Below are 42,694 nucleotides of genomic sequence, written 5' to 3' on the forward strand. Positions count from 1 at the left end.
TTTCAACCATCACAGTTCGAACGTCAGCAAAATCTACATTCATAAGACCAGGCCTTGTAATGAGTTCAGCAATACCTTGTACAGCACCTTTTAATACATTGTTTGCCGCACCGAAAGCATCTAATAAAGAAATACCCCGACTGAGTACTTTAAGTAATTTATCGTTTGGTATTGTAATTAAGGAATCTACATATTTTGATAATTCAATAACTCCTTGATCAGCTACAATCATTCTTTTTTTACCTTCAAAATTAAAAGGTTTTGTTACTACTGCTACAGTTAAAATACCTAATTCTTTTGCAATTTCCGCTACCACTGGTGCAGCCCCAGTTCCAGTTCCTCCTCCCATTCCAGCAGCTATAAAAACCATATCAGAACCATCTAATGCTGATTTTAATAGTTCTTTATCTTCTTCTGCTGAATTTCGTCCAATTTCTGGATTTGCTCCAGCTCCTAGTCCTTTAGTAATATTATTTCCTATTTGAATAGTTTGTCCTACTTCTATTTTTCTTAAAGCTTGGGCATCAGTATTAATAGCAAAAAATTCTACACCTTCAATACGTTCTCTAACCATATATTCTACTGCATTGCCACCACCTCCGCCAACTCCAACTACTTTAATTATTGCATTATTACTTAATTCTACAGGTTCAAACATAATTTAATTCCATTGTCTATCTTGAATTTTAGAGATATATAAAATTGATTTAAAATTCTTTTTTAAACCAATTATTAATTTGTTTAAACCATTTTTCAATAAAAGAACTTTCTTTTTTTATATTTTCAGATTGCAAGTAAAATTCTTTTCCATAGTGTAATAAGCCCACTACTGTTGAATAATGTGGTTCATTTATATTTTCTGTTAGTCCGGAAATATTTATAGGTTTAGCAATACGAACTTTATTTTGAAAAATTTTCTCTGCACATTTTCTTATTAATGAAATAGTTGAAGCACCTCCTGTTAGTACTATACCACTGGATAATTGATTTTTCCTTCCTTCTTGATAAAGTTTATTTTGTACATAAATAATTCTATTATTAATTAAAGTTAATAGTTCATTATACCTTGATTCAATTACTTCTGAAACGGTATTAAATTGTAAGTTTTGAAATAAATTTTGATTTTTTTCAGACAGTTCAGTATTACTTAATGAGTCTATATTCGTTTTTAGTGCAGATTCATAATTGATTTTTATGATTTCTGAATCAGAATAAGAAGTATTAAATGCATATGCAATATCTTTAGTAACAATATTTCCTGCATATGGAATAACTTGACTATCTTGTATAAATCCATCGATATATGTAGAAAAATCTATTGTTCCTCCTCCTATATCAATCATACATACACCTAATTTACATTCTTCTTTACTTAACACAGATTTACTAGATGCAAGACCTGAAAAAATTACTTGATCAACTTTGATATTGCATGTTTCTACTGCTTTAATAATATTTTTAGCTATATTTTGATGACAAGTAATCAAATGAACTCTTACTTGCATTCTTGTACCTGATAAACCTATTGGATTTTTTATTCCAGACTGTTGATCAATTGAATATTCTTGTGGAATAACATGTAATATGTGATGCTCATGAAGAATTTTAACTGATTTAGCAGTATGTATTACATTTTCTATATCTTCTTTTGTAACTTCATCTTCAGAAATTGGAACTATTCCAATTTCATTTTGACAATTAATGTATTTACTAGATAAAGATAGATATACAGAAGTAATATTACAATTAGCCATAGTTTCAGCTTGATAAATAGATTCTTGTATACATGAAACAACTGCATCTAAATTATTAATTCTTCCTTTATCTATTCCTTTTGATTTGCATATTCCTATTCCAATTATGTTTATTTTATTATCTATTGAAATTTCACCTACTAAAGTAACTACTTTAGTAGTGCCTACTTCTAGTCCTACTACCAATTTTTTATTTGTTGATATAATCATTCTTTATTAGCCTATACTATATTTTTTAAATTATTAATTTTTTGTTGTAAATTAGGATTTCTAATATTTTATATTATAGTTATTTGACATCAACAATGTTTTTAAAATTGTTTATTTAGACAGAAATAAGTTTTAAAAATTTATTTTTTAAAAATTATTTTATATAATATTTGTTTAAAAAAAGTAAATTATTTAAATATATAAATATTATTAAATAAAATTTTTAATTTATTATACTTTATAAATTATAAAATGTTGTTTTTACATAAGTTTATTAAGTAGTAGCAAACTTTTCATTTTATATAATTTTAATATTTTTAATATATTTTAAATTATAATATTAATAAGTTTCTATTAACTATTTAATATAATAGTTTTATTTAAAATTTTTAGTACTAGTTCGTCAAATGATATACCTATAGTATTTGCAGATATTGGAAGTAAACTGCGATGTGTCATCCCGGGAATAGTATTTATCTCTAATAACCAAAATTTATTATTATTATCTAATATTACATCAATTCTACCACATCCGTTACATCCTAACGTACTCCAAGCTTTTTTTACTATTTTTTTTAATTTTTTTTCTTGTTTTAAATTTAATCCACTTGGACATAAATATTTAGTAGAAGATAATTCATATTTTGAGGAGTAATCATAAAAATTATTTTTTGTGATAATTTGAATAGAAGGTAGTATTTCTTCGCCAAGAATTGATACCGTATATTCTTTTCCTTTTACGAATTTTTCTACTAAGATATTATTGCTATAATTAAATGCTATTTCAATTGCATTTTTTAATTGATCTTTGAAATAAACTAATGTAATTCCTATGCTTGATCCTTGATTATTTGGTTTAACTAAAAGAGGGTATTCTAATTTATCAGATTTTTTTATTAAGAAAGCATCTGAATTTTTTAAAAGATCTTTTTTTTCAATGTATATATCCGGTAATACAGGAAGACCAACAGATTTCCATAGTAATTTAGTTTTTTTCTTATCTAAAGAAATAGAAGATGCCATAATCCCACTTCCAGTATAAGGAATATTTAAATATTCTAAAATCCCTTGAATACTACCATCTTCACCTCCTTTTCCATGAAGTGCTATATATGCAATGTTAAACTGTTGTTGTTTTAATTGCATAATAGGAAAATCACGTGTATCAAATGGATACGCATTAATACCAGATCGAATTAAGCTTTGTAGAATCGCATATCCTGATGCTATTGATATTTTCCTTTCTGTAGAATTACCGCCTAATAATACTGCTACTTTTTTTTTCATATTGTCACTTTTTTATTTTTTAATAAAAATTTTATTAGCTATTTTTGCTATATCTCCAGCACCTTGTATTAAAATAATATCATTTCCGCTTAGATAAGGAATAACTGAATCTAGTATTAATTTATAATGTTTAATTAGAACTATATTCATTTCTTTTGTTTTTTTTATATCAATTAACAGTGATTTGCTCTCTGCTCCAGCAATAATATTTTCATTGGCAGAATAAACATTCAATATTAATAGTGTATCTACTCGGGATAAAATCCTCACAAAATCATTATATAAATTATGTGTTCTTGTGTATCGATGAGGCTGAAAGATCATTATTAAATTTTTTTCAGGCCAACTAGTTCTTATTGTTTTAATATTTTCAGATAACTCAGTAGGATGATGTCCATAATCATCTATTAACATGATATTTTTTTTTAAAATATTATTTTTTTTTATTGAGATTTTTCCAAGATATTCAAATCTTCTATAAGTACCTTGAAAATTTTTTAATGATTTTAAAATTATTTGATCAGATATTTTTTGATTTGCAGCTATTGCTATTGCAGCTGTTGCATTTAAGGCATTATGTTTTCCAGGTATTTTTAAAATCACTTCTAAATTAGATTGATTTTTTCGAACCAAAGTAAAACGAGAAATAAAATCATTTTGTTGATAGCAAGAAATATGAATTTCAGCATTTTTATTGAATCCGTATGTAATTATTTTACATTTTATTTTTGGCATTATATCTTGTATAGCAGCATTATCGATGCATAATATAACAGTACCATCTGAGGGAATTATATTTATAAATTTTAAAAATGAATTTTTTAATAAATTAAAATCATTATTATAATAATTCATATGATCAGGTTCAATATTTGTTACAATAATATTTTTTGGAGTTAAATAAAGAAACGAACTATCACTTTCGTCTGCTTCTGCGATTAGATAATCAGAACATCCTAATTTGGAATAAGAATTAATTGATTTTATTAAGCCACCATTAATAATAGTAGGATCTAATTTATTTTCATTAAATATATCAAAAATCATTGCAGTAGTAGTTGTTTTTCCATGTGTACCAGAAATAGCTATTCCAAATTTATCTCGCATTAATATTTGTAACATTTCTGCTCTTAATAATATAGGAATTTTTTTTTTTTTCCTTCTATAATTTCTTCATTATTTAGTGAAATAGAACTAGATATAACAATTAAATCAATATTTTTAATATTTTTTTTAGAATGATTAAAATAAACAATTGCTCCTAATTTTATTAATTTTTTTGTAATTTCAGTTTTCAATATATCTGAACCACTAATTTTATATCCTAATTGTAATAAAATCAAAGCAATTCCATTCATTCCAGAACCTCCAATACCTATGAAATGAATATTATTAAATGATTTTTTTTTAAAGAAATTATGTGTTTTTATATTTATTGTATTCATTTTATATATTTAGTTATCAAGAATTTATTTTTTAGAAATATTTTGAATTATTTTGAAAATTTTTTTTGTAGAGTTTCCAACTCTCAAAGAAAATGCTTTTTCTGCCATTACGAGTAATTTTTTTCTATTTAAAGAGTTTAATATTTTTAATATTACATTTATATTAAATGCAGATTGATTAATAATTTTTGCAGCACCATTATCTTCTAAATCTTGTGCATTTAACAATTGTTGCTGATCTTTATGTGGATATGGTATAAAGATTGCACCGAGTCCTACAGTGGTAATTTCGCTTATGGTTAATGCACCAGAACGAGATATAATTACATCAGCCCATGTGTACGCAGAAGCTATATCTTCGATAAAAGCGTTAATTATATGTTCATATAATCCGTACTTTTGATATTTTTTTTTCGTTTTTTCTAGCTCATTTTTCCCTGTTTGATGCCAAATAACAATTTTAGATTTTAAAAAAAATGATATTTTAGGTAAAATACTGTTAAAAATAGATGCGCCTTGACTTCCTCCAATAATTAATATTCTTAGAGGACCAGATCTATTTTTAAAGCGGTTAATAGGAGCTGGAATGTTTATAATATCTTCACGTACTGGATTGCCTACAATTTCAGCGTTAGGTAAAGACCCTGGAAAAGCTTGCATGTTTTTTGTAGATATTTTAGATAGTAATTGGTTTGTAAGACCTGGGATTTTATTTTGTTCGTGTAAAATAAAAGGAATTTTTGAAGTCCATGCTGCTATTCCTCCAGGTCCAGATACATACCCTCCCATACCTAATATAATATTTGGTAAATAACTATTGATAATTTTTTTAATTTTCCAATAAGATTTAAATATATGTATTGGAGCAGAAATTAAAGTTTTTAAATTAGCGTTTCTTAATCCATTTATTTGAATGAAATGAATTTTAATATTATGTTTAGGCACAATATCTGATTCTATTTTATTTCTTGTTCCTATCCAGTTCACATTCCATCCATGTTTAATTAAGTATCTTGCTATAGTAATAGCTGGAAATACATGTCCACCACTACCACCTGCTATAATTATAATTTTTTTGGAACTCATTTATAATTTTCCTTAGGTAAAGCTTGATTTTCACTTAATCTTGATTCAAAATCAATTCGTAATAAAATACAAATAGCTATTAAATTAACAATTAAGCTTGAACCTCCATAGCTAATTAATGGTAAAGTTAAACCTTTAGTTGGCAATATTCCAGTCACCGCTCCAATGTTAATTAGTGTTTGAAAACTAAACCATAAACCAATAGAACAAGCTAAAAAACCTGAAAAAATTTCTTTTTTTTCTAAAGATTTTTGCCCAATATACATGGCTCGAAAAGAAATAATAAAAATAGTTAATAATATTAAAAAACAGCCTATATAACCTAATTCTTCTCCTATAATAGAAAATATAAAATCACTATGAGCTTCGGGTAAATAATTTAGTTTTTGTATTGAATTTCCTAAGCCTTGTCCAAAAAAATGACCTCTTCCCAAAGCTATCAATGATTGTGTTAATTGGTATCCATTTCCAAATGGATCTTTCCAAGGATTCCAAAATGATAATACTCTATTAATGCGATATGGTTTTATTAAGATTAAGAATATTATTATTAGTGAAACTATAATAATAATTGAAAAAAATTGTTTTATTTTTGCCCCGGAAAGAAATAAAATTGATAAAGTAGTAAGAAATAAAACAACTACCGTTCCCAAATCAGGCTCTGCTAATAAAAGAACTGATTGCAAAGTAATAATACACATGGGTTTAAAAAATCCCCAAAAATTATTATGTACCTCTTTAATTTTTCTTGAAAGGTAATTAGAAATGTAAAGAAAAGAAGAAATTTTACATATTTCAGAGGGTTGTATATGCAATATACCTATGTTGATCCATCTATAAGATCCATGTACTGATTTGCCTAGTAAAAGTACAAAAATAAGTAGTGAAGTTGAAAATATTAATATAAAATTACTATATTTTTTCCAAAAAATAACAGGGATTCGTAAAATGAATAAAGATAATAAAAATATTAGAGCAAAGTAAAACACTTCCCTTTTTGCAAAAAAAAATGGATCTTTATATAAACTTTGTCCTATAGGTATAGATGTAGATATTACCATGATTAATCCAGTAATACATAAAGCTAAAGTTAACCATACTAGTAATCTATCATATAATATAATATTTTTTTTTTATTTTTTTTGAAAACATTAACTTATTTCCTTTGATAATTTTATAAAAAGATTACCTCTTTCTTCGAAGTTTTTAAATTGATCTGTACTACTACATCCTGGAGATAAAAGCACTACATCACTTGGTTTAACTTTTTTAGAAATTAAGATCATTGCATCTGTTAAATATCGAACATAAATAGATTTTTTTTTACATATTTTAGATATACTCATACCGTCTTTACCAAAACAATAAATTTTAACTTTTAATTTTTCTAAATAATTTTTTAGAATATTAAAATCAGCGGATTTTTTATTTCCTCCTAATAATAACCATATTGTTCCTTGAGTTTGGATATTTTCTAAAGCTGTTTTAGTACTATTAACATTAGTGGATTTTGAATCATTAATCCAGGATATATTATTATGTTGATGTACTATTTGAAATCGATGTGGTAAATTTACAAACTTTCTAAGTACGTCTTTAGTTATATTTCTAGGAAAGCCCATTATATCTGAAATTGCTAGAGCAACTAAAGCATTTTCATAATTATGATATCCATATAATAATGTTTTTGATGTATCAATTATTTTCTCTTTTCTACAGTATAAAAAATGTTTTCCTGTTATGTGTTTGATATAATAATCACTATCATCTGTACCAAAGGTAATATATTTTTTTTGTTTATTTTTAAAAAAATAAATTTTTTCTTTTAAATTTACTAAGCATATTTCTGAGTTTTTATAAATAGATAATTTAATTTGTTTATACTGTTTAAATCCATTGGGATATCGATCTAAATGATCTTCATTAATATTTAGTACTACAGATATTTTTGATTTCAAGCTAAATATATTTTCAAGTTGGAAACTAGATAATTCTAGTATATACAAATCAGCTTTTTTTTCTAATATATTTAATACTGGAAATCCAATATTTCCTATTAGATAGGCTTTATATCCTGATTTTTTTGCAATTTTTTTCACCATTGTAGCTACAGTACTTTTTCCATTAGTACCTGTAATAGAAATAATTGGAGATTTTGTTTCTCTAGCAAATAATTCAATATCACTAATTATTTCAATACCCAACATTCGTGCTTCCATTAAAATAGGTTTAAACGAAGATATTCCGGGGCTAATAATAATTAGATCTGATTCCAAAATCCATTTTTTTTCTAAACCTCCTAATTTATATTTAATATTTTTAGGAATTTTATTTAAATAATCAGGTTTTTTAGATTCATCAATTATTTTGGGAATTGCACCTTTTTTTAAAAAAAAATTAATACAAGATATGCCAGTTAAACCTATACCTAAAATTAATATTTTTTTTTCCGAATACTTATATGGCATTATGTACCCTTAAAGATATAATTCCTATTAATAACAATATAAAGGATATTATCCAAAATCTAATAGTAATTAAAGTTTCTGATAATCCCTTTACTTCGTAATGGTGATGAATTGGAGCCATTTTAAATATTCTTTTTTTTCTAATTTTAAAATAAATAATCTGTAATATTACAGACATAGTTTCAAAAACGAAAACTCCACCCATTATCATTAATAATAATTCTTGATGTAATAATATAGATATCATTCCTAATGCACCTCCTAGTGATAAAGATCCAACATCACCCATAAATATTTGAGCTGGATAAGTATTAAACCATAAAAAACCTAGTCCAGAACCAATAATTGATGCGCATAAAACACTTAATTCATTGGCTTGTTTAGAATAAAAAATATTTATATAATTACATAAATGAATTTCAGAACTACAAAAAGCAATTAAACCTAATCCAAATGATATAAAAATTACTGGCATTATTGCTAGCCCATCTAATCCATCTGTTAAATTTACGCTATTACTTGTACCTACAATAACAAGATAAGATAAAAATATATAAAAATAATTCATTTTTATAAGGATTTGACTATAAAAAGGAATTATCAATTCAATATAAATATTGCTTTCTTTATTGAATTGCATAATAAAAATGATTAATATAGCAATTATTGACAAACAAAAAAATTTATATGATATTTTTAATCCATTTGAATTTTTAAACTTAATTTTTTGATAATCATCTAAAAACCCGATTAAACCATATCCTAATATAATAGTAAGAACATACCAAATGTATTTATTATATAAATCACAATAAAAAAAAATAGATAAACATATTGATATAATAATTAATATTCCTCCCATCGTAGGAGTTTGGTTTTTATTAAAATGACCTATAGGTCCATTTATTCTTATAATCTGGAATGTTTGTAATTTTTTTAAATAAGATATAACATATGGCCCAAGAAATAAATTTATAAAAAATGATGTTAGTAAACTAAATATTATTCGGTAGGAAATAAAATTAAATATTTTACAATTTAAGTATTTATTAATTAGAAATATCATTTTTTTTATACTCTTTTATTAAATATTTGACAATTGTTTCCATTTGCATATTACGTGAGCCTTTGATTAAAATCGTACTTGTGTTTTTTTTTGAAATTTTTTCTTTTAATTTTTTCTCTAATATATGTTTATATTTTTCTGAAAAATGTTTTCCATTTTTACATATTTTAAAAATTTCACGACTATACTTACCTAAACTGAAAATATGATCAATATTTGATAAATTAGCAATATTACCTATAATTTTATGATATAAAATGCTTTTTTCACCTAATTCCGCCATATCTCCTACGACTAATATTTTATAACCTGGCATTTTTTCTAAAACTTTAATTGCTATGATCATAGAAGCCACATTTGAGTTATATGTATCATTAATTAAAATTTTATTTTTACTTAACTTAATTGGCTCTAATCTTCCTGGAATAATAGGAGATTCTGATAATCCAATTTGAATTTGTTTTAATGGTATATGAACCGAAAATGCAAGAGCACTAGCAGCTAGAGCGTTAGATATATTTTGATACCCTAAATATGGTAATACAATTTTTATTTTTCCGCATGGTGTATGCATAATAAAAGATGTTTGGTTTGAGTGAATTTCAATATTAGTAGCAAAGAAATTACTTTCTTTTTTTTTTCGATAGAAAAATACAATATTTTTTTATTTTGAATTTTTTTTTTCCATTGTGAAAGGTGATGGCTATCTAAATTAATAATTACTGTGCTTTTATTTTTTAAATAAGATAATATTTCTGATTTTTCTTTTGATATACCTAGTAATGATTTAAAACCTTTTAAATGCGCATAATAAATATTGTTTATTAACGCGATATTTGGTTGAGAGATTTTTGAAACGTAACGAATTTCACCAGGATTATTAGCTCCTAGTTCAATTAATCCATATTTATCTGTTTTTTTTAATCTTAATAAAGTAATAGGTACTCCTATATGATTGTTTTCGTTATTCGTTGTATATATTATATGGTGTTGTTTTTTAAGTATAGAAGCAGTCATTTCTTTCACCGAAGTCTTTCCACAAGATCCAGTAATAGCTAATATTTTTGGGTCTACTATATTTCGAATCCAAGTAGCAATTTGCCCCAAAGCAATAGTAGTATTTTCAACTATAATATAAGAAATAAAAGATATAATTTTTCGATTAGTGATAATTGCAGTGCATCCTTTTTGCAAGGCTTCTTCGATAAATATATGTGCATCAAATTTATTGCCTTGTAATGCAATAAATAGGGTATTTGATATGATTTTTTTACTATTTATGCTAATATTATCTATTATAATGTTTTTTCCATATAATAAACCATTTGTAATACTAGCAATTTTTTTTAACGAAATAGGAATCATGTTTTTTTTCCAATAAATTTAAAACTATTGCTTGATCTGAATAGTAAATATTCTGATTACCAATTATTTGATAATTTTCATGTCCTTTACCAGCAATAAAAATTATATCGTTAGCATTTGATCGAAAAAAAACATAAGAAATAGCTTTTTTTCTATTGGGGATAATTATTATTTTTTCTTTTTTTATACATCCAGTGATAATTTCTTTAATTATTGTATTTGGATTTTCATTTCTAGGATTATCATTAGTAATGATCACTTTATCTGCTATTTTTTCTGCAATCTTCCCCATTACAGGGCGTTTTTTTTTGTCTCTTTCTCCTCCACATCCAAATATACACCATATTTTTTTTTTAGAATATTGTAATTTAATAGCATCTAGTGCTTTTTTTAAAGCATCAGGAGTATGAGCATAATCTATAATACAAATTGGTTTTCTAATAAAATCAAATTTTTGCATACGCCCGTATATTGGTTTAAGTTTTATAGATGTTTTAATAAGAGCAGATAATTTATAATTCATTTCTAACATACATGCTAGTGATAATAATAAATTTTCTACGTTAAAACTTCCTATTAAACAACTAGATAAAACGCCTTTTCCCCAGCTAGATTCAAATGTTATATCAGTTTTTTTACTATCAATTTTGATAGAAATAGCATTTATCCATTTTGTAGCATATTTTTTTTGTCTAGAATCTTGAATTGTAACTGCAACTGTATATTTATCAGAAAATTTTTTTAACCAATTTTGTGCATATTTATCGTTAGCATTTAATATTATTTTGTTTACTTTATGATCAGTAAAAAGTGAAAGTTTAGCTAATTCGTATTTTTGCATATTTTCATGATAATCTAAATGATCTTGTGTTAAATTAGTAAATATTGCAGTATGAAATAAGATATTTTTAACGCGATTTTGGACTAAACCATGTGACGAAACTTCCATGGTAACTAATTTGACTTTATTTAATACTGAATGTAAAAAAGATTGTATATCGATAGCTGATGAAGTTGTATTAATTGCAGGTTTTAAGAAGTTATGTAAACCATTTCCAAGAGTTCCCATTGTTGCAATTTTATTTCCTAATAATTCATTCCATTGATTAATTAGTTGTGCCACTGTAGTTTTTCCGTTTGTCCCGGTAATTCCAATTACTTTTAATCGGCTACTTGGTTTATGATAAAATCTTTCAGCTAAAATTGAAAGTTTTTTAGAAATGTTAAAAAAAGATATTATCGGAATATTATTAATATAATTTATTTTTCCATGTTGTTTTTTTTTTGTAGTTTCAGATAATATTGCTGCTACTTTTCTAGAAATCGCGTGAAAAATAAAACTATGCCCATCTTTTCTTTTTCCTTTTACGGCTATAAAGACATCTTTATTAGATATTAATTTTCTACTATCTAGAACTAGATTATTAATATTTATTTTTGGAAGATTTTTAATCCAAGGTGACAAAAAATGTTTTAAGTTATTTTCTTTCATTAAATTTTATTTTTAATTTATTTTTTATAAATTATCTGGTTTAATTTTCATTGTTTTTAATACTGATACCATTATCTTACTGAACACTGGAGCAGAAACCGCACCGCCATAATATTGATTGCCTTGTGGATTATCAATAACAATAATTAAAGCAAATTTTGGGTTTTTAGCTGGAGCAACACCTGCAGTATAGGCTATATATTTTTTAATGTAACATCCATGAATACCAACTTTTTTTGCTGTTCCTGTTTTAATAGCAATACGATATTTTTGTGCATCTATTTGATTAATATTTTCATCTGGTTCTACAGTTTTTTCCATCATATTAAGCACTTTTTTTACATATTTTTGAGGGAAAATTCTTTTTTCGTATAATGGATGATTAATTTTAATAATAGATAATGGTTTATAAATTCCATAACTTCCTATTGTTGTATATAATCTAGCTAATTGCAGTGGTGTGACCATTAATCCATATCCAAAAGAAAAAGTTGCTTTTTCTAAATTTGATAAATTTTTCTTTTTAGGTAACAAGCCTTTGTGCTCTCCAATTAATCCCAAATTAGTTTTCTGACCTAATCCAAATTTCAAATATGCATTAATTAAATTTTTACTTTTCATAGCAAGTGCAATTTTTGATACACCAACATTGCTAGATTTTTTTAATATTCCGGAAATATCTAATTTTTCATGATACGAAACATCTTTAATTTGATGCTTTTGAATAAAAAAAGGCTTGGTATTTATTACGGAATTTTCTTTGATAATACCTTCTTTTAATGCTTCCATAATAACTATTGGTTTAACTGTAGAGCCTGGTTCAAAAATATCTGAAATCGCTCGGTTTCTAAAATTTTTTGAAATTATGTATTGTTTTTCATTTGGATTATATGCAGGACTAGTTGCCATTGACAATATTTCTCCAGTTTTGATATCAATTAAAACAGCAATTCCAAAATCTGCTTTATTTTTATTTACACCTTCACATAATTTTTCATAAGTAATAGTTTGTAGTTCTTTGTTAATGCTTAATATTAAATTTTTAGAATTAGATTTGTGAATTAGAGATTCATTTTCAATTACATGACCTTGGTTATCTTTTCTTATTTTTCTTTTACCTGGTTTTCCTGTTAAGTCATTATTAAAACTTTTTTCAACACCTTCTATACCTTCGTCATCTATATTATTAAATCCAATAAGTTGTGCAGCGATTTTTCCAGAAGGATAATAACGTTTTGCTTCTTCCGTTAAATATATACCAGGTAGTTTTAGTTTTTTAATGTATTCACCAACTTCAGGAGTGATTTGACGTACTAAATAAATAAATTTTAAATTTTTATTAAAATTTGCATGAAAAACAATTTTTTTTAATGGAATAGAAAGAACATTAGATAATGCTTTCCATCTTATACTATTTTCAATATCTATATCGTTTTGAATCATACTAGGATCTATAAATACTGCATTTACTGGAACGGTAACAGCTAATGGATATCCAAGTCGATCATTAATAATCCCCCTAGTATTTATTACAGGTTGTATTCTTAATGTTCTACGATCTCCTTCATATGAAAGTTTTTTAGAATCAATTACTTGAAGAAATATCATACGTGATGTTAAGATAATCAAAAATGATAAAACAATAATACATAATGCTATAAAACGCCAATTTATATAATTTTTTTTTCTTATGTTGTTTTTTTTAAATAATTTTATATTTTTTTTGATGTACATTTTATAATTATCTTATTTTAAAATTTTTAAAAAATTTAATTCAATGTATATTTTATTAAAATAGTTGTTAATTTAAAATAATTAAATATTTTTTACTAATTAATTATAGGCATGGAAAGAGTATTTTTTTCAATAATTAAATTTCTCCATTCATCATTTTTTTTTTTTCTTCTATACGTAATTTTTCTTGTTCAGTAATCAACATTCTAGTTTTATAGACTATTATGACAATAGAATTAGCAGACAATATTATTGCAAACAAGAGGATTAAGTGTATTTTTGCATATAAAAGAAAATCATTTTTAATGATGATTGGTAAATCATAGTGTTGTTTTTTATTCATATTTTTTTAACTCTGCTGTACGTAATATAGCACTTCGAGATTTAGGATTTTTTTGAATTTCTTCATAAGTTGGTAACATTCGATTTATAATTTTTAATTTGCAAATTTTAAGTTTTTCTATTTCTTTTTCTGTTATAGGCATACCGTAAGGAATTTTCGCTCTCATACTATGTTTGAGCATAAATTTTTTAATTATTCTATCTTCTAATGAGTGGAAACTAATGACTGTTATACGTCCACCTGGTTTTAATATTTTTAACGATTCTTCTAATGCATTACTTATTTCTTCTAATTCTTGATTAATATAAATCCGGATTGCTTGAAATGTTCGTCTAGCTGGATGTTTAAAAATATTTTTTTTTGGTATTGCTTTTTTGATAATATTTACTAATTCTAAAGTTTCTGTTATTTTTTTTTTTCTATTATAATCTTTAATTGCATATGCAATTTTTTTTGCAAAACGTTCTTCTCCAAAATTTTTTAAAACGAAAATAATTTTTTCAGCACTTGCTTGAACAATCCAATTAGATGCTGTAATACCACAAGTTTGATTCATTCGCATGTCTAGAGGTCCATTTTGTTTAAACGAAAAACCTCTTTTATAATCTAATATTTGTGATGAAGATACTCCTAAATCAAATAATATTCCATCTACTTTTCTAATAATCTTGTTGGATTTAGCATAATTTAAAATTTTTGAAAAATTGTCATGAATTATAGAAAAACGTTTATCTTTAATTTTATTCCCTATTAATATAGAATTTAAATCTTTATCAATAGCATATAATTTTCCATCTTTTCCTAGTTTTTTTAAAATTTCAATCGCATGCCCACCCATTCCAAATGTACTATCAATGTAAATGCCGTTTTCTTGAATTTTTAATGATTTAATTAGTTCTTTTTTCATCACAGGAATGTGTTTTATATTTTGATTCATAGTGAAATTGTTAAGATATAAATGAAATAGAAACATGGTCACTTTATATTTTAAAATGACCATGTTTTTGATAAATAATAAAATTTTTATAAATATATTTGATTTACATTATCCTCGAGAAATTCCTACTATTCCAGAACGAGTCATTTCGATAATTTCAGATATATTTCTAATTATTTTAAGAAAAGAATCTAATTTTTTTGTCGTTCCTGAAAGTTGTAATACGTATGTGGTTGATGTAACGTCTACAATCTGTCCTCGAAAAACTTCAGTAATATGTTTAATATCATTTTTGCAGTTATTTGTTTGCACTTTTATTAACATAATTTCACGTTCTATGTGAGATTTTTGTTCAATTTTAATAACTCTTAAGACATCAATTAATTTATGTAGTTGTTTTTCAATTTGTTCAATAGATTTTTCATTGCCCACTGTTTGTATAGTCATTTTTGATAAAGACGAGTCTTCTGTAGGCGCTACTGTAACTGTTTCGATATTATAACCTCTTTGCGAAAAAAGTCCTATCACACGTGATAATGCACCTGATTCATTTTCTAAGAGAATAGATAAAATACTTCGCATATTTTTTATTAAAAAACCTCTTTTTTCCTTAACCACATTTCATTCATACCTCCTCCTTGAATTTGCATAGGATAAACGTGCTCAGAATTGTCTATTTGAATATCTAAAAAAACTAAATTTCCTTCAGATAGTTTTTTTAATGCTAATATTAGTGTTTTTTCTAATTCTTCTGTTTTATCTATACGTAACCCAATATGTCCATATGATTCGACTAATTTTACGAAATCTGGAAGTGAATCCATATATGAATGAGAATGTCTTCCAGAATAAATCATATCTTGCCACTGTTTGACCATACCTAAAGAAGAATTATTTAAATTGAGTATTAAAACAGATAAATTGTATTGTTTTGCAGTTGATAATTCTTGAATATTCATTTGAATGCTACCATCGCCTGTAATACAAATTACAGTGGCTTTAGGCATTGCTAATTTCACACCTAGTGCTGCGGGTAATCCAAATCCCATTGTACCTAGTCCTCCGGAATTAATCCAATGTCTAGGTTTATTAAATTTATAATATAATGCTGCGAACATTTGATGCTGACCAACATCGGAAGTAATAAAACATTTGCCTTTAGTTAATTTAAAAATAGTTTGAATAACATTTTGAGGTTTTATTTTGGTGTTATTTGTATTATATTCCAAACTTTTTGTTTGTCTCCATTCCTTAATAATGTTCCACCATTTTTCTAAAGAGTAAATTTTTTTTTCTTTTTTTATTAGTTTTATTAATTCTTTTAAAACGTATTTTGCATCACCTACTATTGGTATGTTTGCTGGAACAGTTTTAGAAATAGATGTAGGGTCAATATCAATATGTAAAATAGTAGCATTTGGGCAATATTTTTTTAGATTGTTTGTTGTTCGATCATCAAATCGTACTCCTATAGCAAAAATAACATCAGAATTATGCATTGCCATATTAGCTTCGTAGGTACCGTGCATACCTAACATAGAAATACTTTGAGGATGACTCCCTGGAAAAGCTCCTAATCCCATTAAAGATGTTGTAACAGGACAATGAGTTTTTTCTGCAAATTCTAATAATTCATCGCTGCTGTTAGAGCTGATTACTCCTCCACCTGCGTAAATCACAGGTTGTTTTGCTTGTAATAATATGCTTAGTGCTTTTTTAATTTGTTTTATATGGCCTTTAGTAGTCGGTTTATAAGATCTTATATGTATATTTTCAGGCCATATAAATTCAGTTTTACTTTTTTGTTTTAAAATATCTTTAGGTAAATCAATAACTACTGGACCCGGACGTCCTGTAGATGCTATCCAGAAAGCTTTTTTAAAAATCATAGGTATATCTTCAGTGTTTTTAACTAAAAAACTATGTTTTACTATTGGTCGAGAAATCCCAATCATATCGCATTCTTGAAATGCATCATATCCAATTAAAGATGATGCTACCTGACCTGAAATTACTATCATTGGAATTGAGTCCATATAAGCTGTAGCAATTCCAGTAATTGCATTAGTAGCACCTGGACCAGAAGTTACTAATACTACACCTATGTTACCAGTAGATCTTGCATATCCATCAGCCATATGAGTTGCTGCTTGCTCATGTCTTACTAAAATATGTTCAATTCCACCAACAGTTTTTAGAGCATCATAAATATCTAGTACCGCACCACCAGGATAACCAAATATATGTTGTATTCCCTGATTAATTAATGATCTAATAACCATTTCGGCTCCTGATAATATTTCCATTTTTTCCTCCAGGATGCTATTTTATTAGGTTTATTCCTAGTTTTTATTTGTAGTTTATCCTGATAGTTTATCTAAATAAAGTAAGAATAGTGTAATTTAAAAAATTATAAAAAATTAAAAAGGATGTCAATTAATATTAATTAGTTTTTTTATTATTACAAATATATTAAATATTATCAATAAATTGAAATAAATTAAATAATTATATATTTTATTAAAATTATTCTTTTGGAATTCTTTATTTTAAAATTAAAAATTTTTTAAATTGAGGTGAAACCCATGTAAAAAAACTATTTTTTTCTTTAGTTATTAAACAAACAGCTAAATTTTCATTTATAGATAATTTTTTAGCTTTTTTAAAACCTAATAAAATCAGTCCAGTATCCCAACTATCTGCTTCTAATGCAGTAGCAGATATAACGCTGACAGATACTAAATTATTCTTGATAGGAATGCCATTTTCAGGATTAATAATATGTGAAATATTTTTACCATGAATACTATAATAATTAAGATAAGTTCCAGATGTGCTAATAGATTTATTTTTGAGATAAATAAGTAATTGAATTGATTGTTTTTTATCGGTAGGTTTTTGAATTGCAATAATTTTTGGCTTTATTTTATTATCCATTTTTACTAAAACTGTACCTCCTATTGAAATCATATAATTTTTAATTCCATTTTTTTTTAGTATACACGATAAGTGATCGACAGCGAATCCTTCACCTAATGTAGAAAGATTTATTTTCATACCATCTAAATTTTTCTTTAAATATACTCCATATAAGTTATTGATAATTTGTAAATGCTGAATACCTGAAAGATTTATATTTTTTTTTATTATATTTATTGAAGGGTAATTATGAGGTTTTTTTTGAGTTCCAAATCCCCATATATTTATTAAAGTTCCAATAGTTATATCTAATTTTCCAGTGGTTTTCTCATGCATAGTTAGCGCTGTTAAAATAATTTTTAAAAATTTTTTATTAATTTTTAATAATTTATGTTTTTTTAATTGATTGAATTTATAAACTAAAGATTGTTTTTTCCAAGGAGACAAAAATTCTTCATCTGTATCGAGATTTCTTTGTATTAATATTTTTAAATTTTTTATATTTTTTATTTTCATATTGGGAATTTTTACTTGCCAGTATGTTCCCATTGTTTTTCCTTTTAATTCTATTATTTTTTTTATTTTTTCATTTGTATCTTGATGTGTAATGTAAAAAAATATTAAAAAACATAAAAAGATATTTATTATCTTACTGAATATCATAAATATAAAACCATTATTTTTAACTAAAAAAAATATTATATAGAAAATATATTTTGTATAAAAATTTTTTTATAAATATTTATATAAAAAAATAAATATGAAGCAATAAATATTTATAACGTTATAATTTTTCAATTATTTATTAAAGTATTTTTTTTGTTTATCTGATAAGGATCGATGGAGTTAATAAATTATGAAGTGTATACTGAAATTTTATTTTAATTAAAATTTTTTAGATTTTTAATCGTTTTATCTATTTAAGATTAGATTGTAATGTATGAGACATAAATAATGAAAAGAATAAATATAGTATTATGCCAAACAGTATTTATTTTCAATCTATTATTAATCCTAGGAATGTCTTGGGGAAATAAAAATTTCAGTCCTAATAATAATTCCTCTGTACCTGTTATTCCTAGTTTAGCGCCTATGTTGGAAAAAGTTATGCCGTCAGTAATAAGTATTAATATTGAAGGAAGTACTATAATTCATACTTCTCGTTTACCTCATCAATTTCAACCTTTTTTTGGTGATAATTCTCCTTTTTGTCAAAAGAATTCACCGTTTCATAATTCTCCTTTTTGTCGTTCTAATCCAAATTCTGATAGTGCCAATGAAAAGTTTCGTGCATTAGGATCAGGTGTTATTATTGACGCTGAAAAAGGATATGCTGTAACTAACAATCATGTTGTAGAAAATGCTAATACAATACAAGCTCAGTTAAGTGATGGACGTCGTTATGAAGCTTATGTAATTGGGAAAGATGCACGTTCTGATATTGCTTTAATACAATTAAAAAACGCAAAAAATTTAAGCGCAATCAAAATTGCAGATTCTGATAACTTAAGAGTAGGCGATTATACTGTAGCTATTGGTAATCCATATGGTCTTGGTGAAACTGTTACGTCTGGTATTATTTCTGCTTTGGGAAGAAGTGGGCTAAACATTGAACATTACGAAAATTTTATTCAAACTGATGCAGCTATTAACAGGGGTAATTCAGGAGGGGCTTTAGTTAATTTAAACGGTGAGTTAATCGGAATCAATACTGCAATATTAGCCCCAGATGGTGGTAATATAGGCATTGGCTTTGCTATTCCTGGAAATATGGTTAAAAATCTTACAGCTCAAATGGCTCAATTTGGACAAGTAAGACGAGGTGAGTTAGGTATAATAGGAATGGAATTGAATTCTGATTTAGCAAAAATAATGAAAATTAATGCTCATAAAGGTGCTTTTGTCAGTCAGGTATTACCTGATTCTTCTGCATTTCAAGCAGGTATTAAAGCTGGAGATATTATTATATCTCTAAATAAAAAACCTATTTCTAGTTTTGCAGCATTACGTGCTGAAATTGGATCGTTACCAGTTACTACAAAAATGACATTAGGAATATTTAGAGATAGTCAAATTAAATATATATTTGTTGAATTAAAGCCTTCTATTAAACATAACATGAATTTTGGAGATATTTATATAGGTATCGAAGGTGCTAATTTATCTAATCATTTAGATAAACAAAAAGGTGTAAAAGTAGAAAATGTTAAAGTAAATAGTCCAGCTGCAAAGATTGGTTTTAAACAGGATGATATTATTATAGAAGTGAATCAAAATTTAATAAATAACTTAGATGACTTAAAACGAGCATTAGATAGCAAATCAAGTGTATTAGTTTTTAGAGTAAAAAGAGGAGTAAATAATATTTACTTAGTAAGTGAATAGTCTATTATATAATTCCGCCCGAACTTAAAAGATCGGGCGGTTTCTATTATTTTAAATCACGTAATAATTGATTAATTTCTACTTTACTTGTTGTTTTGTGGTCAACTTTTTTAACAATAATTGCAGAGTACAAATTATATTTTCCATTTTTTGATGGCATACTCCCTGAAACTACAACAGAATTAGCAGGAATTTTTCCATAAGAAATTTCTCCTGTTTCTCTATTGTAAATTTTAGTGCTTTGCCCGATAAAAACTCCCATAGATATTACGGACCCTTGTTCTACAATTACTCCTTCTACAATTTCAGAACGAGCACCAATAAAACAATTATCTTCAATGATAGTAGGGTTATTTTGCAAAGGTTCTAGCACACCTCCTATACCTACCCCCCCAGATAAATGTACATTTTTTCCAATTTGTGCACATGACCCTACGGTCGCCCATGTATCTATCATAGTTCCTTGATCTATATATGCACCTATATTTACATATGATGGCATAATTACTGCATTATAATTAATAAAAGAACCATATCGAACAGTAGCTGGTGGTACTATGCGAACTTTATCTTGTTCAAAATTTTTTGTGGTATATTTGTTATATTTTAGTGGAATTTTATCGTAATAATTAGTATTTTCGCATAAAAAAATATTATTTTTTGTAAAATATATATATAATAAAATCGCTTTTTTTAACCATTGATGAGTAATCCATACATTATCTTTTTTTTCTGAGACACGTACCTCTCCTTTATTCAATAAGCTGATTATATAATTTATAGTTTCATAAGTTTCTGTTTTAATATTTTTAAAATTAATTTCATTTTTATATTCATAAGCATTTTCAATTATTTTTTTAAATTTTTTCATTCTAAATCAACCTAATTTATTATATTTAATTTATATTTATAAAAACACAGATTTTGTTTTATTAATTATTCAAACTAGGAAGTATTTTTTCTTGTTGTTGCCATGTTAAAATATCGCATCCATAATCTGTTACTAATATAGTATGCTCATATTGCGCAGATAATGAATGGTCTTTTGTTTTTACAGTCCAACCATCTTTCATGCATTTTACTTCTGATTTTCCTGTATTTACCATAGGTTCAATAGTAAAAATCATTCCTTTTTTTAAAATTATTTTATTGTTATTTTTATAATGTAATACATGCGGTTCTTCGTGAAATGAAGATCCAATACCATGTCCGCAATATTCTTTTACAACTGAAAAACCGTTACTTTCAACGTAGTTTTCAATTTTTTCTCCAATTTTAAATAGTGGTATTCCTGGTTTTATTAAATTTAAAGATGCATAAAGACTTTCTTGTGTTACTTTGCATAAACGTTTAGATAAGATGCTTGGTTTTCCTACAAAAAACATTTTTGAAGTATCTGCATAATAATTATTTTTAATAACGGTAACATCAATATTAACTATGTCTCCTATTTTTAAAATTTCATTTTTATCTGGAATACCGTGACATACAACATCATTGACAGAAATACAGACAGATTTTGGAAAACCATGATACCCTAAACATGCTGGAATAGCGTCATTTTGTTTAATAAAATTATGACAAATATTATTTAATTCCTCTGTACTGGTATTTGGTTGAACATATTCTTCAATCATTTCCAGTACTTTAGCAGCTAATTTTCCAGAAATTCTCATTTTTTCTATTTCTAATTCGTTTTTTATCATACAATTCATAATATTTAACCAATTTAGATGTATTAAATTCATTTATTTAAATTATAGTTTATAAAATTTGGTTATAAAAATTTTTGTTTTCTATTTAATTGTTTTAATTTAAAAAAGTAAAATACATTTATAATTATTACTGATCTTAAAGATTGAAGTATGATATATTTATTCGATTTATTAAATATATTTAATATGATATAAAAAATAAAAATATTTATCCTTTTTACATTAAAAGTTGTAAGATTATTCATCTTATTAAATGTTTATTTTTAAAATTTTTTCAAGGAGTTGTTATGAACATAGTTTCAATGAGAGATATGTTAAAAGCAGGAGTACATTTTGGACATCAAACTCGGTATTGGAATCCAAAAATGAAACCATTTATTTTTGGCTCTAAAAATAAAGTACATATTATTAATTTAGAAAAAACTCTCCCAATGTTGCATTTTGCTTTATTAGAGTTAAAAAAAATATCTTTTAAAAAAGGAAAAATATTATTTGTTGGTACAAAGAGAGCTGCTAGTAGAAAAATCAAAGAAACAGCAATAAATTGCAATCAATTTTATGTTAATCAACGTTGGTTAGGAGGTATGCTGACTAATTGGAAAACGGTACGTCAGTCTATTAAGCGTTTAAAAGATTTAGAGATGGAATCTAAAGATGGAACTTTTTTAAAGCTTACCAAAAAAGAAGCATTAATACGAACACGAGAATTATCTAAATTAGAAAACAGTTTAGGTGGCATAAAAAACATGGGAGGTCTTCCGGATTGTTTATTTGTTATCGATGCTGCTCATGAACATATTGCAATTCAAGAAGCAAATAACTTAGGTATTCCTGTTTTTGCTGTCGTAGACACTAATTCTAATCCTGATGGTGTTGATTATATAATACCTGGAAATGATGATGCAATTAGATCTGTGGCATTATATTTAAAAGCCGTTACAATGAGTATTTGTGAAATAGATTCTGAAAATTCATTAACGACAGGACTAATAAATTCGAAAGAAAATATACATATTTAATAAATATGTATTTATTTTTTAAAAATTAAAGAGATTATATTTATGACTGAAATCACTGCTGAATTAGTGAAACAATTAAGATTGCGTACAGGTATTGGTTTGATGGAATGTAAACGAGCATTAATCGAAGAAAATGGAGATATTGAATTATCAATTGATAATTTAAGAAAATCGGGGAAAATGCAAGCTTTAAAAAAATTAAAAAATACCACAAATCAAGGTTTAATATTTTCCAATGTTCAAAAGAATATTGGAGCTATAGTCGAGTTAAATTGTCAAACTGATTTTGTAGCGAAAGATAATTTATTTATTTCATTAGGAAACGAAATAATATTAACGGCACTCTCTAAGAGAATCAAAAAGATTTGTGACATTAATAATTATTTTAAAACAAAAATAACAGAATTAATTATTAAATTTGGTGAAAACATTAAAATTAATCGATTTTGCATGATTGAGGGTGATAATATAGGTTCTTATGTACATGCAGGTCGTATTGGTGTATTAGTAAACGCTAATAATTTAAGTAAAGATATCTTAAAAAATATTGCCATGCACATAGCTGCAAGTAAACCTGAATACATTAATCCTAATGAAGTACCTAAATCTATTTTCGAAAGAGAGTATAATATTCAACTTGAATTAATAAAAAATTATAAAAAATCTACTTATATATTACAAAAAATAGTAGATGGCCGTATGAACAAATTTATCAATGATATTTCACTTGTCGGTCAAAATTTTATAATGAATCCAAATAAAACAGTTGGTCAAGTATTAAACGAAAATAATGGAACTATTATTGCTTTTATTAGGTTTGAAATTGGAGAAAATGTCAACAAATAAAAATATTAATTATATAGTAATATAATTTTTTAAATAAAATTTTTTATTTTTAAATATTTAAAATATATTCGGATCAAAAAAAATGTCTACCAATACAAAATTTATATACCCCCGTATTTTATTAAAAATAAGTGGAGAAGTATTACAAGGAGTGAATAAATTTGGTATTGATGTGAATTCTTTAAAAAAAATAGCTAAAGAAATAAAATTAGTATTAAATATCGGTGTTCAAGTAGGTTTAGTTATTGGCAGTGGAAATTTATTTCGTGGAGCAACTTTGTCTGAAATTGGTATAAATAGAATAGCTTCCGATCATATTGGTATATTATCAACGATTATTAATAGCTTAGCAATGCATGATATAATGCACTATTATTCTGTTCGGTCTTATGTCATGTCAGCTATATCAATGAATGGTATATGCGAGACTTATACTTATAAACGCGCAATCAAACTTTTGTGTAATAATTATGTGGTAATTTTTGCTGCTGGCATAGGTAATCCTTTATTTACTACTGATTCTGCAGCCTGCTTGCGTGGAATCGAAACACAATCAAATATTATTTTGAAAGGAACAAAAGTCGATGGAGTTTACTCTAAAGACCCAAATAAGTATTCTAATGCAATTCTTTATAAAAAGTTGACGTATAGAGATGTACTTAGAAAAGAATTAAAAGTTATGGATGTATCTGCTTTTTCTTTGGCTAGAGATCATAATTTGCCAATTCGAGTTTTTAACATTAATAAACCTAACTCTTTATATCGTATTGTCACAGGATATGATGAAGGTACTATTATTACTAAATAAAATATATCAATATGTTTGAAATTATCATAAATTTTTAGATCAATGTAAAATATCTTATTAAGAATAAATTTAATAATATAATATATCCTATAGGTAAATATGTGATTAACCAGCTTTATATTACAATCAATCAAAAAATGAAAGTCTATATTAAAAACTTTCAAATTCAAGTAAATAATATTAGAACTGGAAGAGCTTCTCCAGAGTTACTTAATAATATATATGTTGAGTATTTCGGATCTAAAGTCCCACTACGTCAAATATCTAACATAGTCGTAGAAGATTATCATACCCTTAAAATAAATATATTTGACAGTGCTAATACATCTTTAGTTAATAAAGCTATTTTAAATTCAAATCTTGATTTAAATCCAGTGATACATGGAAAGGATATTATTGTACCAATACCAGGATTAACAGAAGAAAGAAGAAAAAATCTTATTAAAATCGTTAGAAGTGATGCAGAAAATACTCGTATTTACATACGAAATCTCCGAAGGGATGCGAATGAAAAAATTAAAGCTTATTTAAAAAATAAAATTATTGGCGAAGATCAAGAATACAGCTCATACAACAAAATCCAAAAAATGACAGATATGTACATCAAGGAAATAGAAAATATCTTAATTTTAAAAGAAAAAGAACTTATGCAATTTTGATTTCAAAAAAAAGTAATGTTTATATCTTACATTATAAATAAAAACGTTTTTATAATAAAAAATTTTTATGAAAAAAATAACAATTTTAGGTTCGACTGGTTCAATTGGAAATAATACAATATCTATTATTAAAAAACATCCTGATTTATTTAAAATAATTGCATTAGTTGCAAATAAAAATGTCTCTATAATGTTAGAGCAATGTAAATGTTTTTCTCCTAATTGGGTTGCTATGAAAAATGAAAAATCTGCAGATATACTGAGAATAAAGTTAAAAGAGAAAAAAATTAAAACACAGGTTTTATCTGGAAAAAAAGCAATTTGTGCATTAGCTGCTTTAGAAGAGAATGATTGTGTAGTATCTGCCATTGTTGGAATGGCAGGTTTATTACCTACTTTATCGGCTATATACGCTGGAAAAACAATTTTACTAGCCAATAAAGAATCTCTTATTACTTGCGGTTATATATTTATGAATGCTTTGTCTTCGCATAAAGCTAAAATCATTCCTATTGATAGTGAACATAATGCTATTTTTCAAGTTTTACCTCAATTTTTGCAAAATAATTTAGGAAAAGTTAATCTAAAAAAAAATGGAGTTAAATCTATTATTTTAACTGGATCAGGTGGTCCATTATATAATTTAAAAAAGAAAGATTTACGTTTTGTTACACCTAAACAAACATGTATCCATCCAAATTGGTCTATGGGAAAAAAAATATCAGTAGATTCTTCAACTATGATGAACAAAGGCTTGGAATACGCTGAAGCACGGTGGTTATTTAACGCTTCAGCTAATGAAATTGATATTGTAATTCACCCCCAATCAATTGTTCATTCTATGGTAGAATATATCGATGGATCAGTTCTAGCTCAACTTTCACTTCCAGATATGAAAGTTGCGATTTCATATGCAATGGCATTTCCTAAGCGTATTGTATCTGGATCTAATTTTTTAAATTTGAAAAAATTAAAGAATTTAAATTTTTTTGAACCAGATTTTCTACAATTTCCATGTTTAAAACTAGCAATTGACGCATTTTCTTCTGGTCAATCAGCTATGACAGTTTTAAATGCTGCTAATGAGGTTTCTGTATCTGCTTTTTTGAGTTCAAGAATTAAATTTAATGAAATTTTTCAAATAAATAGTGATATTTTAATGTCTTCTTCTTTTTTAGAGCCTACTTCTGTTGAAGAAATTTTAGAAATTGATAAAAAAACTAGAATAAAAACAGAAAAAAAAATATTATCTTTAGCACATTAAAAAATTAATAATGTTTTTTATTTTAAATAATTTTATTTTAAAAGAGAAAATATATGTAATGTTATATAAGTACATTCCATCTGGAGTAAAGTTTAAAAGAAAAATACCCCGTCATATTGCCATTATTATGGACGGAAATGGAAGATGGGCGAAAAACAAAGGGAAAATACGTATTTTTGGTCATAAAGCAGGTTTTAATGCAGTTAAAAAAACAGTTAAATTTGCTATTCAAAATAAAATAGAAATATTAACGTTATATACTTTTAGCACTGAAAATTGGAAACGTCCGAAACTTGAAATTACATCTTTACTTAAATTATTTTTATTTGCATTAAAAAATGAGATGCAACATTTAAATAAATATAATATTCGCCTCAAAGTCATTGGTGATATAACTTCTTTTAATAAAGAATTGCAATCTTACATTGATCATGCAGAAAAAATAACTTCAAATAATAATGGTTTAATTTTAAATATTGCTGCGAATTATGGTGGTAAATGGGATATAGTAGAGGGTGTAAAAAAAATAGTTACTGATGTGCAAAAAGGATTTCTATGTATTAATCAAATTAAAGAAGAAATATTTTCTCAATATTTATGTACCAATAGTTTGTTGCCAGTAGATTTAGTAATTAGAACTGGAGGTGAAAAAAGAATTAGTAATTTTCTATTATGGCAAATAGCATATTCTGAATTATATTTTACTGACGTTCTTTGGCCGGACTTTAATGAATTTATATTTCAAAATGCAATTAACTTTTTTAGTAGTCGAAAACGTCGTTTTGGGAAAATTATTAAAAATTAAAGACATTTTTAATATTATCTAAATTTTATAAATATTTTTTTGATAATCATTAGTATTATTAAAATTTTATTTTTTATTTCTTAATTTCTTTTAGATTGTATATCATAAATATACAAAGTATTAGATCTATTGCAGGAAAAATTGCAATAATGTTAATTAAAAAATTTTTTATACTTTTTTTAATGTTTTTTAGTATGAATATTTATTCAAAAAATGTATGGACTATAAAAAACATTGAATTTCAAGGGTTAAGATATTTTTCAAAAGAAAAAGCATTAAAAAATATTTTATTTAATGTTGGTAGTGAAATATCTAAAAATGATATTCAAAAAATTATTAAGTCTTTATTTAAAACCGGTAAATTTGAAGATATTAAAGCATTTTTTTCAGAAAAAACACTGATCTTTAAAATAATAGAACGACCTTTAATTTGTGATATCAAAATTTTAGGCAATCATATAATTAAAAATACTGTTGTTAATAAATATCTTAATCAATTAGGTATTAAAGTCGGTAAACAATATAATCCATATTTAAAAAATATATTTATGCAAAATATAAAAAATTTTTATCACCATATTGGAAGATACCAAGCAAAACTTAAATTATTAATAACTTTTTCTTCAAATAATAGAATTCATCTAAAAATATTGATTGATGAAGGAAAGTTACTACAAATAAATAGTATTAAAATTATTGGAAATAAAAATTTTTCTCGAGATAAAATAATTTCTTTATTTCAATTGCAAGATTATAAACCTTGGTGGAATTTTTTAGAAAAGCATGTTTATTATTCTGATCAATTAGAAAAAGATTTAAATAATTTAAATAAATTTTATTTAAGTAAAGGATATTATTATTTTCATATAGATAAAAAAACAGTTAGTTTTTTAAAAGGACAAAATAAAGTAGATATTACTTTATACATTTCTGAAGGAAATAAATATAAAATTAATTGTTTTTTTGTTAATGGTAATGTATTCCAGTATTATGAAAAAATTAAAAGTCTTATTAACCTTAATAATAATGAATTTTATAATAAAGAAAAAATTGATTTAATAGTTCAAAAAATTAAGTATTTTTTATCTGAAAATGGATATATTAACTCTCAAATTTCAATTGATCCTAAAATAAATTTTCGAGACAAAACTATAATTTTAAATTTTAATATAAATATCAATCAACGTTATTTTGTGAATAAAATATCTTTTAGAGGAAATGAGTTAACTCAAGATATAGTTTTACGTCGTGAAATAAAACAAATGGAAGGTAAATGGTTTAATTTAAAATTAGTTGATTTAGGTAAAACATCATTAGAAAAAATAAAATATCTTCATGATGTTGAAATTATAAAAGATTTTTTACATAGTAAACATAATGCAGTTGATATTACCTATGTATTAAAAGAACATCCTACTGGAACTGTGAACTTCGGATTAGGTTATGGTAAAGATAGTGGGTTAAGTTTTAATGCTTCTATTTCAAAAGATAATTTATTTGGATCTGGAAATTCTTTTAAAACTAGTATTATTAAAAATGATAATCAAAAATATTTAGATCTATTGCTTACATATCCATATTTTTTTGATAATGGTACAAATTTAAATACTAGATTATTTTATAATGACTTTAAATACCATCTGGATGATATGTCAAATCTTACGAAGAAAACAGTTGGATTTGAAAGTGATTTAAGTTTTTTAATTAATGATTTTAATAGATTTAATATAGGTTTTGGATATACGCGTAATAGTTTAGTTAATAAAAATAGTATCATTAATAAAAAAGATTCAATTCACCGCGTTGATAAAAAAAATTTTTTAAGTGATAAAACTGAAATAATTAATGATCAATTTTTAGAAAATAGTTTAGTCAATGATTTTACTTTAAATTATTCATTTCTACATAATACTTTAAAAGATTTTTATTTTCCTATTTCCGGTAATCAAACTTATTTGAGCGGAAAAAACACTATTCCTGGTTCTGATAACAATTTTTATAAATTTTTACTAGATACTGAACAATATATACCCCTAGATGAAACAAATAAATTTATATTTTTAGCTCATTTTAGAGCTGGTTTTGGAGATAGTTTCAATCAAGAAAAATTACCTTTTTATGAAAATTTTCATTCAAATAATTCAAATAATATTCGTGGGTTCCGTGTTAATACCATTGGTCCAAAAAAAAGTTACACTATTAAAAATGTAAAAGAATGTCTTGGATATAAAAATAATAATTCTTGTGAGTCTTTAGATGCAATTGGTGGAAATGCTATGGTTATTGCTAATTTAGAATTAATTGTACCAATTCCATTTTTTAAAGAAGAGTATACAAATGTTCTTAGGTCTTCATTTTTTTTAGATGCTGGTAATATTTGGGATACTCGATTCATACAAAAAAAAGATACTTCTAGTTTAAAGTTTTTAGATTTTTCTAATTTAAAAGATATTTACGCTTCAATTGGTTTTGCTTTGCAATGGTTTTCCCCTATTGGTCCATTAACATTTTCTTATGCTTATCCTATTCAAAAAAATGAAAATAATCAGTTAGAAGCATTTCAATTTAACATTGGTAAAAATTGGTAATTAAATTTAATTTAATCGAATAAAATATATATTTAATTCCTAAAAATATTTTTTAAAAGGCAAATATTTTGAATTATAATTATAATATTTTATATATAAAAAAAATTTTGAAAATTTTACCACATCGGTATCCTTTATTATTAATTGATAGAATTTTAGATTTTAAAATATTTCATTATTTAAAAGCATTAAAAAATTGCACGATAAATGAACCTTTTTTTCAGGGGCATTTTTTAAAAGATCCTGTTTTTCCAGGTGTTTTAATTATTGAAGCTATGACTCAAGCAGCTGCTATTTTAATATATAAGAGCATAAAAGGAAGTTTAAATATAAATAAATTATATCATTTTGTTGGAATTGAAAATGCGAGATTTAAAAAAAATATTATTCCTGGAGATCAGATATTTATTGAAGTATTTTATTTAGAAAATAAAAGAAATTTAATTAAATTTAAAGTCATTGCAATAGTAAATAATAAAAATATTTGTCATGCTACTATTCTTTTTTATAAAAAAAACAATATTAAGTAAAATGTTTTATATTAAATTTGGAATATAAATGAGTGTACCAAAATTTGTTCATCTTCATGTGCATAGTGATTATTCGATATTTGATGGACTATCTAAACCGGAGGATCTAGTAAAAAAAGCTATTTCTTTAAGAATGATGGCTTTAGCAATTACAGATTTTAGTAATTTATATGGTGTAATAAAATTTTATAACTCTGCACATAAATTAGGATTAAAACCTATTATTGGTGCGACAGTAAAATTTATTTCAGAATTTATAAAGAATGATTTAGTAGAGTTAACTATATTAGCTGCAAATCAAGAAGGATATAAAAATTTAATTTCATTAATTTCTCGCGCTTATACAAAAGGATATATTAATAATAAATGTGTAACAATAGAAAAAAAATGGCTTGCAGAGCACAATAGCGGACTAATATTACTTTCTGGAGGATGCCAAGGTGAAATTGGAAAAATTTTATTGCGTAGTCAGTCTTTATGTATATCGTCTTGTTTGAAATTTTATGAAACATATTTTCCTTCTTCTTATTATTTAGAGTTAATACGAACAGGTAGAAAAGATGAAGAAAAATATTTACATCTAGCTGTAGATTTATCTTATTCTAAGAGTATTCCAGTAGTTGCAACAAATGATGTTTGTTTTTTAAAAGAAGAAGATTATAAAATTCATAAAATTAGAATTGCAATTCATGAAGGGGAAATCTTAAAAAATTCTAAAATTCAAAGTAACTATAGTAAACATCAATTTTTAAAAAGTGAAGAAGAAATATTTAATCTTTTTTCTGATATTCCTGAAGCATTAGCTAACAGCGTAGAAATCGCAATACGTTGTAATGTTTTTATATCTTCTGGTAAGTATTTTTTGCCTCAGTTTCCGACAGGTGAAACAAGAGCTAAAGATTATTTAATTACACAAGCTAAAAAAGGATTAAAACAACGTTTAAAAGCATGTTTTTCTAATGTTAAAATAGATAGTAAAATTTACTTAAAATATCAAAATCGTTTAACTATGGAATTAGATATAATAAATAAAATGGGTTTTCCTAGTTATTTTTTAATTGTTATGGAATTTATACAATGGGCAAAAAATAATAATATTCCAGTTGGACCTGGTCGAGGTTCAGGAGCAGGATCATTAGTTGCATATGCATTAAATATAACAGAAATAGACCCTTTATTATTTAATTTATTGTTTGAACGTTTTTTAAATCCAGAACGCATTTCTTTGCCTGATTTTGATATTGATTTTTGTATGGAAAAAAGAGATAAAGTAATCGAACATGTTGCAGATAGATATGGTAGAAATGCAGTAGCTCAAATTATTACTTTTGGAACAATGACTGCAAAAGCTGTAATTAGAGATGTAGGTAGAGTTTTAGGTTATCCTTACGGATTTATTAATAATTTATCTAAGTTAGTACCTTTAGATCCAGGAATAACACTTGATGAAGCTTTTTCTAAAAAATCTGAATTATATAATCTTTATCAAAATGATGAAGATGTAAAAAAACTAATTGATATCTCTAAAAAATTAGAAGGAGTTAATAGAAATATTGGAAAACATGCCGGTGGTGTTGTTATTTCTCCTACTAAAATTACTGATTTTTGTCCATTATATTGCGACGAAAATGGGAAAAATCCTATAACTCAATTTGACAAAGATGATATTGAGTATGTTGGTTTATTAAAGTTTGATTTTCTTGGTTTACGTACATTAACAACTATTAGTTGTACGTTAAATATGATTAACGCAAAGTTATTTCCAGATAAAAAAGAAATTAACATTAACTCTATTTCTTTAGATGATAAAAAATGTTTTGATTTGCTAAAACAATGTAAAACTACAGCTATTTTTCAATTAGAATCTTATGGAATGAAAGATTTAATCAAAAGATTAAAACCAGATTGTTTTGAAGATATTATTGCGCTTTTAGCGCTTTTTAGACCTGGACCATTACAATCAGGAATGGTGGATAATTTTATAAATCGAAAACATGGACATGAAAAAATTTCATATCCTGACAACAAATGGCAACATGTACTTTTAAAACCGGTGTTAGAATCAACTTATGGAATTATTTTATATCAAGAACAAGTGATGCAAATCGCTCAAATTTTAGCAGGTTATACTTTAGGAAAAGCTGATATTTTAAGACGAGCCATGAGTAAAAAAAATGCACAAGATATGGCAAACCAAAGAAAAGCTTTTTTAGAAGGATCTAAAAAAAATGGTATTAACATTAAATTAGCAATAAAAATTTTTGATTTATTAGAAAAATTTGCAGGATATGGATTTAATAAATCGCATTCTGTAGCTTATGCTTTAGTGTCTTATCAAACATTGTGGCTAAAGACATATTATCCTTCACAATTTATAGCTTCTACTATGAATTCCGATATAGATAATATAGAAAAAATTATAACTTTAGTACATGAGGCATTTAATATGAAATTAAATATTATCCCGCCTAATATCAACTTAAGTAAATATGAATTTTACGTTGATAATTTTAATAATATAATTTACGGTCTTGGAGCTATAAAAGGAATAGGTGAAAATTCAATAAAAAGTATCATTGAGGAAAGAGAAAAAAATGGTTTATTTCATGATTTGTTTGATTTATGTACACGCTCTGATCCTAATAAAATCAATCGAAGGATATTAGAAAAATTAATTATGTCTGGCAGTTTAGATTCTATTAATAAAAATAGAAATGATTTGCTTAATTTAATTGAAGATGCTATTAAAGTTGCCAAAGAACATATAAAAATTAAAAATAATCGACAAGCCAGTCTTTTTGGTGGATTTCAAAATGAATTACATATGATAAAAAAAAATCATTTATCTCAATCATTGTATTCTGAATATGATCAATTAAAAAATGAATATCAAGTCTTAGGTTTCTATCTCACAGCACATCCTATCGATCAGTACAAAGAAGAATTACAATACTATGTAGATAATTTACAAAGTTCGATATTAAAATCTAGCAATAATAATCAAATATTTTTCGGAGTAGTAATTTCAATTAAAATAAAAATGACAAAAAATAAAAATAAAATAGTTATATTAGTATTAGACAATTATACGAGTCGTCTAGAAGTGATAGTTTTCAAGAAAATATTTAATACATTTGAAAAACTAATTAAATTAAATGAAATTTTAATAATCAGAGGGATGATAGAACCAACTAAAAATTCAAAACTAATAGCATATGATATTATAAATTTAGTGTTAGCAAGAGAAAAATATGTTAAAAAATTAATTATTATGTTTTCGAAAAAAAAAGATAAATTTTTCTTAGAAAAACTATATCAATTATTAGAAAAACAAGATAAAGGAAGTATTTTCGTTGATGTCTTTTTTAAAGAAATGCAGTCTTCTTTAAATTTAATAACAAAAATGAATTTTAATATTACTATTAATAATGAATTTTTACATGAGTTAAAATGTTTAGTTGGAACAAATAATATAAAATTAAAATTTTATTAAATTATTTTTTAATGCTTTAATTTTTGTTTCAGAAAAAAAATAATATCTTTTATATTAATAAGAATATTTGCTTTGCTTTTTCTTTCTCGGTATTCAATTTTCTCTTCATTGATATAACGCTGACTAATAATAATTTGATGTGGAATACCAATTAAATCTATTTCATTAAACATGATACCTGGTCTTTTATCTCGGTCATCTAAAATTACATCTATTTTTTCATTTTTAATTATTTCATATAGTTCTTCTGTAATTTTTTTGATTTTTTTACAATTATTTATATTAACAGGTAAAATAGCTACTTCAAAAGGAGAAATACAATTCGGCCAAATGATACCTTTATTATCATGATTTTGCTCGATTATAGAAGCAATAACCCGTGTTATTCCAATCCCATAACATCCCATATGCAAATTTTTTTGTTGTCCAAACTTGTCTTTGACTAATGTATTCATTTTTTTAGAATATTCTGTTTCTAACTGGAATATATGTCCAATTTCAATACTTTTTTTAATCTCTAAAGATTGTAATCCATCTGGTCCTACATCGTTCTTTGTAATATTTCTAATATCAACAATAGTTGGAATAGGAATGTCTATATTCCAGTTTACATTAATAAAAAATTTTTCATTAATATTTGCTCCAATAGTAAAATTTTTCATATAATATACTGAAACATCAGCAAATATTGGGATATTTAAGTTTAAAGGTCCTAAAAATTTTTTTTTGACACCTATTAATTTAATTGTTTCTTCTTCATTAATAAATTGTAATGGTTTTGAAAAAATATTCATTTTTTCTATTTTAAATAAATTTAATTCATGTTCTTCACGTATTAATAAAGCTGCAAATGAAGAATCTTGATTTTTATCTATTCGAATTAAAATAGTTTTTATTAAGTTTCGAATAGGATATTGAATTTCATGAATGTTTTTAATAGATTTTATACTTTTAATTATATTATGAATATTTTTATTGTATTTTTTAAAAAAATTAATAGACTCTATTGATTGAGCTGTATTGATATTAGAAGAATATGATGTATTTTTTGAGAATACTATTGTGTCTTCGCCATTATCAGATAAGGCTTGAAATTCATGAGAAATTTTACCACCCATTGATCCGGAATCAGCATTAACTACTCGAAATTGAAGGTTCATTTGGTTAAATATACTAATATAACTTTGATAAAAGTTATCATAAGTTTTTTGTAGGCAATCTTTACTCATATGAAAAGAATAGGCATCTTTCATAGTAAATTCACGTGCTCTAATAATTCCAAATCGTGGTCGTATTTCATCTCTAAATTTAGTTTGAATTTGATATACGATTAATGGTAGTTCTTGATATGAACGGATTTCATTTCCAATCAAATAAGTCACAACTTCTTCATTAGTTGGACCTAATATAAATTTTTGATTACGTCGATCAAAAAATTGTAATAATTCTTTTCCATATATGTTTAAACGACCACTTTTTTCCCATAGTTTTTTAGGTTGTATGATAGGCATAGAAATTTCTAAAGCATTTATTTTTTTCATTTCACGAGCGATAATTTGATTTACTTTTTTTAGTATCTTTAAACCTGTTGGAAGCCAAATATATAAACCTGAAGATAATTTTCTGATCATTCCACTTCTAAGCATAAGTTGATGACTAATTATTTTCGTATCATGAGGAATTTCTTTTAAAGTTAGTAGTAAGTATTGGCTTGCTCGCATATATTAAGATCTCAATAAAAATAAAAAGTTATTTAAAAATTAAAACATTTATTTTAATTATCAATACTAATTCTATTATATAATAGAATATTTTATAAGATATTTTTAATACTTTTAAATTTTAAGCATTAATTAGGTTGTATTAATAAAATATTCAAATGAATGTATTATGTTTTTTCTATTAATTCCTTATTAAATAAAACAATTATAATGGTTAAAAATATTTACAATGAATCGTGATATGCATGAAGAAAAAACTGAACAACCAACTGAGCATCATATTAAAAAATCTCGAAAAAAAGGAAAAACAAGATATTCTCGAGAGTTAAATTCTTTGTTAATTTTAATAGTTGGATTGTTAAATTTATGGTGGTTTGGAGATTTAATTGTACTTGAATTTAAAAAGATTTTATCTAATAGTTTTCACTTTAATAATAATATTATTTTTAATAAGCAAAACATTTTATTAAATATCTTTGTTTCTTTAAAAAAAATTTTTATTATTTTTACTCCATTTTTAGGATCTTTATTTTTTATAATTATAATACCTGCTATTTTTTTTAGTGGTATTCAATTTAATTTAAAATCATTGAAATTTAATTTAAAAAAATTAAATTTAATAAACGGATTAAAAAGAATTTTTTCTTTAAAAATATTCTTTGAGTGTTTTAAAAACATGTTAAAGTTGATTTTTATTGGAATTATAGTTTTATGGTACTTGTGGTTGCATTTTACTGAAATATTATTTTTTAACATTAAAGATATTTTTTCTGCTTTTTCCTTTGGATTTGATACTATTATTCGTTGTTGTATTTTAACAATATTAGGATTAGTTCCAATTGTCGTATTTGATATTTTTTGGAATCAGTTTCAACACTATAAACAATTAAAAATGACTCATCAACAAATTAAAGATGAATTCAAAGAACAAGAAGGTAATCCACATTTAAAAGTTAGAATTCGCCGTCAAATGAAAGAAAATTTTCGAAGAAGAATGATTTTAAATATTCCTAAATCTGATGTCGTTATCACTAATCCCATGCATTATTCTGTAGCACTTAGATATGATGAAACAAAAATGAATGCCCCTAAAGTAATAGCAAAAGGTATAGGTAATTTAGCTGTTCAAATACAGAATGTTGCTAACAAAAATGATATTCCTATAATTTCTGCACCTGCATTAGCTCGCTCATTATATCGTTATGCAGAAATAGGACAATATATTCCTGGTCCTCTTTATAAAGCTGTTGCTGAAGTTTTAGCTTGGGTCTGGAAAGTAAGGAAATGGAAAAAAGAAGGTGGAATTTTTCCAGAAAAACCAAAAAACATATTCGTTCCATCAGAATTAAATTTTACAGGGGAAAGAGAAAGTAATGGTTAATTTTTCTTCTATTTTTCATATTATAAAAAAGTTTAAAAATACTCAATGGAAGGTATTAGCGGGTCCAATACTGATTTTAATTATTTTATCAATGATGGTTTTGCCACTAGCACCCTTTATTTTAGATGTTTTTTTTACCTTTAATATTGCTTTATCAATCATAATTTTACTTGTTTCTATGTTTACTAGAAAAACTTTAGATTTTGCTGCTTTTCCAACTGTTTTACTATTTTCAACATTATTAAGACTAGCGCTAAATGTTGCATCTACTCGAGTAATTTTTTTAAATGGACATACAGGAACTTATTCAGCAGGTAGGGTAATTGAATCATTTGGTCATTTTTTAGTAGGTGGAAATTTTGCTATTGGTATAGTTGTATTTGTAATTTTAGTCATTATTAACTTTATGGTAATTACAAAAGGAGCAGGTAGGATAGCAGAAGTTGGAGCGAGATTTATATTAGATGCTATGCCTGGAAAACAAATGGCAATTGATGCTGATTTAAATGCAAATTTAATAGGAGAAGCAGAAGCTAAAAAACGTCGATTTCAAATCACACAAGAAGCTGATTTTTATGGATCTATGGATGGAGCAAGTAAGTTTGTACGAGGAGATGCAATTGCTGGTATTTTAATCATGGTGCTTAATATATGTGGTGGATTAATTATTGGTGTATTTCAACATAATATGTTATTGACTAAAGCTGCAGAGGTATATACTTTATTAACTATAGGAGATGGCTTAGTTGCTCAAATACCTGCTTTAGTAATTTCTACTGCTGCTGGTGTAATTGTCACTAGAGTTAGTACTAATCAAAATGTTGGAGAACAAATGATTAGTCAATTATTTTGCAATTCCCAAGTTATCTTATTAAGCGCTATCGTTTTAGGTATACTTGGTTTAGTTCCTGGAATGCCAAATATAATATTTCTAATATTTACAATTTTTTTATTTTTTCTTGCTTGGAGATTAAATCAAAAAAAACATAGTCTTAATAACGATATTGCATCGAATTCTAAAAGCCAATATAAGCCTATTTTAAATTCAACTTCTGAAGCTTCTTGGAATGACGTTGAACTAGAAGACCCTATAAGAATAGAAATAGGGTTAAATTTAATTCCTATGTTAGATATCAAAAATAATTCTGATTTGTTAGAAAAGATCCGAATTGTTCGTAAAAAAATTGCTAAAGAAATTGGATTTCTTCCTCCTTTAGTTCATATTAAAAACAACATGAATTTAACTAAAAATGCATATCGTATTTTTATTAAAGGTATAGAATTAGGTAATGGAGAATGTTCATATAAAAAATTGATGGCAATTTCTACTGGGAAAGAAATAGAATCATTACCGTTTAAGAAAGTTAATGAACCTGCTTTTGGTTTATCCGGTTATTGGATCGATAAATCATTTAAAATAGAGGCAGAAAAAAAAGGATATTCTGTAGTTGATTCAACCTCTATTATTGCTACACATCTCAATTCTCTAATTTCTCAAAATATTAATGAATTATTTGGTCGTTATGAAACTCAGCAATTATTAAATCGAGTAAATTCAGAAATACCTAAGTTAACTGAAGATTTAATACCGAATATAATTGATCTTACAACTTTACATAAAATTTTAAAAAATTTAATTGTAGAAAAAGTTCCAATAAGAGATATGCGAACTATTTTAGAAACATTATCAGAACATGCTGTTAATCAAAAAGATGCAAATAAGTTAACTAGTATTGTTCGAATATCTTTAAGTAAAGTTATAGTACAGAAATTATTTTATAAAAAAAATATTATTGAAATTATCGTTTTGGAATCAAACTTAGAACAATTACTATTAAACAGTGTGAAAGGAGATGAAATTAATATAGAACCAGGTTTATCTGAAATTTTATTATTAAAAACTAAAGAAGCGATTGAAAAGCAAAAATTAATAACAGCTCCCATTGTTTTGTTAGTGCCTCATGCTTTACGATCATTTTTATCTAAATTTTTACGTATACATTTTTCAGAATTAACTGTTTTATCTCAATTTGAAATAAAAGAAACAAATAAAATAAAAGTTACTAATATAATTGGAAGTGTATAATTTTTTAAAATACAGATTGGTGTGGTTTTAAGTGGTACGCTTTATTAGTACTACATTATTTCCTCACCTTACTGATATTTTAAAAAAAAATTTTATTTTTACATTTTTTTTAATATCTTTATCCCTAAAATGTTAAGGCCTTTTTTTAATGTTTTTGCTGTTAAAAAAGATAATTTTAATCTACTTTTTCGGGTTTTAATTTTTTTAGCAAATAAAATTGAACAATTTTCATAAAAATTTGAAAAATATGTTGCTAATTCATAAAGATAATTACACATAACATGTGGGGTTCCCTTTTTTTCTATAATTAAGATAATTTCTTCAAATTCTAATATTTTAATTGCTAATTTAATTTCGCTATTGTTAGTTAGATGAATTTTTTCTGAGAATTTACGTATTTGTATAGTAGATTTTTTTAAAATAGATATAATTCTTGTATAAGCATATTGTATGTACGGTGATGTATTACCTTCAAAATTTAACATTGTATCCCAATCAAATATATAGTTAGTATTTCTATTTTTAGATAAATCAGAGTACTTTACTGCGCTTATTCCTATAATATTTGCTAGCTTGACAAGTTTTTTTTTAGGTAAATTAGGTTTTTTTTGATAGATTAAATCTTTAGCCCTATTTATTGCTTCGTCAAGCAGTTCAGTAAGTTTAATAGTATTTCCATCGCGTGTTTTAAAAGGACGTTTATTTTTTGATAACATCATTCCGAATGTATGATGTTCGAATAATAAGTCTTGAGGTATATAATCAGCTTTTCTACAAATAGTCCATATTTGGAGTAAATGTTGGTGTTGACGAGCATCTGTATAATATATTATGCGATTAGCGTGTAATTTTTCATATCGATATTTTAGACATGCAATATCGGTAGTTGAATATAAAAAAGCTTTATCTTTTTTTTGAATAACTACTCCCATAGGCTCTCCGAGTTTATTTTTAAATTCATTTAAAAAAATCATAGTAGCTCCGTTTTTTTCTATAGCTATTTTTTTTTCTTTAAGATCTTTTATAATATCTGAAAGCATGTCGCTATATAAACTTTCTCCCATCGTATGTTGTTTTTTCAATGTAATATTCAGTTTTTCATATATTTTATAATTATGATTCATTGTGATCTTAACTAGTTTTTTCCAAGTAGAATAACATTGATCATCTCCACTTTGTAGCTTCACTACATATTTTCTTGATTCTTTTTCAAAATCTTTATCTAAATCACATTTTTCTTTTGATTTACAATAAAAATTTTCAATTTCTTTTAAAGAAATAAGGTTTTCTTTTAATTTTTTTTCTAACTTTTTATATTTTAAATATGCGAGTAACATTCCAAATTGAGTACCCCAATCTCCAATATGATTAGCTCTAATTACATGGTGTCCTAAAAACTCTAAAGTTCTTACTGTAACATCTCCTATAATTGTAGATCTTAGATGTCCTACATGCATTTCTTTAGCAATATTTGGAGAAGAATAATCTACTACTATCGTTTTTCTAGAACTAACATGTTTAACGCATAAACGAGATGAAATAAATAATTTTTCTAATTTCTCTGATAACCATTTTTTTTCAATAAAGATATTTATAAATCCTGGATAAGAAAATATAATTTTTTTATATATATTGTTTTTTTCAATAAAAAAAATTATTTTTGTATATAAATTATATGGTTCAATATTATTTTTACTAGCTATTTTGATTAAATTATCGACTTGATAATTTCCGAATTCTATTTTTTTTGTAGCAACAATTAATGGTTCATAATAATTTTTAAGGTTTATTTTAATTAAAGCTTGTTCAATGTCTTTTTTTATTATATATTTTATATTCATTTGAAACCTTATATTAATTTAAAATTTTAATAATAATTAAAACTATAATTAAGACAACTATTATTTTTTTTAAAAATGAAAATAATTGATAAAATAATTTCAATTATAAAAGTATTAAATACTGGTAATATCGTATTTTATAGTTCATGATGCTTTATAGTTCATAGTAATCGTATTATAATAAATTTTTCAATAAAATATTAATTTTTTAGATAATTAAAAAATTATTCTTAAAATAAATAGTAAATCTTTAAATAATTCTATTTTAATATTAAAAAAAACTAAATTTATAATTAATTTCATTAAAAGGTTGACAAGATCTAAAAAAAAATGTAATCTCTTATTTAAATCTTTAAAAGTAACAGCGCTCTTTAAAAAAATATTAGATAATTTGTGTGGGCACAAAAAATTAAGTACAAATAAAACTTATTTATTTTAAAATCTCTTAAATTTATTTAAGAGATCGTTTCAAAAATTGAAGAGTTTGATCATGGCTCAGATTGAACGCTGGCGGCAAGCCTAACACATGCAAGTCGAGCGGCAGCGAAAGAAAGCTTGCTTTCTTGTCGGCGAGCGGCAAACGGGTGAGTAATATCTGGGAATCTACCCAAAAGAGGGGGATAACTACTAGAAATGGTAGCTAATACCGCATAAAGTTGAAAAACCAAAGTGGGGGACCTTTAGGCCTCATGCTTTTGGATGAGCCCAGAGGAGATTAGCTTGTTGGTAAGGTAAAAGCTTACCAAGGCAACGATCTCTAGCTGGTCTGAGAGGATAGCCAGCCACACTGGAACTGAGACACGGTCCAGACTCCTACGGGAGGCAGCAGTGGGGAATATTGCACAATGGGCGAAAGCCTGATGCAGCTATGCCGCGTGTATGAAGAAGGCCTTAGGGTTGTAAAGTACTTTCAGCGGGGAGGAAAAAAATAAAACTAATAATTTTATTTCTTGACGTTACCCGAAGAAGAAGCACCGGCTAACTCCGTGCCAGCAGCCGCGGTAATACGGAGGGTGCTAGCGTTAATCAGAATTACTGGGCGTAAAGAGCACGTAGGTGGTTTTTTAAGTCAGATGTGAAATCCCTGGGCTTAACCTAGGAACTGCATTTGAAACTGAAATACTAGAGTATCGTAGAGGGAGGTAGAATTCTAGGTGTAGCGGTGAAATGCGTAGATATCTGGAGGAATACCCGTGGCGAAAGCGGCCTCCTAAACGAATACTGACACTGAGGTGCGAAAGCGTGGGGAGCAAACAGGATTAGATACCCTGGTAGTCCATGCCGTAAACGATGTCGACTTGGAGGTTGTTTCCAAGAGAAGTGACTTCCGAAGCTAACGCATTAAGTCGACCGCCTGGGGAGTACGGCCGCAAGGCTAAAACTCAAATGAATTGACGGGGGCCCGCACAAGCGGTGGAGCATGTGGTTTAATTCGATGCAACGCGAA

32 protein-coding genes, 1 rRNA gene and 2 pseudogenes (2 of these 35 running past the window's edge) are annotated in these 42,694 nt (G+C 25.4%); 13 read left to right on the forward strand and 22 right to left on the reverse strand.

The window, feature by feature from the left end; genetic code table 11:
• From ftsZ to D9V63_RS01165, 18 genes and pseudogenes are all read right to left on the reverse strand, one after another.
• Window positions 1-658: the 5' portion of a cell division protein FtsZ gene (gene ftsZ, locus D9V63_RS01090; protein WP_158368608.1), read on the reverse strand. It extends 497 nt beyond the left edge of the window; the window shows 658 of its 1,155 coding nt (coding positions 1-658); it begins with the start codon at window positions 656-658; the stop codon falls past the left edge of the window.
• A gap of 49 nt (window positions 659-707) precedes the next feature.
• On the reverse strand, window positions 708-1,964 hold the full coding sequence (ftsA, locus tag D9V63_RS01095; RefSeq protein ID WP_158368610.1) for a cell division protein FtsA: 1,257 nt from the start codon (window positions 1,962-1,964) through the stop codon (window positions 708-710).
• 354 nt (window positions 1,965-2,318) lie between these two features.
• Entirely contained in the window at window positions 2,319-3,251 is a 933-nt protein-coding gene (locus D9V63_RS01100; RefSeq protein WP_158368612.1) for a D-alanine--D-alanine ligase, read from the reverse strand.
• 12 nt (window positions 3,252-3,263) lie between these two features.
• On the reverse strand, window positions 3,264-4,373 hold the full coding sequence (gene murC, locus D9V63_RS01105) for a UDP-N-acetylmuramate--L-alanine ligase (protein ID WP_261979545.1): 1,110 nt from the start codon (window positions 4,371-4,373) through the stop codon (window positions 3,264-3,266).
• A gap of 8 nt (window positions 4,374-4,381) precedes the next feature.
• Window positions 4,382-4,696, reverse strand: coding sequence for a Mur ligase domain-containing protein (locus tag D9V63_RS03145; protein WP_261979546.1), 315 nt, complete (start codon window positions 4,694-4,696; stop codon window positions 4,382-4,384).
• Between the two features lie 24 nt (window positions 4,697-4,720).
• Window positions 4,721-5,782 (reverse strand): undecaprenyldiphospho-muramoylpentapeptide beta-N-acetylglucosaminyltransferase, encoded by a 1,062-nt coding sequence (gene murG / locus D9V63_RS01110; protein WP_158368614.1) that lies wholly within the window; start codon window positions 5,780-5,782, stop codon window positions 4,721-4,723.
• Window positions 5,779-6,909: pseudogene (ftsW, locus tag D9V63_RS01115) on the reverse strand (cell division protein FtsW); the annotation flags it as partial. The pseudogene ftsW and the gene murG, both read right to left, overlap by 4 nt.
• Before the next feature lie 24 nt (window positions 6,910-6,933).
• A complete protein-coding gene (murD, locus tag D9V63_RS01120) occupies window positions 6,934-8,250 on the reverse strand; it encodes a UDP-N-acetylmuramoyl-L-alanine--D-glutamate ligase (protein WP_158368617.1) in 1,317 nt (438 codons plus the stop codon).
• Window positions 8,240-9,316 (reverse strand): phospho-N-acetylmuramoyl-pentapeptide-transferase, encoded by a 1,077-nt coding sequence (mraY, locus tag D9V63_RS01125; RefSeq protein WP_158368619.1) that lies wholly within the window; start codon window positions 9,314-9,316, stop codon window positions 8,240-8,242. The genes murD and mraY overlap by 11 nt, the downstream gene beginning before the upstream one ends.
• Complete coding sequence (locus D9V63_RS03150) at window positions 9,300-9,890, reverse strand: glutamate ligase domain-containing protein (RefSeq protein WP_410051813.1); 591 nt, start codon at window positions 9,888-9,890, stop codon at window positions 9,300-9,302. Before D9V63_RS03150 ends, mraY begins: the two co-directional genes overlap by 17 nt.
• A complete protein-coding gene (murF, locus tag D9V63_RS03155) occupies window positions 9,866-10,681 on the reverse strand; it encodes a UDP-N-acetylmuramoyl-tripeptide--D-alanyl-D-alanine ligase (protein ID WP_261979547.1) in 816 nt (271 codons plus the stop codon). Before murF ends, D9V63_RS03150 begins: the two co-directional genes overlap by 25 nt.
• Entirely contained in the window at window positions 10,650-12,173 is a 1,524-nt protein-coding gene (gene murE, locus D9V63_RS01135; protein ID WP_158368621.1) for a UDP-N-acetylmuramoyl-L-alanyl-D-glutamate--2,6-diaminopimelate ligase, read from the reverse strand. The genes murF and murE overlap by 32 nt, the downstream gene beginning before the upstream one ends.
• Window positions 12,160-13,907: pseudogene (gene ftsI / locus D9V63_RS01140) on the reverse strand (peptidoglycan glycosyltransferase FtsI). Before ftsI ends, murE begins: the two are co-directional and overlap by 14 nt.
• 136 nt (window positions 13,908-14,043) lie before the next feature.
• Window positions 14,044-14,250: a cell division protein FtsL gene (locus D9V63_RS01145; RefSeq protein ID WP_261979548.1), complete on the reverse strand. Its 207-nt coding sequence runs from the start codon at window positions 14,248-14,250 to the stop codon at window positions 14,044-14,046.
• Window positions 14,243-15,187, reverse strand: coding sequence for a 16S rRNA (cytosine(1402)-N(4))-methyltransferase RsmH (gene rsmH, locus D9V63_RS01150; protein WP_158368625.1), 945 nt, complete (start codon window positions 15,185-15,187; stop codon window positions 14,243-14,245). Before rsmH ends, D9V63_RS01145 begins: the two co-directional genes overlap by 8 nt.
• Window positions 15,188-15,295: 108 nt before the next feature.
• The gene (ilvN, locus tag D9V63_RS01155) at window positions 15,296-15,769 is read right to left on the reverse strand and encodes an acetolactate synthase small subunit (RefSeq protein WP_158369280.1); all 474 of its coding nucleotides are present in this window, start codon (window positions 15,767-15,769) and stop codon (window positions 15,296-15,298) included.
• An 8-nt stretch (window positions 15,770-15,777) separates the two neighbouring features.
• Window positions 15,778-17,493, reverse strand: a complete 1,716-nt coding sequence (locus tag D9V63_RS01160; RefSeq protein ID WP_158368627.1) for an acetolactate synthase 3 large subunit — start codon at window positions 17,491-17,493, stop codon at window positions 15,778-15,780.
• Window positions 17,494-17,731: 238 nt separating this feature from the next.
• Window positions 17,732-18,769 carry an FAD:protein FMN transferase gene (locus D9V63_RS01165; protein WP_158368629.1) on the reverse strand — a complete coding sequence of 346 codons (1,038 nt, stop codon included), beginning with the start codon at window positions 18,767-18,769 and terminating at the stop codon, window positions 17,732-17,734.
• A 291-nt stretch (window positions 18,770-19,060) separates the two neighbouring features.
• Between D9V63_RS01165 and degP the strand changes: the two genes are divergently transcribed.
• Window positions 19,061-20,491, forward strand: coding sequence for a serine endoprotease DegP (gene degP, locus D9V63_RS01170; RefSeq protein WP_158368631.1), 1,431 nt, complete (start codon window positions 19,061-19,063; stop codon window positions 20,489-20,491).
• 46 nt (window positions 20,492-20,537) lie between these two features.
• Here the strand turns inward: degP and dapD are convergent, their stop codons facing one another.
• Both dapD and map read right to left on the reverse strand, forming a co-directional pair.
• Window positions 20,538-21,362 carry a 2,3,4,5-tetrahydropyridine-2,6-dicarboxylate N-succinyltransferase gene (dapD, locus tag D9V63_RS01175; protein WP_158368633.1) on the reverse strand — a complete coding sequence of 275 codons (825 nt, stop codon included), beginning with the start codon at window positions 21,360-21,362 and terminating at the stop codon, window positions 20,538-20,540.
• 61 nt (window positions 21,363-21,423) lie between these two features.
• Window positions 21,424-22,206, reverse strand: coding sequence for a type I methionyl aminopeptidase (map, locus tag D9V63_RS01180; RefSeq protein WP_158368635.1), 783 nt, complete (start codon window positions 22,204-22,206; stop codon window positions 21,424-21,426).
• A 287-nt stretch (window positions 22,207-22,493) separates the two neighbouring features.
• On the opposite strand from map, the gene rpsB reads away from it, so the two are divergent.
• The 9 genes from rpsB (at window position 22,494) to dnaE (ending at window position 34,218) form a co-directional block, all read left to right on the forward strand.
• Window positions 22,494-23,225, forward strand: coding sequence for a 30S ribosomal protein S2 (rpsB, locus tag D9V63_RS01185; RefSeq protein ID WP_158368637.1), 732 nt, complete (start codon window positions 22,494-22,496; stop codon window positions 23,223-23,225).
• Window positions 23,226-23,267: 42 nt separating this feature from the next.
• Window positions 23,268-24,071 (forward strand): translation elongation factor Ts, encoded by an 804-nt coding sequence (gene tsf / locus D9V63_RS01190; RefSeq protein WP_158368639.1) that lies wholly within the window; start codon window positions 23,268-23,270, stop codon window positions 24,069-24,071.
• 82 nt (window positions 24,072-24,153) lie between these two features.
• The gene (pyrH, locus tag D9V63_RS01195; protein WP_158368641.1) at window positions 24,154-24,879 is read left to right on the forward strand and encodes a UMP kinase; all 726 of its coding nucleotides are present in this window, start codon (window positions 24,154-24,156) and stop codon (window positions 24,877-24,879) included.
• Window positions 24,880-24,980: 101 nt separating this feature from the next.
• Complete coding sequence (frr, locus tag D9V63_RS01200) at window positions 24,981-25,538, forward strand: ribosome recycling factor (protein ID WP_158368643.1); 558 nt, start codon at window positions 24,981-24,983, stop codon at window positions 25,536-25,538.
• A gap of 67 nt (window positions 25,539-25,605) precedes the next feature.
• Window positions 25,606-26,802, forward strand: a complete 1,197-nt coding sequence (gene ispC / locus D9V63_RS01205) for a 1-deoxy-D-xylulose-5-phosphate reductoisomerase (protein ID WP_158368645.1) — start codon at window positions 25,606-25,608, stop codon at window positions 26,800-26,802.
• A 58-nt stretch (window positions 26,803-26,860) separates the two neighbouring features.
• Window positions 26,861-27,607, forward strand: a complete 747-nt coding sequence (gene uppS, locus D9V63_RS01210) for a polyprenyl diphosphate synthase (RefSeq protein WP_158368647.1) — start codon at window positions 26,861-26,863, stop codon at window positions 27,605-27,607.
• A 194-nt stretch (window positions 27,608-27,801) separates the two neighbouring features.
• Entirely contained in the window at window positions 27,802-30,195 is a 2,394-nt protein-coding gene (gene bamA / locus D9V63_RS01215) for an outer membrane protein assembly factor BamA (protein WP_261979549.1), read from the forward strand.
• Window positions 30,196-30,263: 68 nt separating this feature from the next.
• On the forward strand, window positions 30,264-30,725 hold the full coding sequence (gene fabZ / locus D9V63_RS01220) for a 3-hydroxyacyl-ACP dehydratase FabZ (RefSeq protein ID WP_158368651.1): 462 nt from the start codon (window positions 30,264-30,266) through the stop codon (window positions 30,723-30,725).
• Window positions 30,726-30,753: 28 nt separating this feature from the next.
• Window positions 30,754-34,218, forward strand: a complete 3,465-nt coding sequence (gene dnaE, locus D9V63_RS01225; protein WP_158368653.1) for a DNA polymerase III subunit alpha — start codon at window positions 30,754-30,756, stop codon at window positions 34,216-34,218.
• Window positions 34,219-34,226: 8 nt separating this feature from the next.
• On the opposite strand, the gene D9V63_RS01230 is transcribed toward dnaE, so the two are convergent.
• Window positions 34,227-35,939 carry a proline--tRNA ligase gene (locus D9V63_RS01230; RefSeq protein WP_158368655.1) on the reverse strand — a complete coding sequence of 571 codons (1,713 nt, stop codon included), beginning with the start codon at window positions 35,937-35,939 and terminating at the stop codon, window positions 34,227-34,229.
• Between the two features lie 229 nt (window positions 35,940-36,168).
• Between D9V63_RS01230 and flhB the strand changes: the two genes are divergently transcribed.
• A complete protein-coding gene (flhB, locus tag D9V63_RS01235; RefSeq protein ID WP_158368657.1) occupies window positions 36,169-37,320 on the forward strand; it encodes a flagellar biosynthesis protein FlhB in 1,152 nt (383 codons plus the stop codon).
• Window positions 37,313-39,406, forward strand: a complete 2,094-nt coding sequence (gene flhA / locus D9V63_RS01240; RefSeq protein ID WP_158368659.1) for a flagellar biosynthesis protein FlhA — start codon at window positions 37,313-37,315, stop codon at window positions 39,404-39,406. The genes flhB and flhA overlap by 8 nt, the downstream gene beginning before the upstream one ends.
• A gap of 98 nt (window positions 39,407-39,504) precedes the next feature.
• Here the strand turns inward: flhA and argS are convergent, their stop codons facing one another.
• Window positions 39,505-41,247, reverse strand: coding sequence for an arginine--tRNA ligase (gene argS / locus D9V63_RS01245; protein WP_158368661.1), 1,743 nt, complete (start codon window positions 41,245-41,247; stop codon window positions 39,505-39,507).
• 472 nt (window positions 41,248-41,719) lie between these two features.
• Here argS and D9V63_RS01250 point away from each other — a divergent pair.
• A 16S ribosomal RNA gene (locus D9V63_RS01250) occupies window positions 41,720-42,694 on the forward strand (it continues 574 nt past the right edge of the window).

The organism is Buchnera aphidicola (Aphis nasturtii), from assembly GCF_005083345.1.
GTDB classification, from domain to species: domain Bacteria; phylum Pseudomonadota; class Gammaproteobacteria; order Enterobacterales; family Enterobacteriaceae; genus Buchnera; species Buchnera aphidicola_R.

What these genes read in the sequence shown, in the direction of transcription:
- ftsA (WP_158368610.1), bottom strand. Translation starts at nt 1,964, where the DNA reads ATGATTATATCAACAAATAAAAAATTGGTAGTAGGACTAGAAGTAGGC.
- D9V63_RS01100 (WP_158368612.1), bottom strand. Translation starts at nt 3,251, where the DNA reads ATGAAAAAAAAAGTAGCAGTATTATTAGGCGGTAATTCTACAGAAAGG.
- murC (WP_261979545.1), bottom strand. Translation starts at nt 4,373, where the DNA reads ATGTTACAAATATTAATGCGAGATAAATTTGGAATAGCTATTTCTGGT.
- D9V63_RS03145 (WP_261979546.1), bottom strand. Translation starts at nt 4,696, where the DNA reads ATGAATACAATAAATATAAAAACACATAATTTCTTTAAAAAAAAATCA.
- murG (WP_158368614.1), bottom strand. Translation starts at nt 5,782, where the DNA reads ATGAGTTCCAAAAAAATTATAATTATAGCAGGTGGTAGTGGTGGACAT.
- murD (WP_158368617.1), bottom strand. Translation starts at nt 8,250, where the DNA reads ATGCCATATAAGTATTCGGAAAAAAAAATATTAATTTTAGGTATAGGT.
- mraY (WP_158368619.1), bottom strand. Translation starts at nt 9,316, where the DNA reads ATGATATTTCTAATTAATAAATACTTAAATTGTAAAATATTTAATTTT.
- D9V63_RS03150 (WP_410051813.1), bottom strand. Translation starts at nt 9,890, where the DNA reads ATGCATACACCATGCGGAAAAATAAAAATTGTATTACCATATTTAGGG.
- murF (WP_261979547.1), bottom strand. Translation starts at nt 10,681, where the DNA reads ATGATTCCTATTTCGTTAAAAAAAATTGCTAGTATTACAAATGGTTTA.
- murE (WP_158368621.1), bottom strand. Translation starts at nt 12,173, where the DNA reads ATGAAAGAAAATAACTTAAAACATTTTTTGTCACCTTGGATTAAAAAT.
- D9V63_RS01145 (WP_261979548.1), bottom strand. Translation starts at nt 14,250, where the DNA reads ATGAATAAAAAACAACACTATGATTTACCAATCATCATTAAAAATGAT.
- rsmH (WP_158368625.1), bottom strand. Translation starts at nt 15,187, where the DNA reads ATGAATCAAAATATAAAACACATTCCTGTGATGAAAAAAGAACTAATT.
- ilvN (WP_158369280.1), bottom strand. Translation starts at nt 15,769, where the DNA reads ATGCGAAGTATTTTATCTATTCTCTTAGAAAATGAATCAGGTGCATTA.
- D9V63_RS01160 (WP_158368627.1), bottom strand. Translation starts at nt 17,493, where the DNA reads ATGGAAATATTATCAGGAGCCGAAATGGTTATTAGATCATTAATTAAT.
- D9V63_RS01165 (WP_158368629.1), bottom strand. Translation starts at nt 18,769, where the DNA reads ATGATATTCAGTAAGATAATAAATATCTTTTTATGTTTTTTAATATTT.
- degP (WP_158368631.1), top strand. Translation starts at nt 19,061, where the DNA reads ATGAAAAGAATAAATATAGTATTATGCCAAACAGTATTTATTTTCAAT.
- dapD (WP_158368633.1), bottom strand. Translation starts at nt 21,362, where the DNA reads ATGAAAAAATTTAAAAAAATAATTGAAAATGCTTATGAATATAAAAAT.
- map (WP_158368635.1), bottom strand. Translation starts at nt 22,206, where the DNA reads ATGAATTGTATGATAAAAAACGAATTAGAAATAGAAAAAATGAGAATT.
- rpsB (WP_158368637.1), top strand. Translation starts at nt 22,494, where the DNA reads ATGAACATAGTTTCAATGAGAGATATGTTAAAAGCAGGAGTACATTTT.
- tsf (WP_158368639.1), top strand. Translation starts at nt 23,268, where the DNA reads ATGACTGAAATCACTGCTGAATTAGTGAAACAATTAAGATTGCGTACA.
- pyrH (WP_158368641.1), top strand. Translation starts at nt 24,154, where the DNA reads ATGTCTACCAATACAAAATTTATATACCCCCGTATTTTATTAAAAATA.
- ispC (WP_158368645.1), top strand. Translation starts at nt 25,606, where the DNA reads ATGAAAAAAATAACAATTTTAGGTTCGACTGGTTCAATTGGAAATAAT.
- uppS (WP_158368647.1), top strand. Translation starts at nt 26,861, where the DNA reads ATGTTATATAAGTACATTCCATCTGGAGTAAAGTTTAAAAGAAAAATA.
- bamA (WP_261979549.1), top strand. Translation starts at nt 27,802, where the DNA reads ATGAATATTTATTCAAAAAATGTATGGACTATAAAAAACATTGAATTT.
- dnaE (WP_158368653.1), top strand. Translation starts at nt 30,754, where the DNA reads ATGAGTGTACCAAAATTTGTTCATCTTCATGTGCATAGTGATTATTCG.
- D9V63_RS01230 (WP_158368655.1), bottom strand. Translation starts at nt 35,939, where the DNA reads ATGCGAGCAAGCCAATACTTACTACTAACTTTAAAAGAAATTCCTCAT.
- flhB (WP_158368657.1), top strand. Translation starts at nt 36,169, where the DNA reads ATGAATCGTGATATGCATGAAGAAAAAACTGAACAACCAACTGAGCAT.
- flhA (WP_158368659.1), top strand. Translation starts at nt 37,313, where the DNA reads ATGGTTAATTTTTCTTCTATTTTTCATATTATAAAAAAGTTTAAAAAT.
- argS (WP_158368661.1), bottom strand. Translation starts at nt 41,247, where the DNA reads ATGAATATAAAATATATAATAAAAAAAGACATTGAACAAGCTTTAATT.